Source organism: Tenacibaculum soleae, from assembly GCF_001693415.1.
Classification (GTDB): Bacteria; Bacteroidota; Bacteroidia; order Flavobacteriales; family Flavobacteriaceae; genus Polaribacter; species Polaribacter soleae.
Genome location: NZ_MAKX01000001.1, coordinates 1,441,545 through 1,499,215 on the forward strand (window position 1 = coordinate 1,441,545; position 57,671 = coordinate 1,499,215).

At 29.0% G+C, this 57,671-nt stretch carries 52 protein-coding genes and 5 tRNA genes (2 of these 57 cut by a window edge); 16 read left to right on the forward strand and 41 right to left on the reverse strand.

Annotated elements, in window-relative coordinates; genetic code table 11:
• The 3 genes in view from BA195_RS06870 to BA195_RS06880 are tightly spaced (at most 15 nt apart) and all read left to right on the forward strand, a layout consistent with a single transcriptional unit that may run on beyond the window.
• Nucleotides 1–1,131, forward strand: the final stretch of a protein-coding gene (locus BA195_RS06870) for a beta strand repeat-containing protein (RefSeq protein WP_068703717.1). 1,746 nt of this gene lie to the left of the window's left edge; 1,131 of the gene's 2,877 nt are visible here — the last part of the coding sequence; the start codon falls outside the window, past its left edge; the stop codon is at nucleotides 1,129–1,131.
• 15 nt (nucleotides 1,132–1,146) lie between these two features.
• The gene (locus tag BA195_RS06875) at nucleotides 1,147–2,343 is read left to right on the forward strand and encodes a T9SS type B sorting domain-containing protein (RefSeq protein WP_068703719.1); all 1,197 of its coding nucleotides are present in this window, start codon (nucleotides 1,147–1,149) and stop codon (nucleotides 2,341–2,343) included.
• 5 nt (nucleotides 2,344–2,348) lie between these two features.
• Complete coding sequence (locus tag BA195_RS06880; RefSeq protein ID WP_068703721.1) at nucleotides 2,349–3,257, forward strand: PorP/SprF family type IX secretion system membrane protein; 909 nt, start codon at nucleotides 2,349–2,351, stop codon at nucleotides 3,255–3,257.
• Nucleotide 3,258: 1 nt separating this feature from the next.
• Here the strand turns inward: BA195_RS06880 and BA195_RS06885 are convergent, their stop codons facing one another.
• The 3 genes from BA195_RS06885 to BA195_RS06895 are packed head-to-tail and all read right to left on the reverse strand — an operon-like array spanning nucleotide 3,259 to nucleotide 4,991.
• Nucleotides 3,259–3,678, reverse strand: a complete 420-nt coding sequence (locus BA195_RS06885; RefSeq protein ID WP_068703723.1) for a DUF2147 domain-containing protein — start codon at nucleotides 3,676–3,678, stop codon at nucleotides 3,259–3,261.
• A 43-nt stretch (nucleotides 3,679–3,721) separates the two neighbouring features.
• A complete protein-coding gene (locus BA195_RS06890) occupies nucleotides 3,722–4,249 on the reverse strand; it encodes a KdsC family phosphatase (protein WP_068703725.1) in 528 nt (175 codons plus the stop codon).
• A complete protein-coding gene (locus BA195_RS06895) occupies nucleotides 4,233–4,991 on the reverse strand; it encodes a Rossmann-like and DUF2520 domain-containing protein (protein ID WP_068703729.1) in 759 nt (252 codons plus the stop codon). Before BA195_RS06895 ends, BA195_RS06890 begins: the two co-directional genes overlap by 17 nt.
• A gap of 119 nt (nucleotides 4,992–5,110) precedes the next feature.
• On the opposite strand from BA195_RS06895, the gene bshB1 reads away from it, so the two are divergent.
• Together bshB1 and BA195_RS06905 are read left to right on the forward strand one after the other, a co-directional pair.
• On the forward strand, nucleotides 5,111–5,827 hold the full coding sequence (gene bshB1 / locus BA195_RS06900) for a bacillithiol biosynthesis deacetylase BshB1 (RefSeq protein ID WP_068703731.1): 717 nt from the start codon (nucleotides 5,111–5,113) through the stop codon (nucleotides 5,825–5,827).
• A 55-nt stretch (nucleotides 5,828–5,882) separates the two neighbouring features.
• Nucleotides 5,883–5,958 (forward strand) — tRNA-His (locus BA195_RS06905).
• A 57-nt stretch (nucleotides 5,959–6,015) separates the two neighbouring features.
• Here the strand turns inward: BA195_RS06905 and BA195_RS06910 are convergent.
• Nucleotides 6,016–6,927, reverse strand: coding sequence for a lysophospholipid acyltransferase family protein (locus BA195_RS06910; RefSeq protein ID WP_068703733.1), 912 nt, complete (start codon nucleotides 6,925–6,927; stop codon nucleotides 6,016–6,018).
• 90 nt (nucleotides 6,928–7,017) lie between these two features.
• Between BA195_RS06910 and BA195_RS06915 the strand changes: the two genes are divergently transcribed.
• Nucleotides 7,018–7,665 (forward strand): rhomboid family intramembrane serine protease, encoded by a 648-nt coding sequence (locus BA195_RS06915; protein ID WP_068703735.1) that lies wholly within the window; start codon nucleotides 7,018–7,020, stop codon nucleotides 7,663–7,665.
• 38 nt (nucleotides 7,666–7,703) lie between these two features.
• Here BA195_RS06915 and BA195_RS06920 read toward each other — a convergent pair.
• The 4 genes from BA195_RS06920 to BA195_RS06935 all read right to left on the reverse strand — a co-directional run bounded on the left by BA195_RS06920 (nucleotide 7,704) and on the right by BA195_RS06935 (nucleotide 8,572).
• Nucleotides 7,704–7,776: transfer RNA gene (locus BA195_RS06920), tRNA-Gly, on the reverse strand.
• Nucleotides 7,777–7,819: 43 nt separating this feature from the next.
• A tRNA-Gly gene (locus tag BA195_RS06925) sits at nucleotides 7,820–7,892 on the reverse strand.
• A gap of 44 nt (nucleotides 7,893–7,936) precedes the next feature.
• Nucleotides 7,937–8,009 (reverse strand) — tRNA-Gly (locus BA195_RS06930).
• A gap of 116 nt (nucleotides 8,010–8,125) precedes the next feature.
• Nucleotides 8,126–8,572, reverse strand: a complete 447-nt coding sequence (locus BA195_RS06935) for a GNAT family N-acetyltransferase (RefSeq protein WP_068703741.1) — start codon at nucleotides 8,570–8,572, stop codon at nucleotides 8,126–8,128.
• Between the two features lie 142 nt (nucleotides 8,573–8,714).
• On the opposite strand from BA195_RS06935, the gene BA195_RS06940 reads away from it, so the two are divergent.
• Complete coding sequence (locus BA195_RS06940; protein WP_068703743.1) at nucleotides 8,715–9,143, forward strand: GNAT family N-acetyltransferase; 429 nt, start codon at nucleotides 8,715–8,717, stop codon at nucleotides 9,141–9,143.
• Nucleotides 9,144–9,180: 37 nt separating this feature from the next.
• Here the strand turns inward: BA195_RS06940 and BA195_RS06945 are convergent.
• Nucleotides 9,181–9,254, reverse strand: a tRNA-Met gene (locus BA195_RS06945).
• 103 nt (nucleotides 9,255–9,357) lie between these two features.
• Between BA195_RS06945 and BA195_RS06950 the strand changes: the two genes are divergently transcribed.
• Together BA195_RS06950 and BA195_RS06955 are read left to right on the forward strand one after the other, a co-directional pair.
• On the forward strand, nucleotides 9,358–9,741 hold the full coding sequence (locus BA195_RS06950; RefSeq protein WP_068703745.1) for an START-like domain-containing protein: 384 nt from the start codon (nucleotides 9,358–9,360) through the stop codon (nucleotides 9,739–9,741).
• Between the two features lie 98 nt (nucleotides 9,742–9,839).
• A complete protein-coding gene (locus BA195_RS06955; RefSeq protein ID WP_068703747.1) occupies nucleotides 9,840–10,670 on the forward strand; it encodes an aminotransferase class IV in 831 nt (276 codons plus the stop codon).
• Here BA195_RS06955 and BA195_RS06960 read toward each other — a convergent pair.
• The 16 genes from BA195_RS06960 to BA195_RS07035 form a co-directional block, all read right to left on the reverse strand.
• Nucleotides 10,667–11,224, reverse strand: a complete 558-nt coding sequence (locus BA195_RS06960; protein ID WP_068703749.1) for a YqgE/AlgH family protein — start codon at nucleotides 11,222–11,224, stop codon at nucleotides 10,667–10,669. The two genes, BA195_RS06955 and BA195_RS06960, sit on opposite strands and share 4 nt — an antisense overlap.
• 91 nt (nucleotides 11,225–11,315) lie before the next feature.
• Nucleotides 11,316–12,065: a LytR/AlgR family response regulator transcription factor gene (locus tag BA195_RS06965; protein WP_068703751.1), complete on the reverse strand. Its 750-nt coding sequence runs from the start codon at nucleotides 12,063–12,065 to the stop codon at nucleotides 11,316–11,318.
• Nucleotides 12,062–12,904 (reverse strand): metallophosphoesterase, encoded by an 843-nt coding sequence (locus BA195_RS06970; RefSeq protein WP_068703753.1) that lies wholly within the window; start codon nucleotides 12,902–12,904, stop codon nucleotides 12,062–12,064. The genes BA195_RS06965 and BA195_RS06970 overlap by 4 nt, the downstream gene beginning before the upstream one ends.
• Before the next feature lie 2 nt (nucleotides 12,905–12,906).
• On the reverse strand, nucleotides 12,907–14,892 hold the full coding sequence (locus tag BA195_RS06975; RefSeq protein ID WP_068703755.1) for a sensor histidine kinase: 1,986 nt from the start codon (nucleotides 14,890–14,892) through the stop codon (nucleotides 12,907–12,909).
• A gap of 98 nt (nucleotides 14,893–14,990) precedes the next feature.
• On the reverse strand, nucleotides 14,991–16,073 hold the full coding sequence (locus BA195_RS06980) for a hypothetical protein (RefSeq protein ID WP_068703757.1): 1,083 nt from the start codon (nucleotides 16,071–16,073) through the stop codon (nucleotides 14,991–14,993).
• A gap of 27 nt (nucleotides 16,074–16,100) precedes the next feature.
• Nucleotides 16,101–16,316 carry a hypothetical protein gene (locus tag BA195_RS06985; RefSeq protein WP_068703759.1) on the reverse strand — a complete coding sequence of 72 codons (216 nt, stop codon included), beginning with the start codon at nucleotides 16,314–16,316 and terminating at the stop codon, nucleotides 16,101–16,103.
• 128 nt (nucleotides 16,317–16,444) lie between these two features.
• The gene (locus tag BA195_RS06990; RefSeq protein WP_068703761.1) at nucleotides 16,445–17,038 is read right to left on the reverse strand and encodes a TetR/AcrR family transcriptional regulator; all 594 of its coding nucleotides are present in this window, start codon (nucleotides 17,036–17,038) and stop codon (nucleotides 16,445–16,447) included.
• 10 nt (nucleotides 17,039–17,048) lie between these two features.
• Nucleotides 17,049–18,470: an efflux transporter outer membrane subunit gene (locus tag BA195_RS06995; protein WP_068703998.1), complete on the reverse strand. Its 1,422-nt coding sequence runs from the start codon at nucleotides 18,468–18,470 to the stop codon at nucleotides 17,049–17,051.
• A 5-nt stretch (nucleotides 18,471–18,475) separates the two neighbouring features.
• Nucleotides 18,476–21,613, reverse strand: coding sequence for an efflux RND transporter permease subunit (locus tag BA195_RS07000; protein WP_068703763.1), 3,138 nt, complete (start codon nucleotides 21,611–21,613; stop codon nucleotides 18,476–18,478).
• A gap of 22 nt (nucleotides 21,614–21,635) precedes the next feature.
• Nucleotides 21,636–22,766 (reverse strand): efflux RND transporter periplasmic adaptor subunit, encoded by a 1,131-nt coding sequence (locus BA195_RS07005; protein ID WP_068703764.1) that lies wholly within the window; start codon nucleotides 22,764–22,766, stop codon nucleotides 21,636–21,638.
• A 10-nt stretch (nucleotides 22,767–22,776) separates the two neighbouring features.
• Nucleotides 22,777–23,277 (reverse strand): GbsR/MarR family transcriptional regulator, encoded by a 501-nt coding sequence (locus BA195_RS07010; RefSeq protein WP_068703766.1) that lies wholly within the window; start codon nucleotides 23,275–23,277, stop codon nucleotides 22,777–22,779.
• Between the two features lie 255 nt (nucleotides 23,278–23,532).
• A complete protein-coding gene (locus BA195_RS07015; RefSeq protein WP_245662326.1) occupies nucleotides 23,533–25,707 on the reverse strand; it encodes a PepSY domain-containing protein in 2,175 nt (724 codons plus the stop codon).
• A 17-nt stretch (nucleotides 25,708–25,724) separates the two neighbouring features.
• Nucleotides 25,725–26,198: a DUF2271 domain-containing protein gene (locus BA195_RS07020; protein ID WP_068703768.1), complete on the reverse strand. Its 474-nt coding sequence runs from the start codon at nucleotides 26,196–26,198 to the stop codon at nucleotides 25,725–25,727.
• Nucleotides 26,199–26,208: 10 nt separating this feature from the next.
• Nucleotides 26,209–27,693: an ankyrin repeat domain-containing protein gene (locus BA195_RS07025; RefSeq protein WP_068703770.1), complete on the reverse strand. Its 1,485-nt coding sequence runs from the start codon at nucleotides 27,691–27,693 to the stop codon at nucleotides 26,209–26,211.
• Nucleotides 27,694–27,703: 10 nt separating this feature from the next.
• Nucleotides 27,704–30,127, reverse strand: a complete 2,424-nt coding sequence (locus BA195_RS07030) for a TonB-dependent receptor (RefSeq protein WP_068703772.1) — start codon at nucleotides 30,125–30,127, stop codon at nucleotides 27,704–27,706.
• 28 nt (nucleotides 30,128–30,155) lie between these two features.
• Nucleotides 30,156–31,058, reverse strand: coding sequence for a DUF6607 family protein (locus BA195_RS07035; protein ID WP_068703774.1), 903 nt, complete (start codon nucleotides 31,056–31,058; stop codon nucleotides 30,156–30,158).
• A 100-nt stretch (nucleotides 31,059–31,158) separates the two neighbouring features.
• Here BA195_RS07035 and BA195_RS07040 point away from each other — a divergent pair, with 100 nt between their 5' ends.
• The gene (locus BA195_RS07040) at nucleotides 31,159–33,213 is read left to right on the forward strand and encodes a TonB-dependent receptor plug domain-containing protein (protein ID WP_068703776.1); all 2,055 of its coding nucleotides are present in this window, start codon (nucleotides 31,159–31,161) and stop codon (nucleotides 33,211–33,213) included.
• Nucleotides 33,214–33,231: 18 nt separating this feature from the next.
• Nucleotides 33,232–33,864 (forward strand): HmuY family protein, encoded by a 633-nt coding sequence (locus BA195_RS07045; protein WP_068703778.1) that lies wholly within the window; start codon nucleotides 33,232–33,234, stop codon nucleotides 33,862–33,864.
• A gap of 245 nt (nucleotides 33,865–34,109) precedes the next feature.
• Here the strand turns inward: BA195_RS07045 and uvrA are convergent, their stop codons facing one another.
• On the reverse strand, nucleotides 34,110–36,899 hold the full coding sequence (uvrA, locus tag BA195_RS07050) for an excinuclease ABC subunit UvrA (RefSeq protein ID WP_068703780.1): 2,790 nt from the start codon (nucleotides 36,897–36,899) through the stop codon (nucleotides 34,110–34,112).
• Between the two features lie 238 nt (nucleotides 36,900–37,137).
• Here uvrA and BA195_RS07055 point away from each other — a divergent pair, with 238 nt between their 5' ends.
• Complete coding sequence (locus BA195_RS07055) at nucleotides 37,138–37,722, forward strand: RNA polymerase sigma factor (protein ID WP_068703782.1); 585 nt, start codon at nucleotides 37,138–37,140, stop codon at nucleotides 37,720–37,722.
• Between the two features lie 240 nt (nucleotides 37,723–37,962).
• On the opposite strand, the gene BA195_RS07060 is transcribed toward BA195_RS07055, so the two are convergent.
• On the reverse strand, nucleotides 37,963–38,622 hold the full coding sequence (locus tag BA195_RS07060; protein ID WP_068703784.1) for an endonuclease III domain-containing protein: 660 nt from the start codon (nucleotides 38,620–38,622) through the stop codon (nucleotides 37,963–37,965).
• 132 nt (nucleotides 38,623–38,754) lie between these two features.
• Between BA195_RS07060 and bcp the strand changes: the two genes are divergently transcribed.
• Nucleotides 38,755–39,207 carry a thioredoxin-dependent thiol peroxidase gene (gene bcp, locus BA195_RS07065; RefSeq protein ID WP_068703786.1) on the forward strand — a complete coding sequence of 151 codons (453 nt, stop codon included), beginning with the start codon at nucleotides 38,755–38,757 and terminating at the stop codon, nucleotides 39,205–39,207.
• Nucleotides 39,208–39,222: 15 nt separating this feature from the next.
• On the opposite strand, the gene BA195_RS07070 is transcribed toward bcp, so the two are convergent.
• The 6 genes from BA195_RS07070 to BA195_RS07095 all read right to left on the reverse strand — a co-directional run bounded on the left by BA195_RS07070 (nucleotide 39,223) and on the right by BA195_RS07095 (nucleotide 47,796).
• On the reverse strand, nucleotides 39,223–39,837 hold the full coding sequence (locus BA195_RS07070; RefSeq protein ID WP_068703788.1) for a response regulator: 615 nt from the start codon (nucleotides 39,835–39,837) through the stop codon (nucleotides 39,223–39,225).
• A gap of 27 nt (nucleotides 39,838–39,864) precedes the next feature.
• On the reverse strand, nucleotides 39,865–42,894 hold the full coding sequence (locus tag BA195_RS07075) for a two-component regulator propeller domain-containing protein (protein ID WP_068703790.1): 3,030 nt from the start codon (nucleotides 42,892–42,894) through the stop codon (nucleotides 39,865–39,867).
• 122 nt (nucleotides 42,895–43,016) lie between these two features.
• On the reverse strand, nucleotides 43,017–43,952 hold the full coding sequence (locus tag BA195_RS07080; RefSeq protein WP_068703792.1) for a sterol desaturase family protein: 936 nt from the start codon (nucleotides 43,950–43,952) through the stop codon (nucleotides 43,017–43,019).
• Nucleotides 43,953–43,965: 13 nt separating this feature from the next.
• Nucleotides 43,966–44,607 (reverse strand): alpha/beta hydrolase, encoded by a 642-nt coding sequence (locus BA195_RS07085; RefSeq protein ID WP_068703794.1) that lies wholly within the window; start codon nucleotides 44,605–44,607, stop codon nucleotides 43,966–43,968.
• A gap of 1 nt (nucleotide 44,608) precedes the next feature.
• Nucleotides 44,609–45,868 carry a dihydroorotase gene (locus tag BA195_RS07090; protein WP_068703796.1) on the reverse strand — a complete coding sequence of 420 codons (1,260 nt, stop codon included), beginning with the start codon at nucleotides 45,866–45,868 and terminating at the stop codon, nucleotides 44,609–44,611.
• A complete protein-coding gene (locus BA195_RS07095) occupies nucleotides 45,865–47,796 on the reverse strand; it encodes a BatA domain-containing protein (protein ID WP_068703798.1) in 1,932 nt (643 codons plus the stop codon). Before BA195_RS07095 ends, BA195_RS07090 begins: the two co-directional genes overlap by 4 nt.
• A gap of 133 nt (nucleotides 47,797–47,929) precedes the next feature.
• Here BA195_RS07095 and BA195_RS07100 point away from each other — a divergent pair, with 133 nt between their 5' ends.
• Nucleotides 47,930–48,595, forward strand: coding sequence for a class I SAM-dependent methyltransferase (locus tag BA195_RS07100; RefSeq protein WP_068703800.1), 666 nt, complete (start codon nucleotides 47,930–47,932; stop codon nucleotides 48,593–48,595).
• Nucleotides 48,596–50,182, forward strand: a complete 1,587-nt coding sequence (gene bshC, locus BA195_RS07105) for a bacillithiol biosynthesis cysteine-adding enzyme BshC (protein ID WP_068703802.1) — start codon at nucleotides 48,596–48,598, stop codon at nucleotides 50,180–50,182.
• A gap of 2 nt (nucleotides 50,183–50,184) precedes the next feature.
• Here bshC and BA195_RS07110 read toward each other — a convergent pair whose 3' ends face one another.
• Complete coding sequence (locus BA195_RS07110) at nucleotides 50,185–50,475, reverse strand: DUF2798 domain-containing protein (protein ID WP_068703804.1); 291 nt, start codon at nucleotides 50,473–50,475, stop codon at nucleotides 50,185–50,187.
• 12 nt (nucleotides 50,476–50,487) lie between these two features.
• On the opposite strand from BA195_RS07110, the gene rlmF reads away from it, so the two are divergent.
• Nucleotides 50,488–51,345: a 23S rRNA (adenine(1618)-N(6))-methyltransferase RlmF gene (gene rlmF, locus BA195_RS07115; protein WP_068703806.1), complete on the forward strand. Its 858-nt coding sequence runs from the start codon at nucleotides 50,488–50,490 to the stop codon at nucleotides 51,343–51,345.
• Nucleotides 51,346–51,404: 59 nt separating this feature from the next.
• Here rlmF and BA195_RS07120 read toward each other — a convergent pair whose 3' ends face one another.
• The 7 genes from BA195_RS07120 to dapB all read right to left on the reverse strand — a co-directional run.
• Nucleotides 51,405–52,481, reverse strand: coding sequence for an NADH:flavin oxidoreductase (locus BA195_RS07120; RefSeq protein WP_068703808.1), 1,077 nt, complete (start codon nucleotides 52,479–52,481; stop codon nucleotides 51,405–51,407).
• A gap of 90 nt (nucleotides 52,482–52,571) precedes the next feature.
• Nucleotides 52,572–53,150, reverse strand: a complete 579-nt coding sequence (locus BA195_RS07125) for a Crp/Fnr family transcriptional regulator (protein WP_068703810.1) — start codon at nucleotides 53,148–53,150, stop codon at nucleotides 52,572–52,574.
• Nucleotides 53,151–53,385: 235 nt separating this feature from the next.
• The gene (locus BA195_RS07130) at nucleotides 53,386–53,958 is read right to left on the reverse strand and encodes a Crp/Fnr family transcriptional regulator (RefSeq protein ID WP_068703812.1); all 573 of its coding nucleotides are present in this window, start codon (nucleotides 53,956–53,958) and stop codon (nucleotides 53,386–53,388) included.
• A 77-nt stretch (nucleotides 53,959–54,035) separates the two neighbouring features.
• Nucleotides 54,036–54,617 carry a Crp/Fnr family transcriptional regulator gene (locus tag BA195_RS07135; protein ID WP_068703814.1) on the reverse strand — a complete coding sequence of 194 codons (582 nt, stop codon included), beginning with the start codon at nucleotides 54,615–54,617 and terminating at the stop codon, nucleotides 54,036–54,038.
• A 92-nt stretch (nucleotides 54,618–54,709) separates the two neighbouring features.
• Nucleotides 54,710–55,330: a WbqC family protein gene (locus tag BA195_RS07140; protein ID WP_068703816.1), complete on the reverse strand. Its 621-nt coding sequence runs from the start codon at nucleotides 55,328–55,330 to the stop codon at nucleotides 54,710–54,712.
• Nucleotides 55,330–56,910, reverse strand: coding sequence for a signal peptidase I (gene lepB / locus BA195_RS07145; protein WP_068703818.1), 1,581 nt, complete (start codon nucleotides 56,908–56,910; stop codon nucleotides 55,330–55,332). Before lepB ends, BA195_RS07140 begins: the two co-directional genes overlap by 1 nt.
• A 78-nt stretch (nucleotides 56,911–56,988) precedes the next feature.
• A protein-coding gene (dapB, locus tag BA195_RS07150; protein ID WP_068703820.1) for a 4-hydroxy-tetrahydrodipicolinate reductase crosses the window boundary here: on the reverse strand, nucleotides 56,989–57,671 show its 3' portion. 19 nt of this gene lie beyond the right edge of the window; only the last 683 of its 702 coding nucleotides appear in the window; its start codon lies beyond the right edge, outside the window; the stop codon is at nucleotides 56,989–56,991.

The following is a 57,671-nucleotide window of genomic DNA, read 5'->3' on the forward strand; positions in this document are numbered from 1 at the left end:
GGACCAAAAGTATCAGGTTCATGGGGAGTTGGTGTAAGTTTGGTGGGAGCTGTAGGCGCTTCAGGAAAAACAATACTAAACGGAAATGTTATTCCAACAACAGAGGGAGTTGATGGAGATTTTTATGTAAATACATCAACAAATATGTTTTATGGGCCAAAAGTATCAGGTTCATGGGGAGTTGGTGTAAGTTTGGTAGGAGCTGTAGGTGCTTCAGGAAAAACAATACTAAATGGAAACGTGATTCCAACAACAGAGGGAGTTGATGGAGATTTTTATGTAAATACATCAACAAATATGTTTTATGGGCCAAAAGTATCAGGTTCATGGGGAGTTGGTGTAAGTTTGGTAGGAGCTTCAGGAAAAACAATACTAAACGGAAATGTTATTCCAACAACAGAGGGAGTTGATGGAGATTTTTATGTAAACACATCAACAAATATGTTTTATGGACCAAAAGTATCAGGTTCATGGGGAGTTGGTGTAAGTTTGGTGGGAGCTTCTGGTGTTGATGGAACTTTGACAGGAATAGTAAACCCTAATGGAGTTTTAACAGGTATAGCAGGACAATTATATACAAATACAGTAACTGGTGAGTTATACAAAACAAAAGATGGTATTACTTGGGAGCTGGTAGACAATGATGAACAAGATATGTCTTTAACTGGTAATATTATTAGTTTAACTAAATCGCTGTCAACGGTTGATTTGAGTAACTCTACGTTAGCAACAAGTGTAACAAATAACACTACAAAAATTGAAAACTTAAATAGGCTAAATAGTATAAGAGTTTTAACTGATCCGTCCTCATCTACAACAATTTTAGATTCAGATGGTACTGTTATCATTCAAAATACAGCGCTCATATCTTTAAGTTTATCTCCTGTTTTGTTACCTGATCCTGTTATAAGCAACGTTGGTCGAAAAATAACAATAGTATACAGAACCTCAGGTTTGGTAAGTTTAGGTATTAATGTTACCACTTTGAGTGGTGGAAATAGAATAAAAGGGTCAGTTTTAAATGCTCTCAATGTTTCTGTTGTAGGAACAAATACTTCTGTAACTTATCAATGTGGGTTAGATCCAGATGGTACTAATTACTGGTATGTTGTAAATAAAAGTTTATTATAGTATAAATATATAGTTATGAAAAAGATTTATATGATATTGATAGTTATTTATGCAATTAAGAGTGTACAAGCTCAAGTTATTAATAAAGGGGATTTTTATGTAGCAAATAATACAATGGTTAGTGTTTATGATAATACTATTAATAATGATGGTAGCGAATTGGTTAATAATGGGGATCTTTATTTTTTTAAAGATTTAGCTAATAATGGAAATATTACTTTTACCTCAAATAATAATATAAGCGGAGTTTATTTTGTAGGGGATGAGCAGCAGATTATTAGTGGATCTGGTTTAACTAATGTGTTTGATATTGAATTTAATAACAGTACAAGTTCTTTTGCTTTTTCTTTAGAGAAAGAATTAATTATACATGGTACTTTATTGTTTCAAAATGGTGTTATACATAATACAACACAAGGAGTATTGAGTTTTCAAAGTAACTCAGATTACGAAAATTTAAACAATCAAAGTTATGCAAATAATAAAGCGAGAAAAAAAGGGAACTCAGCTTTTATATTTCCAGTGGGAGATTATAAATTAGACACATTTATATCTAGGCCGTTAGAAATTAGTGCTTCAGATAATATCAATAATCAATTTTTAGTAACTTTTAATTGGAGTAACTCTGATGTTGATTTTTCTCACAATAGCAAAGAGCCTTCTATTGGTTTAATTGATATGAATGAATTTTGGGAAATCAATAGAGAGATTGGTAACTTTGATGTATCTGTAACATTAACATGGAATAATGTAACTACTCCTGATTTTATAAGATCAAACCCTACAGATATGATTATTGTTAGGTGGAATGGTTTTAAGTGGGTTAATGAAGGGGGAGTAGTTGATGTTGGTAATAATAAAATTACTTCAAACGTTTCTGAGTATGGTATTTTCACTTTAGCAAGTAAGTCAAATATAGAAGTAGCTAGAGTTGCAAATATGTCGGATTCTTTTTCTCCAAATGGAGATGGAATTAATGATACTTTTGAAATTCTCGGTTTAGTTGATAGTTACCCTAACTTTAAGATGAAAGTTTATGATAAATATGGTAAATTATTGTTTAATTATAGAAATAATGGAAATTTAAGTCCTAATTGGTGGGATGGAACGTTAGAAGGAAAAGAAATGCCTGTAGCTACCTATTGGTACGTTATTGATTATAATGATTCAAAGACAAAAGCTTATCAGGGTTGGTTGTACCTAAATAAATAAATTAAATGAAAATACATATTGTATTATTACTTTCATGCTTTTTTTTAATAACTAAAGTTATAGCACAGCAAACCCCTGAATACACTCAATACATGTATAATATGTCAGTTGTTAACCCTGCTTATGTAGGTATTAATGAAGGGGTTAGTTTAGGTTTTTTAGCAAAAACACAATGGGCAGGTGTAAATGGAGCACCAAAATCTATAAATGCTTTTATTCATAGCCAAGTTGGTGAAAATATAGGATTAGGGTTGTTTTTAATTCATGATAAAATAGGACCAGTAACAGAAACGCATAGTTATGCGGATTTTTCTGTAACAATAAAACCATCAAAAAAATCTAAATTATCATTTGGTTTAAAAGCAGGAGCTACTTTTCAACAAATAGGGTTGTTAAAATTAAATCAAACAGACCCCAACGACCCAAAGTTTAATCAAAATGTAAACAAAACGTATCCAAACTTTGGAATAGGGGTGCTTTATTATTTAGAAAGATTTTATTTGGGTCTTTCAATACCTAATATCTTAGAATCATTACATTTTGAAAGGTCAAATGGGATTATTGTCAGAGCTTCTCAAAAAACAAATGGTTTTTTAACTACAGGCTATGTTTTTAATTTAAAAAAGTATTTTAAATTAAAGCCATCAATATTGACAAGGTACAATAATAGTTCTCCGATACTTATAGATATGTCTTTGAACCTATTATGGAAAAACAAATTTGAATTAGGTGTTTCACATAGGTTTAATAATTCATGGAGCGGAGTTGTTAATTTAAAAGCAACTAATAATTTAAGAGTTGGGTATGGTTATAATCATGTTATTTCTAACTTTAGTCGATTTAATTCAGGGTCACATGAGGTCTTACTTCTTTTTAACTTTCAAGAAAACCCCACATTAAATAGATTTTTTTAATTTATTTTCGATACCAGTATACTGTTCTGCCAAATAATGCAGCGCCAACATAGCCTCTAACTTTTAGTTTGTTGTTGTTTTTTAGTTGGATAAAACAACTATATATTTTTCCATTTTTAGGATCTAAAATTTTACCACCGCTCCATTCATCATTATTTTTAGATAAGCCTGTTAAAATATTCATTCCTAAAATAGGTTTGTTTTTACGTTCACCTTTACATTTATCACATACGGAGTTTTGTTTTTCTTTTTCTGTAATTTCGATGATTTTAGCAAAAGCCTTTCCGTTTTTTTCATAAATCTCAATAACAGAATCTACTTTATTGGTTTCTTCATCTCTATTTTCCCACTTTCCAAAAATGGTTTGAGCATTGATAGAAAAGCTAATGATACATAAAAAGCTGAAAAGTGTTTTTTTCATTATTATAAAGATTTAGTAAAGTTAATATCTAAAAATATTTAAATTAATCATATTGAGCATCAAAATTACTGTCCCATTTTTTTTGAACACGTAATACTTGCTCAATAACATCACGAGCACAACCTTCACCACCATTTTTATCAGAAATATATTTTGACACTTGTTGAATCTCACGAACAGCATCATTTGGGCAACATGGCATGCCGACTAATTTCATTACAGGGTAATCAGGTATATCATCACCCATGTAAGCAATGTTTTCGGGTTGTAAATCGTATTTGCTTACTAATTCGTTAAATTGTTTAATTTTATCATGAGCACCTAAATAAATATCTGTAATTCCTAAGTTAGCTAAACGAGTTCTAACGCCTTCGTTTTTTCCTCCAGAAATAATACAAACCCTAAACCCAGCTTTTACTGCTGCTTTTAAAGCATAACCATCTTTAATATTCATTTGGCGTACTAATTGTCCGTCAGGAAAAACGGTTACAATTCCGTTCGTTAAAACACCGTCAACATCAAAAATAAAAGTATTAATTTTTGGTAATAGTTCTTTATAGCTTTTTTCCATTTTCTTGGATTGATTTTGTAATAAGTTGATAAATTTCTTGTTGTTGTTTATTTAATAAATTCAAATGATTTTGAATTGTTTCCTTATCATTTCTCTTTGCAGGTCCTGTTTGTGCTTCAGCAGGATTTAAGGTAATAACTTTATGTGCTGTTTCCTTAATTAGCGGATGTAAAATTTCAAAAGGTATACTATGTTCAGTACAAATATCTGCACCAATTTTATACATATTATTGGTAAAATTGTTTACAAAAACAGCTGCAACATGTAGTTTTTTTCGTTGTTCAGAATTAATAGCATATGTTTTTTTACCTATTGCTTTTGCTAATTTTTGCAAAATTTTAAAATCTTGCTTGTTTTCGGCCTCTAAACAAAACGGAATTTCATTAAAATTTATTTCTTTATTTTTAGAAAAACTTTGCAGTAAGTAAAAAACACCTTTTCTACCCTTGTTTTTTAATGAGTTTAATGAAGCACTACCAGAGGTGTGTACAATTAAAGCGTTTTTTTTATCAATTTTAGAAGAAACATCAATTATAGCATCATCAGAAACGGCGATAATATAAACATCGGCATCCATCAATAGATCTAAACTACTGGTAATAGAAACAATGTTTTTAAAATGTTCAATTTTCGCAATATTTCTGGCATATACTTGTAACAACGATACTTCTTTTGCTTTATTAAAAGCTTTTATTAAGTGTGTTGCCACATTTCCGCCACCAATAATGGTAATTCTAATCATAGGTACGAAGATATTGAATTTATATTATAGTAATTAAACTAATATTAAAAAGGTAAAATATAAAAGAATAGAAGGTTTAATGCTGATTTTGTAAATTAGCTTATTAAAATAAATAGAAGATGAAATTAGATATATTGGCGTTTGGAGCGCATCCAGATGATGTAGAATTGGGTTGTGCAGGCACTATTGCCAAAGAAATTCATTTAGGTAAAAAAGTAGGTGTAGTTGATTTAACTAGAGGTGAATTAGGTACACGAGGATCGGCAGAGTTACGGGATAAAGAAGCAGCAGAAGCAGCTGATATTTTAGGGGTTTCTGTTCGTGAAAATTTAGGTTTTGCAGATGGTTTTTTTAAAAATGATAAAGAGCATCAGTTACAAGTTATAAAAATGATTCGTAAATATAAACCAGATATAGTGTTGTGTAATGCGATTAGTGATCGTCATATTGATCATCCGAAGGGAAGTAAATTGGTTTCAGATGCTTGTTTTTTAAGTGGATTGTTAAAGGTTGAAACGGAAATTAATGGTATAGTTCAAGAAAAATGGAGACCTAAACAAGTGTATCATTATATACAATGGGAAAATGTAGCTCCAGATTTTGTTGTTGATGTAACAGGTTTTATGGATCATAAAGAAGCATCGGTTTTAGCATATTCATCTCAGTTCTTTAATCCGAAAAGCAATGCACCTGAAACACCAATTACAAGTAAAAATTTTACAGAAAGTGTACGTTATAGAGCTAAAGATTTAGGTAGATTGATTGGAGTAGATTTTGCAGAAGGTTTTACCTCAGAGCGTTACGTTGCAGTTGAAAATTTAAGTAAATTAATTTAAAAAAAAGTTTTGTAGATATCAGAAACTGTTATATATTTGCACCCGCAAGTTACATGGTGGTTGTAGCTCAGTTGGTTAGAGTATCGGTTTGTGGTACCGAGGGTCGCGGGTTCGAATCCCGTCTTCCACCCTAAAAGTCTTCTCATTTGAGAAGACTTTTTTAATTTAAATGAAAAAAAACTTCTCAATTATTTTTGAGAAGTTTTTTTTGTTTTTAACCATTGATCATATTTATTTATGTGTTTAAAACGTTTATGAGACCATAAATAGTATTCAGGTTGTTTGTTAATGTTTTTTTCTGCTATTTTTAAAAATTTATCGGTTATTTCAAAATTAGCGTACTCTTTAGGGGTTGTTGTTATTAACTCAAATTCTGTTTCAAAATAACCTCTTTTTATTTTAGTTGTATTCATGTTAACGACTATTAAATCGTGTTTTTTAGCTAAAACTTCAGCGCCAGTATGTACAGGTACTTTTTGATTTAAAAATTGTGCCCAATAACGTGTTTTGTGTAGTTGTGGAGATTGATCGCTTAATAAAATATATAAGGTCTGTATTTTTTGAGCTTCCCTACTGTTAATAGTTTTGTTAAATATTCCGGTAGGTACACCATCAAAACCAAATTTGGTTCGTGAAGATTTTATTACTTTTTCAAAATAAGGATTCTGAATTTTAGTATACGCGCCAAAGCAATTAATAGTTAAATCAAAAGGCATTCCGAAAGCCCATTCCCAGTTTGCTTGATGAGTACCTACTAACGCAATACTTTTTCCTTGTTTGGTTAATTCGTTTATTAGCTCAGGGTTTTTGTAGATGTACCTTTTTTTTATCTCTTTCTTAGAAATAGTAAACGATTTGATACTTTCGAAAATTAAATCAACAAAATGTTTAAAAAATTTTTTACAAAGTGTATTAATCTCTTTCTCGTTTTTATTAGGAAAAGCTAATCGTAAATTATTAATAACTACTTTTTTTCTGTAGCCAATTATGTTAAAGATAATAAAGCGAAAAAAATCAGAAATTACATAAAGCAGTTTCATGGGTAGGATTGATAAAATCCAAATTAAAGGATAAACAATTAAAAATGTAAGCAGTTTCATTCAATTAAAAATTTCAGCAAATATCGTATTAAATCACGAACAATTTACTTTATTAACTTTTGATTATGTTTGTGGTTATAAATATATACTATGAGTCAAATTATTTTAATACTAATCGTTGCAAATGTTTTAGTATCGTATAAGGGATTTAATGATATTGTTTTTTTTGATCGCTATAAGTTTCAGATTCAAAAAATACTAAATGGAGAAAAATTACGAATGTTGACTTCGGGTTTTTTACATGTTGATTGGATGCATTTAGGGTTTAATATGTATGCTTTATATCTTTTTGGCAAGGTAGTGGTTGGTAATTTTGGTGTTTCTTATTTTTTATTGATTTATTTTGGAAGTTTACTGGCAGGAAGCATGTATTCTTTATATCAGCATAAAAAGGAATTTTATTACAGCGCTGTTGGAGCGTCAGGAGCAGTATCAGGAGTGGTATTTTCATCAATAATGTTGTATCCAGACATGGAATTAATTATGCTGCCAATTCCAATTCCTTTACCAGGATATGTATTTGGAATAGGGTATTTATTGTATTCTATATACGGAATGAAAAATCAAGTGGGTAATATAGGGCATTCAGCACATTTAGGAGGTGCAATAGGGGGCTATATATTAACTTTAATTTTAAAACCTAGTGTAATAGGTAACAATACCCTAATGATAGGGGTGATTGGTGCGATTATAGTTGGTTTGTTTTTGTTTGGAGATAAATTAAAACTAAATAAATAAGCATAAAAAAACCGAAACATTTGTTTCGGTTTTTTTTGAGCGAAAGACCAGGTTCGAACTGGCGACATTCAGCTTGGAAGGCTGACGCTCTACCAACTGAGCTACTTTCGCATTGGCAAATAAAGATTGTTAAAGTCTATCTTCTAAAGACTAGAGCGAAAGACCAGGTTCGAACTGGCGACATTCAGCTTGGAAGGCTGACGCTCTACCAACTGAGCTACTTTCGCATTGGTAAATAAAGATTATTAAAGTCTATCTTCTAAAGACTAAGAGCGAAAGACCAGGTTCGAACTGGCGACATTCAGCTTGGAAGGCTGACGCTCTACCAACTGAGCTACTTTCGCATTGGTAAAGAATTTTGCAATTTCTTGCAGTTGCTTTCTAATAAAATTAATTATGTTGTAAAGCGGTTGCAAATATAAGATGTTTTCTAGTATTTACAATAGTATTTTGAATAAAATTAATAAAATTTTTGATCTTCTCGCATAACTTTCACAAAATGAAATCCATAGATATCAAATCCTTCATTACAATAAAATTTGTGCGACTTCCGATTACCTGTATAAGTATTTAATTCAGCAACTTCACAACCTTTTGCTTTTGTATATTCATAAATCCATGAAAAAAACTGTTTCCCTAAGTTTTTACCACGATATGTATCATCTATGATAACATGATCAGGTTCTACACTTTTTCCAATATAATGACGAGTCGAATACCAAAGTCCACAAATACCTATTAATTTATCGTTGTCAAAAATACCAACACACTCGTAAGTATTATAAGTAGCCATTTCTATAATACGTTCTTTTAAAATATCGTCAGGCGTAGTAGTGTTTAACTTTCTTAAAAGAGGAAGAATTATTAGTATGTTCTTCTTATTAATAGGTTTAAAATTAATATTCATTTTTGATTAAAGATATAGTTTAAAAGAAATAAAAAGCTAAATTACTACACATAAATTAAATTATTGAGAATGAATTTCGTTTTTTAGTAAAATTATGTATTCTTTAGAAGAAAACTAATTTTGAAGATTTATAGGATAAAATATGATAATTAAAGAAATTTCAGCTGAAAAAACATATTTGATAAGAAAAAATATTTTACGTAACGGAATAGATTTACCATTTAAATTTATTGGAGACTTTGATGCAGACACTTTTCATTTAGGTGCTTATCATTCGGGAGAGTTAGTGGGGATTGCTACTTTTATTAAAAATAAAATGAGCGGTTTAGAGCAAGCACAATATCAATTAAGAGGAATGGCAACTTCAGAAAAAGGAAGAGGAAAAGGATTTGGTAAACAAATAATAAAAGAAGCTAAAGTAATTTTAAAACAAAAAAAAGTATTTATTTTATGGTGTAATGCCCGAGAAGAAGCAGTAATGTTTTATGAAAAACTAAATTTTACTATTGTTGGAGAGGAGTTTGAAGTTGCTAAAGTGGGGCCACATTATAAAATGTATACTGAAATTTAGAAATAAAAAAAACTCAAACCGTTAAGTTTGAGTTTTGTAGCGAAGAGCAGATTTGAACTGCCGACCTCAGGGTTATGAATCCTGCGCTCTAACCAACTGAGCTACCTCGCCGAATGCGGGTGCAAATATAGAACTTATTTGCTATTAAGCAATAAAAAACGAAGTTTTTTTTTAAAAAAATAAAGATATATCTTGCCAACTTAAGAAAAAACAAATGAGTAAAGTAAAATTCGAATTAGAGTTTCCTATACATGCATCACCAAGTATGTTGTATAACTGTTTAGCAACTCCTTCAGGATTAGAAGAATGGTTTGCAGATAGAGTAAATTCTCGCGGGAAATTAATCACATTTATGTGGGATGATTCTGAAGAAGAAGCAAAAATTTTAGCAAAAAAGACCAATGAGCGTATAAAATTTAAATGGGAAGAAAGTGAAGATGACGAAAGTTATTTTGAGTTTAGAATACAAGTAGACCCTTTAACAAAAGATGTGGTGGTAATTGTAACCGATTTTGCAGATGATGAAGATGCTGTTGATGAAGCAAAAATGTTATGGGAAAGCCAAATAGAAAGTTTAAAACATAGTATTGGAGCATAATCTTTTAGAACTGATAATAAAAACTCGACATTTTGTCGAGTTTTTTTATGGCTACTAATAAGCTAAGCTGTAAATTTGCAATCAAATTTTTTTGAGGAATGGTAAATTTTAATGGAAATATAATAACAGAAAAAGCATTACAGTTATCTACTAATAATAGAGCGTTTAAATATGGTGATGCTATTTTTGAAACCATAAAAGTAGTAAATACTAAAGTTGTTTTTATTGAAGATCATTATTTTAGATTGATGGCATCAATGCGAATGCTACGTATGAAAATTCCGATGAAATTTACCTTAGAGTTTTTACAAGAAGAAATTTTAAGAATAACAAAAGAGCTTTCAGGTGTTGGTACATATAGGGTTCGATTAACAGTTTATAGAAAAGATGGCGGTTTTTATAACCCAAAATCAAACGAAATAGATTATTTAATTGAAGCTTCAGAGTTTAATTATGTTGAAAAATCAAATTATAAAGTCGATTTATATAAAGATTTTTATAACTACTCTGGCTTGTTATCAACAATAAAAACATCTAATAGAATGTTAAATACATTGTCAGCTATTTTTGCAGATGAAAATGATTTAGATAACTGTATTTTATTAAATGAGCGGAAAGGAGTTGTTGAAGCAACCAATGGAAATGTTTTTATTATAAAAGATGATGTTATAAAAACGCCTGCTTTAAATGAAGGCTGTATTAAAGGAATTGTTAGAAAAAAAGTAATTGAAATTTTAGAAAAACATCCTGATTATACTATCGAAGAAACTGTGATTTCTCCGTTTGAATTACAAAAAGCTGATGAAGTTTTTGTAACCAATGCGATTATAGGTATTCAACCTGTTACTAATTATCGAAAAAAAGTATTTACATCAATAATAACTGATAAAATAAAAAGTAGCCTTAAATTATTAACAATAACAGGTTAATTCATTTGAATATCGCTAGGAGCATTAGCCCAAATTTTATATTTACCACCTTTTTGTAGTAGTTTTTCTTTCCAAAGACCTTCATTATTAGTGGTTAGTATATTTTTGTAGTCGTTTTCTGAAATAAACCAAGAATCTGTATTTAATTCATTTTCAAGCTGATTTGTTTCCCAGCCAGAATATCCTAAAAAGAACCGAATATCTGTTGGTTTTAACTTGTTTTCGATTAAAAGCTGTTTTAATAATTCAAAATTACCACCCCAATAAATACCATTAGCAACCTCTATACTGTTAGGAATTAGTTGTGGTACTTTATGTATAAAATACAAATTATCTTGTTCAACTGGGCCACCTTGATAAATTGTAAAATCACAATCTATTTCAGGTACTAAATCGTTTAAAACATAATTTAAAGGTCTGTTTAAAATAAAACCAACAGCACTTTTTAAAGTATGTTCGGTTAATAAAATAATGGTTCGTTTAAATGAACTATCATTTAAAATAGTTGGATCAGCAATTAATAATCTGCCTTTTTCGGGTTTAAGAGCAACCATATACGTATTATTTTATCTGACTAAAATAAGTAAAAAATTAATAAAATTTTAACATTTTTATTATAATTTGTTTTAAAAAAGTAAAAAACGGTTATATTTTTTCTAATTTTAAAATAACTTCTTGTCGTTTTCGAACAGAAACAGGAATTGTTTTTTTATTTTTTAAAACTAAATAACCGCCATCAGATTTTATAAACTCTTTGATATACTGTGTGTTAACTAAGTGACTTTGGTGTACTCTTATAAAATCAAACTCTTTTAACATGTCGGCAAAATATTTAAGTGTTTTGCCTACCAAAATTTTTTGATTTTCAATTAAAAAGAACTCAGTATAGTTATTATCGGACTTACAACGTATAATATCATCTAGATTTACAACAATAATCTTATCAGAAGTGCTTAGAGAAATTTTTTGAGGGCGTTGATTGGGTTGTTTTATTGATTGTTGTAAAACGGTTAATTGTTCTTTGTCGGGTTTTAGTTGATTTTTAGCTTTGTTAATAGCGTTTGATAAATCTTCAGATGTATAAGGTTTTAAAATATAATCAATGGCAGCAAATTTAAAAGCCTTGACCGCAAACTCATCACTTGCAGTTACAAAAATAACTTTTGACGATAAATCTGGGTGAATTTCAAGAATATCAAAACCAGTACCATCACCAAGCATAATGTCTAAAAATAAAATGTCAGGTTGTTTTTTTCTTAATAAAATAGATGCTTCAACAACACTTTTAGCGGTGCCAATTATTGTTATTTCAGAATGAAATGTTAGAATGTCATTTTTTAGCATAGCTAACGCGTTAGGTTGATCTTCTACTAAAATTGCGGTTAATTTTTTCATACATCAGTTAATTTAAACGACGTTATTTCTGGTCTTACATTAAATCTAACCTGCCATAAGTGCCCTAAAGCCCTGTTTATATATAATGTTCTGCCATCATTTAAAACAATTTTACCTGCGGTGTATTTTTTGTTTTGTACGGGTAGCATTGGAGCCGGTAAGAAAGGAGGTTTTACTTGTCCTCCATGAGTATGTCCTGCTAAAACCCAACCTTTATAATTATTCCAAACATCTAAATCACATACATCAGGATTGTGACATAGTACAAGGTTCGCTTTTTTTGCATCATGTTGTAACATAACAGGTTTTGGGTTAAAATTTAGTCCCCAATAATCATCAAAACCGATGATGTTTAAACCGTTAAATTCTTTTTGTTGATTTCTTAAAACAGTAACACCAACTTCTTCTAATAATAAAGAAATCGTGTTTGCAACATTGGCTTGACGCCAGTTTTTACCATAATCATGATTTCCTAAAATGGCTACTGTTGCTATTTTACCTTTAACAGCATGTTTTAAAACTTCTTTTAATTGCTCAAATTGTTGCTCGTTTTCATAGGTTACAAAATCACCAGTATATACTACAAAATCAGGATTTTGTTTTTGTGCTTTTTTAAATGAGTCAATAATATAGCTATAATCAAAACGATTACCAACATGTATGTCGCTAAGTTGCATTAAAGTTTTACCGATAAGGTTTGTGGGTAGATTCTTTATAGGCATTTTTTGTTGAACAAATTCTAACCAAAATGGTTCTATTTGCCAGCTATATAATCCGCAAACAAATCCAGTTCCAAGTAATCCGAGGATTGATTTTTTTACAAATTTTCTTCTTTTCATAGTTAAAAATCAGTTTTTAAAGGAATTTTAAATTCAATTTTGGTTCCAATTATGCTATCTTTTTCTTTAATTTCATGAGCATTAAAAGTACTTTTTTTAGCTATACTTTTAATACGTTCTTTAGTAATTGATATAGCTAAAGAGTTATGTTGTTTTGAGTTTTGTTGCTTTTTTGATTGATGAATACCTATACCGTTATCAATAATACAGCAGTGTAAAAAACTTTTTTTACTATAAAAGTTAACGATTATTTTTCCATTTTTAATAGTGTTAATTCCGTGTTTAATACTGTTTTCTATAAAAGGCTGTATAAGCATTGGTGGCACCAAAACTTCTTCAGCGTTTAAATTTAAAGTTGTATTAATTTCGTATTCAAAAGAGTGTAAACTCATTTGTTGTTCTAATTCTATATAGTTTTTTAATATGGTTATTTCTTCAGATAAGTTAATTTCTTCTTGTCTAGAGTTGTGTAAAATTCCTCTTAATAAGGTTGCAAATTTTCCTACTGTAGTATTTAATTCTTTTATTTTTCCGTTATTTCCTAAGGCCTTAATTCCGTTTAAAACATTAAAAATAAAATGTGGATTCATTTGTAATTGCAAGGCTTTTTGTTCGAGCGATAACAAATGATTTTCTAGTTTTAACTTATCAATTTTAGCTTTATTTTTAGCTCTTATTCTTTTTATGTAAGTGTAAAGTAAAGTGCTAATAAATAGTGCTACAAAAGCGATTAAAGAAAGTTTAAACCATTTTTTTTGATGTATTGGAGTATCGATAAAAAAATGAAATTGTATAGGTTTACTTATAGTTTTACTTATTTTAGATTGTACGGTAAAAGTATAATTACCAGGATTTAAATATGGGAAGTCAACAGTATTTTTGTTTGTCCAGTTGCTATATTTATTGTTTAGCTTGTAGCGATATAAAATGTTTTTTGGAGCATTTATGTTTACTGTTTTATAGGTAAAAGATATGTGATTTTCGGTAGGTTTTAATGGTAGTGTTTTATTGTATTTATTAATATTTATGCTATCTAAAGATTTGTAAACAATTTCAATATTTTGAAAAGTAATTACTGGTTTTGATTTGAGAGTTGTTTTACTTTTTAGTTTATAAACACCTTGATTTTTTGTAGCAATCCAAATATTTTTTTGTTGATCTTGAAAAACCGTATGTATACGGTTGGTTTTTAAAGTATTGTATTTGTTAATGTTTTTTACAAAAAGCAGGTTTTTATCAAATATTTCAATTCCTTCATTTTTTGAAATAACCCAAAATTGATTGTTAATATTTTTAATGTTTGTAGTGCTTCTTATAGAGCCAATAGTAGTTTTAATTGTATCATTTACAATTAACTTAACACCATTGTTATAAGTTGTTGCAATAGTTTTATTTTCATCAAAAAGAATAGCGGTATAATGATCTAAATCAATTCTTTTTAATAGGGTAGGGTTAATTAAGTTGTCTAATTTCCATAAAGCTTTATTGGTAGCTACCCAATAAAATTCGCCATTAAACTTTAGGTCATTTATGGTATTTAAATCAATTTGAAAGTTAGTTCTAATATTTGAAAGAAAATCTTCACGAACTCTTAATATTCCTTTTTCGGTTCCTAAAAAAGTATGTTTTGGTGTTGTTAGTATACAGTTGATTTTTTTATCTTCAAAATTGTAAAAATCATTGTTGTTTTTAATACTTAAACCATTGTTTGTTCCAATATACAAAGAGTTTTTTGTAGCTGCTATTGTAGTTGTATTATTAGCTGCTAATTTGTTTTTGTAGTTGATAAAATCTATTCCATCAAAACGAGTAATACCTTTGTTGCTAGCAAACCATAGATATCCGTCATTATCTTGCGTTATGTCGATTATATTTAAACTAGGTAAACCGTCCTTTAAATTATAGTTTTTAAAAATGTTTAATTGAGCAATTGTTTGAGTTGCAATTGTGGTAAAAAAAAGAAAAAATAAATAATTTAAAAACTTCATATTAACAAACTTAATTAAATTAAACGTCATTGCAATTGAGTAATCTTTTTTATTGATTACTTTTTTAATTACAATGACGTTCTCCCCAATTATTTAATTTATTTCATAGCGTATAAACGCTTGTTATTGGTATCTGGTTTTATGTGTTTTAGGTCTCCGTAAGGTTTTGTTAAAGGTTTTAACACACATAAAACTGATGTTTTTCCTTTAATAAGTAGTTTACTCCCTTTTATTTTGTAAGTCCATCTGTATTTTTCTACTGGAATATTTAACTTATTTATTTTTACCATTAAGTCATCATCATTAGCTATAAAATCCATAATTTCTTCTTGCATAACAAAGGTTGGTATTTCATTATCTGAATGTAAATAATCAAGCTCTAAATTAATAGGGATATTAAACTGTTGTGTGTATGGCTCGCCGATGTAACGTTCTCTTTCATTTGTTAAGGCCGAAAACCAATCTATTTCTTTTTCATTTGGATATTTTTTTGCAATTTCTTTCGATAAATCTACTGTGCCTGGCGAATTAGCTGTTGGATAAAATATATAATATGGTTGCGCTAAATAATGGTTAGAAAACTCACCTCCAAAAATGTTAAAGTAAGGAGAGGCAACTATTTGCGGAACTTTATCAGTAGAAAATACTCTTTTTAAATTAGTTAATAATTCATCTTTTTTTCCCAATCCATTTGAATGAAATACAATTTTAGTATTTGAATTAATTCCTTTGTTTAATTTTGGAAGCGATTTTTTATTAATACTTTTTTGTAATGATTCCGTTGTAATTTTGTCACCATTTATCACCGTTTCAAGATTCATACCTTTAAAAGGATTACTGTAATTAACGATATGAATATCACCATACGGATTTTCAGTAGCATTTTTATTCATCCAGGTTATAATTTCTTCCAACGAATATTCTTCGTTGATAACACGGTAGTTTTTTTCTTTAAAATAAGCCCTTGCGCTATCGTAAAATTTACCATCACTTTTATCGTATCCGGCAATAAATACAATTGGTTTTCTAGAGGTTACATTAATTTCTTTTGCGGTTTCTTCTTTTTTAGCAATATTTCCCAGCTCTTGTGTATTTTTTTTTGTTTCATCACAACTTGTAAATGTTCCGATTAGTAGTAGTAATCCCATTACTATGCCTACTTTTAAAATGTGTTGTTTCATAGGTTTTATTTTTGAGGTTATTATTTATTATTGTTGTAAAATGATGGTTACATTTTTCTCTAAATTAAAATTTGTAGATAATTTATTTAAAATGTTAGGCAAGTTCCTGTCACTAAACCATTGACCATTTTTTTGTTTTTCAACAGAAGCTATTAATCCGTTGTTATTTATCTGTAATTTTAAGCTGTTGTATTTACTTAAATACATTTTTAATACTGATGAATAATTGTTGTCTGACCACATAATACTTGTTTTATACAGTCAAAATTAGGGAGGAAGTAAGGTGTAATTTGAAGTTAATTAGAATTCGTAGTAGATAAATTAGAATTCGTTGAAAAGGTGGCTATATAACTTAATTTATGCTTTTTAATTTACTCAAAGTAGGCATTAAAGTAGTTGTTGCTTAAGATACTTTTAAGGTTATAAATTACTAAATGTTTAAAAAGTTCATCTTTATTATACAGGTCAAATAAGTTATTTTCTTTAAAGACAAGGTTGTCAATTCTAAAAAAATAAATTTTAACTATTAATTTTAAGTTTACTTCTGGTTTGATATTACCAGAGATTTGTGCTTTTTTTAGTAGATTGTATACTGTTTTATTAGATAATTCTTCAATAAATACGTCAAACAAAGCACTTGCTTTTGGGTAGTATTTATTTAAACCAAAAAGAAAAGAGGGGTTAAAGTATTTTAAATACTCAAACCCTCTTTTATAAATTAATACAACACATAAAATAGGGTCGTTATTGTTTTCTTCAACAACATTATTTATATCTTGCCTATATTCATTTAATAAACTATCTAAACTAGAAGTAACTAGTTCTTCTTTATTATTAAAATAAGTATAAATTGTTTTTTTAGAAATACCAAGCGTATTTGCAATTTCATCTAACGTTACTTGTTTGCTTCCGCATTGGGTAAATTTAGTGATAGAAAATTTTAACAAATCTGCTTTAGTAATCATAATAATTTATTTATTTCCAACCTCCACCAAGAGCTTCGTATAAATCTACAATTGAAATCAATTGTTGTAGTTTACTGTCTATAATATTAAGTTCAGCACTTAATACGCTTTGCCTTGCTGTTAATAGATCTAAATAATTTGCATATCCATTTTTAAGTAAAATTTCAGAATTATTTTCTGCTTTACGTAGTGCTTCAACTTCATTTTTTCTAAATTCAAATTTTCTAACTTCAGACTCATAAGAGAATAAAGCATTTGAAACTTCACTACCAGCAATTAATAAAGTTTTTTTAAATTGAAGTAAAGATTGCTCTTGTTGTGAAAGTGCTACTTCTTTTTGTGTCTTTAACTTTCTCTTATTAAAAATAGGTTGTGTTAAACCTCCAATGATGTTTGTAAATAGAGAATTTGAGCTAAATAGGTCATCTATATCTAAACTTTGAAAACCACCAGCTGCTGTAAGTGTTAATGATGGGTATAAGTTACTTTTAGCTACATTACTTAACTCAAATGACTGAATTAATCCAAATTCTGCAGCCATTACATCTGGTCTATTACTTAGCAATTTAGAAGGTACACCAAGAACAATTTCTTGTTCTATTTTCTGAAGATCTAAAGTACCTCTCTTAAAATTTTGAGGTGTTTTTCCTAATAGAATACTTAATGTGTTTTCAGTTTTAAAAATAGCACTTTCTATATCTACTTGTAAAGTTTTTGCACTATTGTATTGTGCAATATTTTGGTCTACAGCAACTTGAGTTACTTGACCAGCATCTTTTAATGCTTTTATAGTTGTAACACCACTTTCTCTTGTTGCTATGGTTTGCTTTGTTATTTTTAATTGTTCATCTAAAGCTAAAAGATTGTAATAAGTGTTTGCAATACTAGAGATTAATTGTGTTTTTACTAATTGATGACCAGCAACACTTTGCAAATAAGCTGCTTGCGAAGCTCTTTTATTGCTTCTTATTTTTCCCCAAATATCTGCTTCCCAAGATAGATTTGCAGTTAAATCAAACTGATCTGTAGATCTATCTGTTAAAAAAGCTCCAAATTGAGTGTTTTTAGATTGCATTTGATGTGTCCAGTTTGTTCCTATGTTTACAGAAGGTAAATAGCCTGCTTTACCTTGTTTAGCATAAGCTTCTGCAGATATTATTTGTTGTAAAGCAATACGAACGTCCATATTGTTTTGTAAACCTTCTGCAATATATTGTTGAAGGTATTGGTCTGAAAACAATTTTTTCCAAGATACATCTGCAATAGACACGCTATCTTTAGGTAAATTTTCTGTTCTGTACAGTGCTTCAGTTTCAGTATTTAATTCTGGTCTTACGTAATCTTTTGCTACAAAACAGCTTTGTAGTATAAAGGACATTGTAATTAAAACAAGTCCTTTTTGAAGATTATTTTTCTTTATAATTGATTTCATCTTTTTTATTCTTCTATTGTTTGTACTGCTGGTTTTCCAGAAATTTTTTCTTGTAACCATTGAAATAATATAAATAAGATAGGAATTACAAAAACTCCTAAAATAGTACCAATAAGCATTCCTCCAGCTGCTCCAGAACCAATTGAGTTGTTTCCTTCAGAACCAACACCTTTTGCTAACGCTAATGGCATTAAACCTAAAATAAAGGCAAAAGAGGTCATTAAAATTGGACGTAAACGTGATTTTGCTCCAAGGATTGCAGCATCAACAATACTTTCACCATTTTTTCGCCTAGCTAGCGCAAATTCTACAATAAGAATGGCATTTTTGGCGAGTAGTCCAATAAGCATAATCAATGCAATTTGGAAATAAATGTTATTTTCTAGCCCTAAAAATTTAGTGCTTATATACGCTCCAAATACACCAAATGGTAATGATAAAACAACTGCAAATGGTAGTAGGTAACTCTCATATTGTGCACTTAATAAGAAGTACACGAACAAAATACTTAAAGCGAAAATAAATGCTGTTTGGTTACCTGCATTAACTTCCTCACGTGTTAAACCAGAATAAGCAACGGTATAATTACTTGGTAATTTTGCAACTTCTTCTTCAATAACTCTAATAGCATCACCTGTACTATAACCGTCATTAGTTGCACCAGAAATCATTGTAGAATTGAATAAGTTAAAACGAGTTACCGATTGTGGACCATACACTCTTTTTAAAGTTACAAACTGTGTAATTGGTGTCATTTCTCCAGATTCAGTTCTTACATACATGCTATTTAACGCATTTTCATCTGCTCTATCTTCTGGTAACGCTTGAATATACACTCTAAATTGTTTTCCAAATCTAGAGAAATCTGAAGTATAAATTCCACCTATATATCCTTGTAGTGTTGAAAATATACTAGTTACAGAAACTCCTTTTTCTTTTGCTAAAGGCACATTAACTTCCATTTCGTATTGAGGATAGTTTGTGTTGAATGCAGATGTTGCATATTTAATTTCTGGGTGACTCATTAATGCCATAGAAAACTCTTTATTAGCCTTATCTAAATCTGCAAATTCTCCTCCGAACTTATCTAATAAGTTAATTTCGAAACCAGAAGAGTTTCCAAAACCACGAATACTTGGTGGAGAAAAGAAAATGATGTTTGCGTCTGGAATTCTTGATGCTACACCAAATAATTTACCTGTAATAGCTTGTGCTGAAAGTGATGGGGCTGTTCTATTTGCCCAATCTTCTAGTTTTATAATTCCAAAACCAAAGTTACTACCAGCTCCACTAATTAAACTTCTACCTTTAATAAAGTTTACCGCTACAATACCATCGATACTTTCAATTTTATCATATAATTTTCTAGACACAGCATCTGTTCTGTCTAAAGATGCTCCTGGTGGTAATTCTATATTAGCAAAAATAATTCCTCTATCTTCATTAGGTACAAACCCGGTTGGAGTTGTAGACGAAGCCCAAAAGATTCCACCAATTGCTATTAACAATAGCAAAGCAGAAACAAATTTTCTTTTATATAAAAATTGTAATGATTTACCATAACGTTCTATAGTTGCGTTAAACCCGCGGTTAAATAAAGTATAAAAACGTTTTAGTGGACTTTTTCCTTTTAACGACGCGTCTTCTTTATGTTCTTTTAATAGTAAAGCACATAATGCGGGACTTAATGTTAATGCGTTTACAGCTGAAATTAGAATGGCAATAATTAACGTTACACCAAACTGCTCATAAAAAACACCTGTTGGTCCTGTTACAAAAGTTACTGGAATAAATACAGCTGCCATTACCAAAGTAATTGAGATAATTGCTCCAGAAATTTCGTTCATTGCAGTAAGTGTCGCTTTTTTTGGGTTCTTTTCTCCTTCGTCCATTTTAGCATGTACAGCTTCTACAACTACAATGGCATCATCTACCACAATACCAATTGCTAATACTAAAGCGAAAAGCGTTAATAAGTTAATTGAATATCCAAAAACACTCAAGAAAAAGAAGGTACCAATAATTGAAACAGGCACTGCAATTGCAGGAATTAATGTAGATCTAAAGTCTTGTAAAAAGATAAAAACTACTAAGAAAACTAATAAAAAAGCTTCTAATAAGGTGGTAATTACTTTATCAATTGAAGCGTTTAAGAATAAACTTGTATCATAAGGAACAAAAACATCTAATCCTTCAGGTAAATCTGCTTTTACTTGTTTTAAAGTTACTTTTATGTTTTCAATAATTTCTTGTGCATTAGATCCTTTAGTTTGAAAAATCCCCATAAAAACAGCAGGGTTTCCTTTACTCATGGCGTTAGATGCGTAAGATTGTGCATCTAATTCAATAGTTGCCACATCTTTTAAACGTAAAAACTCTCCGTTTCCTAAGGCTTTAATTACAATATCGCTGTATTGTGCTTCATCTTTAAAACGACCACTATAGGTCAATGTATATGAAAAAGACTCTCCATTATTCTGACCTAAAGATCCTGCTGCTGCTTCTAAATTTTGTTCAGTAATTGCTTTAGAAATATCAGAAGGAATTAAGTTGTATGATGCTAATTTTTCTGGATTTAACCAAATACGCATTGCATAATCTTGCTGAGAAAATACACTTACATCACCAACACCACTAATACGTTGCATTGCTGGTATAACGTTAATTTTTAAGTAATTCTGAATAAAAGTAGCGTCGTAATTATCGCTTTCTGAATACATAGAAATAAACATTAAGGCACTCGTTTCTTGCTTTTGAGTTGTAATACCTGTTTGTATTACCTCTTGTGGTAATAAAGGTGTTGCTCTAGATACACGGTTTTGCACGTTTACTGCAGCAATATCTGCATCAATTTCTTGATCAAAATATACTGTAATTTCTGCGGTACCGTTGTTAGAGGCTGTAGAGGTAATGTATGTCATACCTTCTACACCATTAATTTGCTCTTCAATAGGTACAATTACACTCTCTAATACAGTTTCTGCATTTGCTCCTGTATAATTTGCAATCACTTTTATTGTTGGTGGTGCAATATCTGGGTATTCTTCTATAGGTAAGCTAGTTATACTAATGACTCCTAGTAAAACGATGATAATAGATATCACTGTCGAAAGAACGGGTCTTTCAATAAATGTTTTTAACATGACTAATATGTTTGGTTGTTATTTAATTTCTGAATAAAGTTGCAACTGGTTTTATAGCTTCTTCAAAAGAAGTTTCTAATGGAGAAATTTCCATTCCATTTCTTAGTTTTCCAACTCCAGAAATTATAATTTTATCATTTGTAGTAATTCCAGATTCTACCACATATAAATTATCTACGGTTCCTTTTACTTTTAAAATGGAAGTTGCTACTTTATTACCTTCTCCAAGTTTAAATATCATAATATTTCCTTGTTGTTCAAAAGTTGCTGACTGAGGAACAACAATTGCATCTTTATATTCTATAGGAAATCTTATTTTACCACTGTTACCGTTGGTTAAAATTTCATTAGGGTTGTTAAAAATTGCTCTTATCTTAATAGTACCTGTATTTTGGTTTATTTGACCCGTGCTAGTTTGAATACGTCCTTTTTCAGAATATTCTTTTCCATTAGCTAAAATCAAGCTTAAATCTGGTGAGTTTTTAATCCGTTCGGCTTTATTTTGACCTTCAGATCGTTGTAAATGATCGATGTATTGTGCTTCATTAAAACTAAAAAAAGCATAAACTTTATCTATTTCACTAACTGTTGTTAATGCTTTAGCATCATTTGGGCTAATTAAAGCTCCTTCTCTAAAATTGATAGCACCTACATAACCATCAATAGGGCTTTTAATAGTTGCGTAACCAATATTGGCAGAGACACTACTTAAGTTTGCTTTTGCTTGCGCTAAGTTTGCTTTTGCAGTTTCTAATTGAACCGCACTTATAATGTTTTTTTCTACAAGCGGAATTAATTTATTTACTTCTACTTGGGCAACATTAACCCTAGCTTTTGCTGCTCCAGCATCTTGACTTAAAGATTGCGTTTCTAACTTAAATAACATTTGTCCTTTACGTACTTTTTGACCCTCATCTACATATACTTTTTCTATATATCCAGATGTTTTTGCTCTTACATCACTATTTACTATTCCTTCTATTGTTGCAGGATAATCTGTAAAACCAGTTACGGTTTTTCTTTCAATCTGTGAAACAGGAAATGAAGCAAGAGGTGCTTTTACTGCTACTTTTTTTTGTTCTGTTTTTCCACAGCTTACTATAATTAAGGTTAAACTTAACATTAATATGTTATATATTCTATTTGTAATCATTACGTTGTTTTTAAAAATCGAATTTTTTTTCTATTATTTTTATTCTTAATTCTTCTATTGAAGCTGTTGCTCCGTCGATAAATTTGATATAGTCATTATGAAAATTCAAATCAAATTTTTCTTCTTTTTTTTCTATTGTATGTTCGTTTATACTTTTTTTATATTCCTTTATTTCTAAATGTAGTTCTCTTACTTCTTGCCATTCACTTATAAGGTTATCTATGTGTTGTACTACCGAATCTTTATTGATGACAAAATATTTTTTACGATCACCAGTTTTTGTAAAGTATTCTATCTTGTTTAAATCTTGTAAATGATTAAGGTGTGTAGAAATTGTGCTTTTACTAGCGCAAAGAATGGTTACCATTTCTTCAAAAGTTGCGCCTTTTTTTCCTGTTAAAATAACATAAGCTAAAATACGAGCAGCAACAGGAGCTAAGTTTTCTCTATTTTCTAAATGAACTCCAAGTTTTTCAACTAGTCGCATTTTTTCTTCGCAAATTTCTTTCATTTCTATTTGTTTTACTACTGTATTTTGAATAGAAATTATTCACCTACAGTAAAATTCTATGCAAATATAATATATTAGTTCGGAACAATCCGAACTTATCGAAGTTTTAGTTTATTGCATTATAAATATTATTTATAATTGAGTAATTAAGACCTGAATTATTAAAAGCATCATGTCTTTTCTTAAGAAAAGACATGATGCTTTGATTAGGTGTGAGAATAAATTATAGGGATTTATTTAAAATAGATTTTCTGTTTAATAACAATCAGTTTTTATCTGCTTGTTATTTTTGAATTTACTTAATGGAGTATTTAGTTGTTTTAAACTAATAGCTTCTAAAACAGCCACAACACCATTCATCATAGCAATAGAACCGCAAATCATAATGGTTCCATTATTTTTTAATGTGGATGCAATTAAGGTTTGTTGCTTTAAAATAAGATCTTGAACGTATTCTTTATTTTGCTCTTGTGAGTAAGCAATGTGAATATTTTCTTTATTTAAATTTGTTAAAAACGGTGCATACATTTTTAAAGATTCTTTAGTTCTTCCTCCCCAAAATAAATGGGTTTTTGAAGTGTTTTGTAACATTCCTAAAAAAGGCGCAATACCTGTTCCGTTTGCTATTAAAATTGTGCTTTTTGATTTTTTGGGAAGATGAAAAGTCTTGTTTTTTTCAATGTTAGCAAGCAATGTATTTGCTATTTTAAGATTGAAAAGTAAATTAGAACATACTCCAAATTCGTGTTTTTTAATACTTAATAAAATGTCATCATTAATTTTTCCGACAGAATATAAGCGTTTCAGGTTATCTTTTTTAGGAGTAATGGCTAATAAATCTCCAGAAGAAAAATGTAATTTTTTAGAAGGTTGTAAACGAATTAAAAATGAGTTGTCGATATTTAAATTTGTGATAGATTTTACTGTAAAAGCTTGCTGCTTTTTTGGTTTAATAAGTTTTTGCTTTAACGCTAATTTAATTTCAGTTATTTCGTTCCATTGGTTTGCCCAGTTTTTAAAATCGCTGAAATTTTGATTATTTATTTTAAAAATAGGTAGAATAGGAGAGAAGTTATTTTTCTTTTTTAGTTGCTCATCAATAGTAATTGCAAATTCACAATAATTAGGGTATGCTAATGAACCAAATCCAATAACAGCATATTTTATAGGGTTTGGTTGTTTAATTTTTGCAGTTAATTTTAAAAAGTTAGTAGCATTTGCAGGCGGATCTCCTTCACCATAAGTGGCAGTTAAAATAATTAATTGTGTCGCTTTTTTATAGGTTGAGTAGTTGTTTAAATGATCAATAAAAACTGATTTTTTATTAACAGTTAAAGCTTTAAATAAAGAAATAGCCATGTTAAAAGTGTTACCACTTTCTGATCCGACAAGAATTATGATTTCTGCATTTTCTTTCTTAAAAATATTTTTTGGTAATTTACTTTTCCGCTTTTTTGCAATAGTCATAGCAAAACCAGAGTAAATAAAAAATAGAATTGCAATACAAGATAAGAGTAAAATTATAGACCAAATAATAGTACCACGACCGGTGTGTAAAAACAAACTCAAGTTTGATAGTATTTTTGTTAAAGGAAGCTTTTTTTCGCTTATAATTTCACCAGAATATTGATGAATAATCAACTCTTTATTTTTTAGTTTTAAGAAAAAATAATCTTCGGGATCATCAGAAAATGGAAATTCAATACTTTTAACTTCACTTAATGATGTGTTGGTGAATATAGGAAATTTGTCAATCGCAATTTTTTTATTTGAAGAAATCTCTGAAAAATCAAAAGTATGTTTGATGTTGGTTTTTGGTAAAAGAGAAAATTTTTCTAAAGATAAATATACGGCTGTTATCGTGATAATTAAAATAGGAATTAAGGTAAAGCGGCCCAAAATTATATGGTAATATTGATTAAAATCATCTTTAATGATTTTAGAAAAAAACCGTGTAATTCCACCTTGTCTTTTAATGATAAGAATACTACCAGTAAGGGTAATTAAAAAGAGCAACAAAGAAAAGAATCCGACTAAAAATCGTCCAGTAGATTTTAAAAATAAAGAGCGATGTAAATTAGTTGTCCATTTAAAAATCGATGCTTTAGAAACGACTCTACTTATTTTTTTACCCGTATTAGGATTAATGTAAAAAGTTTTATTTTTTCCGTTTTTGGTAATTACTGCAGCGGTCACAAAATTATGTTCATTAACTTCTAAAGTAATTACTTCTTTGTACTCTTTTTTTAAGGATGAAATTGTTTGAGAAAGTGTAACCTCATTTGTTTGTACAGCATAAGGTTTTAACTGATTTGATATTGGTTCGAAACTTAAAATAATACCAGTTACAGCAGCAATAAATATAAAAATAGATGAAGATATAGCCAAAGCTAAGTGGCTATATCTCCATACAGAAGTTGTAATTTTCATTAAATGTTTTTTGTAAATTATTGAGGAATCATACGGATGTAGCGTATAAATCCTTTTCCTTCAACTTTACTTTTTACATTTTCAGTAGTAAGTTCAAACTCAACATCATCTTTATAGTATTCCTGATCTTCAACGGCAGATTCGAATCTGATTTTGTAACCGTTATTTATTTTGTTATTCGGTATTTTAAGAACACTAATAGTTCTGTTTCCTCCACTAACAGTTGCGCCTGTTATAGCGTCAATATCAGCCCTTTTTTTACCTTGAAACTTCCACCATTCGGTTATGTCAGAATACCAATCTTCATCGTCACCTTGCACGTATAAAGTTTCCTCATATTCTCCTTTAGGGTTTATTAAAGAAACGGTAATATAAGCACCTTCACCTGTATAATTTTTTAATTGAATCATACATTTATAAGTTGCACTATTTGAAGTAGTAAAAGCCGTTACTCCAAATGCTAAAAATAAAATTAGAAATATTTTTTTCATGTTATTTGTTTTATTTTAAAAAGCTAATATCCGTATTTTTTAACGATTCATTTTCTTTAGCTAAATCATATAAAGTTTCATCAAAATCTGTTTTTACAGTTTTATCAGCTCCTTTACTAAGTAATAATTTTATGATTTTATCATTTTTAGCAATTAGAACTGCTTCTTGCAAAGCTGATAAGCCTTTGTTGTTTTTTGCGTTGATATCAATTTTATAATCAGCTATAAAGTTTAACATAGCAATACTTTGTTTTTTAATGGCTAAATGAAATAACGTGTTTCCGTTTTTTTGTGCTTGTTTAACACGCATTCCTTTAGCTTTTAAAAGTGTAAGTTTTTGTTGAAATTCTTTTGTTTTTTTAGAGTTAAAGGTTTTAAATAAATGATAATTTAAGTTGTTACCTTTGGTGTCAACAATAGTTGCGTTTGCTCTTTTTTCTAGTAAAAATTTAACGACCTCTGAATTGTTTCTTAAGCTATTGGTAAGCGCAGATTTTCCTTCATTGTTAGTATGATTTATATTTTTAGTTTTTGAGGCTAACAATTGTATAACTTCGAAAGAATTTCTTCTTGTAGCATTAATTAAAGGAGTATTTCCACTGTTGTCAATTTGATTAGCATTAACTCCTTTGTTTAAAAAGTAGTTATAAACGTTAATATCTTTATTACCATAAGCAATATTATGAAGTGGAGTTATACCATCATTATTGGTAACGTTAGGATTGATACCTAAATTTTCTAAATATTTAATAAAACTTAAAGGGTTATAGCCACTTCGTGAACCGATGGTTGATGCTAATATAGCATTATCTCCATTAGAACTAAGTTTCTTATAAGAGACTCCTTTTTTTATTAATAACTCTAGCATTGCTTTGTTGCCTTTGTATGCCGTGTAATTAAAAACCCCATTGCCGTGGTTATCTTTACTATTAAGGTTTAACCCTTTATTGATAAAATAATCTACCAGCTTAAAATCTTTTAAATGACCAATTAATAATAATAAGGCATTCGCACCTTTTTCGTCAACATCCGTTTTAATATCAATACCATTTTTGATAAATAAATCATATATATCTGTATTGGTTTGTCCTGCAACAGCAGCAAAAGTTAATGGTGAAAAGTTATGAGAATCTTTTAAATCTAACCTTGCTTTGTTCTTTATTAAATATTTAACCAATTCTAAATTACCTTTATAGGCTGCCCAAAACACATAAGTTCTTTTATCATGGGTTAGTTTATTAACATCATTACCCTTTATATTTAAAAGGTGTTTAATAACTGTATTTGAAGCTTCTGCTAAAATAGCATTGGTAACCGCATCAAATCCGCTAGGATTTAATGCGACTGCGTTATTGTTTTCTTTTATTTTTTGATTAATAATAGTAACAGTTGGTTTTGTTTTCCAAAAGGCACGATCAAAAAAGATGTTTTTTGTTTGTGCTTGTATTATACTTGCTATAAAAACAAGTAATAGTGTTAAATTTAATTTTTTCATTTATTCTTTATTAAAATTTATAACGTAAAGTTGCTCCGTAGCTAGTAGGTTGAATTCTGTTCAAATATACAGTACGGTAAGCATTATACCCCACCTCATTAAAAATATTGTTTCCATATATATCTAAACTTATTTTTTTATTAAATTTATATGAAGCTTGTAAATTTACAGTTGTGTATGCTTTTAAATTAAAGGGTTTTGTATTTGGCTGTACACCAACATGTGTGTACTTTCTAGACCATACATTATGTGGGCGTTCACCTAAAAAGTATGCTCCGGCTGCTAATGATAATCCATCTAAAGAATTATTGAATGCATATCTTGCCCAAAAATTTGCGGTATGTTTGGGTGTGTTTATTGGGCTTGAGTTGTAATAATAATCTACATGATCTTTGTATTTTGCATCTAAATATGAATATCCACCAATAATTTGTAAGTTAGGTAATACACGACCAATTAATTCGACCTCTACACCGTTTCTTGTATCTTCACCACCTTTAGTAAAATATCCTAAGCTATTTCCTGAAGCATCTAATACTTCTAAATTTAAGTTTTTACTACTTGTAAAAAATGTAGTTATGTTAAAACGTAAAGCATTATTAAACCAAGTAGATTTTATTCCTGTTTCTAGTTGGTCCCAACGTTCGGTACCTAATTCGTTACCGTTAATATCTGTGTAAAAAGAGGTCATAGGATTAGAGCTACTAGCATACGAACCAAATACAACAATGTTTTCATTAGGTTTAATATTAAAACCAACTAAAGGGTTAAAAGCATTATCACGTTTAGAGCCTGCTAATGTTCTTCCTAAAAAGTTACCCTTTGTTCTTTCTAAAGAGCTGTAACGTAAACCTAAAAATACATCTGCCCAAGAGTTGATACTAATTTTATCTTGAATGGTAAACCCATATGATTTTGTTTTAGAACCTGAAGCTCTTGCAGGGTTTAAGGTAACACTAATTCCTGAAGGTAATTTATTGTCAATAGGACCTGTAAGGTCTATTACGTCAACATAAGGATCAGCTGTTGTGTAATTAGTTGTGTATGCTGTGTTATCAAATTCATTAGTTCTATAATCTATTCCTATTTGAAATGTATGTTTTAATGATCCGGTTTCTACATCTTTGCCTATTAAATCTAATTGAAACACACTATTATTGTCGTCTCTACCACTAGCATAATACTCTCTATAGCGTTGTTCATCTGTTAATTGATCTAATCCATTTCGAGGACTTGCTTGAAAAGCGTAAGAAGTTTCGGTATATGTATTTAAATTAGATGTAAAATAACCAGCTTTTAGAGTTAATTTATCGCTAATTTTTCTGTCAAAACGAATAGCATAAGTTGTATTAAGGGTACTGCTTCTGTCTGAATCAAACCCCATAAAGCGATCGTTTGATAATTTATAAATGTTGTTAACATCATAACTACCTATGTTTATGGTTCCTTGGTCAGGCGTACGGCTATCATCCATATAATCCATTTCTAAAATAATAGATGTTTTATCATTTGGTTTCCACGCTAAAGATGGATTGATGTATAAGCGATCAGAGCTTACGTTTACACGATAACTATCTGCTTTATCATAAGCACCAGCAACTCTAAAAGCTACTGTTTTTTTCTTATCTAAAGGACCATAAAAATCAAAAGTAGGGCGTAGTTTACCGTAGCTACCAGCTCTTAAACTAACTTCACCGCCTTCATAAAATTTAGGGGTTTTTGTAACTACGTTAATTACACCACCTGCAGAACCTAAATCGCCGCCTAAACCTTGACTAATGGCTGATATTCCTTTTAAAACTTGTATGTTATCTACACCAGCCATATCAGTAATAACACCGGTTCCTCTAAAATCAGAATTAATACGAACTCCGTTTTTTAGTATTGGAATACCTCTATAACCTCTTAACGACATACTTTCTTTAGTGTTACCATAGGTAGCAAAGGTGTATACACCAGCTACGTTTTTAGTAACATCACTAAGACTTAATGCATTTTGTTGATCAATAAGTTTATGCGATAAAACAGAAATACTTTGTAATTGTTCATTAGGTGCTAACGGTAATCTTGTAAGCGTTTCTAGTTTTTCAGCTCTTTTATTACGTGCTCCAAAAAGTTCAACTTCTTCCAACTGAGTGTCAGATTTTAAAATAAAAACTATATTATTTACATCTTTTTTTACAGTTATTTTTTTTGATAAAGAGGTAAAACCTACAGCACTTGCGGTTATTGTATAATTTGAAAATGGGATGTTTTTTAAAACAAAAGTTCCATCTTCTTTTGTTTCAGTACCTGCTGTTGTCCCTTTTATATAAACATTAGCATAAGGTATTATATTGTTGTTTTCTGATTTTACAATTCCTTTTAAGGTTGCTTGGCTAAATGCTGTTTGAATACAGCTACATATTAATAATACTATTGTAAAAATTCTCATTTTTTTTATTTGAGAGGTTATTTAAAAATTATTTTTTAACGAAAGATTCAATTGTTTCGTTGATAGTTTCTTCTTTGGTTATTTTATCAGAAAATAAATGCTTGTACAACGGTTTGTTTTGTACTTTTTTTTCTAATGAAAGGTTTTTGTTTCTTCCATAAACTTCATCCCATTTGTTTCTAACCAATTGCCATTTGTTGGTGTTTTTTAACCACCAATTTTGAGCAGCTTTACACTTGCTATCAGCAACTTTAACGTAGGTGTTGTATCCTTTTTCGTTAGCTAGTACAATATCTTTTTTACCTGGTTTTCTAATAATTTTTTTGTTGTCTTGATCGTGTACCCATCCGTAGTTTGTAATTTCATGGCGGTTTCCTCTTTCGGTTACATTATAGTCGCTACGCTTTGTGTATTCTCTACGTGGTAAAGGCGCGTCTGTAGTATTTTCCCAATAACTTTTTCCGTCTACATGTACCCAAGATCCTGAACCTTCGTAACGCGGACTGTCATCAACTTGATATACTTTTTGTGTCCATTGTTTTTTTACATCAGCTTTTGTTTTCTTTTGATAAAGCCAATTATTATCACCATTAAACATGTAAAAATCTTGATTTTGATATGCCCAATCTTGTCGCCAATGTTTTACAATATGTGGTTTTGCAGGATTACCAACTTGTAATAAATGCTGAATTGAAATGTTGTTTTTACCATCTTCAATTAATTGTGCCCATTCTAAACCCTTAGCAATTTTTGTTTTTGATGGTTTATATAAAGAATCTTTACTGTTGTTAAAAGTTTCAGCAAAATTGAAAGTAACTTCAAAACAACCGCACATTTTTTTTATAGCTGCTTTGTCTTTTGTTTTTTTACTTTGAGCATTTATTGTTAAAGCAGTTAATAATAGCATGCTTCCTAATAATACTTTTTTCATTTTATGATTTATTTTTAGTTGAATTATTTTTTTGACAAAAATATAAATTTTATTTAGATTGATTTAAAATAAAAGATATATTTGCAGAAAATTATTAAGAATGTTTCTAAATAGAAAAATAATAGGTTTTTTTACTTTTATAAGTTTAGCTGCTTTTTCGCAAGAAAAAACAGTGCAAAATGATGAAGGTTTAGAAATAAATGAGTTAGATGAGGTAATTGTTACAGCAACAAGAACTGCACGTCAGTTATCATCAATACCAATGCCTGTTACATTAATATCTAAAGAGCAGATTATAAAATCGGGAGCAATACGTTTAAAAGATATTTTGTTAGAGCAAACAGGAATCGCTTTAGTTTCTGACTTTGGAGGTTCAGAAGGGGTACAGTTGCAAGGAGTTTCGGCAGATTATACTTTAATTTTAATTGATGGTGTTCCGGTTGTAGGAAGAACTTCTGGAAACATTGATTTAAACAGACTAACAGTTAATAACATAAAACAAATAGAAATAGTTAAAGGACCATCATCATCCTTATACGGTTCAGAAGCTATTGGTGGCGTAATAAATATAATTACAACACAACCTAAAAATGAAAAATTAAAAGGAACCGTTGGTTATTATGCAAAAGGCGGTGCTGCAAATGAGTTAGATATTAATACAAACGTTTATGTGAAAAGGAAGGGTTTTGGATTGGTTTCGGGAATAAATTTAAACTCCAGTAATGGTTTTGATTTATCACCTGAAACTACTCCAAAAACAACAGAAGCACACCAAAATTTTACTGGACATTTAAAGTTAAGTTACGATTTTTCTAATCAACTAAAAGTTAGTATAACAAATCGATTTTATCAACAAAATCAGCATAAAAGTAAACAAACCGATTGGAATGTTAATACCACAATTAATCATAAAATAACCGACAAATGGCAGTTAGATTATAATTTTTATACCACAAAATATAAGGCAGAAAGTGTATTTAATAATGATGAAACATTGTATAAACAAACTTTACTACGACCAGAAATTAAATCGACAAATAAGTTTAATTACGGAACTTTAATTGCAGGAGTAGGAGCTAATTTTGACGCTTTAGAAAGAACCGAGTTCAATGGTATTAAAAAATACGATACACCTTATGTATTTGGACAGTTTGATTTTAATCCAACCCATAATTTAAATGTAATTATAGGTGCTCGATTTGAAAATAGTAATCAATACAAATCAGCATTTACACCCAAAATATCATCAAGCTATAAAATTAATAATTGGCTTACCGCAAAAGCATCGGTAGGTTACGGATTTAAAGCACCTGATTTTAGGCAACTATATTTTAATTTTAGAAATTCCGCAAGCGGATACGTGGTTTTAGGAACCCAGTCGTTACATGATCTGTATGGTGATTTACCAGAAATACAATCAATTGAAAAAGAATTAAAACCAGAAAGTTCTATTGGTTATAACTTCGGATTTGAATTAAAACCATTACCAAGCTTAAAACTAAATATTAATTTATTTAGAAATGATATTAAAGACTTGATTGATACGTATGATACTCAATTAAATGCTTCAATATTAGGTTTACCCGCCGGAACACGTACATTTTCGTACAGAAACACAAACAAAGTATACACACAAGGAGTAGAGCTAGAAGCGAATTATAAACTATCCTCAAATTTTAACATTTTAGGTGGTTATCAATTTTTAGATACAGGCGATAAATCGCAAGAAGATTTAATAAAGTCGGGCAAGGTTTTTTACAGAAGAACACCATCATCTTCATCAGAAAAAATGACAATTTCAAATTATTATGGGTTGCCAAATCGATCAAAGCACATGGCAAACTTTAAAATATTTTACGAAAATTATCAGCATGATTTTTCAGCAAACATAAGAGCAGTGTACCGAAGTAAATATGCTTTGTTTGATACTAATAACAGTCAAGGAATTATTGATGAGTATGATGATTTTGTTGTAAGTAATGCACAGGTTAATATAGCGGTATCAAAAACATTTTTCAATTTGATGAATGTTCAGTTAGGAGTTGATAACCTTTTTAATGAAAAGGGAGTAGAGAATAAAAATACGTTTAAAAATAACGATAGTGTTTTGCGTTTAGGAAGCATTTATTATGGTAGAATACAATTTAATTTTTAATATATAAATCAATAAAAAATGAGAATTTTAAAATCAGTTTTAATCGTTGCAATGTTAAGTTTTGTAGCTATATCATGTAGTGATAATAACGATATAGTACCAGATGAAGTTTCTGCGAAGCAAGTAGTTAATTTGTATGCTAAACAAACAACAGATCGTTCAGTACATCCAGCAGTTGAATCAGGAGAGTTTGTTAAGTTTAGTTTTAAGAGCGGTACAATTGTAACCAATGATAATTGGGATATTGCTTTTAGAGGAACTACTATTTTGGTAAATGGAGGAGAGCCAACAGGTAAGACTCAAGAACCAAATAGAACAGGTAATGCCGCTTTAACCATAGTAGAAGGTAAGTTTTCTGAAATAAAAAAAGTACCGTCAGCAGCAGTGTTTAAACAAGATGCCGCAGATGCATTGGCACTACCCAAAAGTACTTGGTATACTTATGATAGATCAGATCATAGTATAGATCCTGCAACAGGAAAAGTTTTAATTATAAAAACAAATGATGGTCATTATGCAAAAATGGAAATCATAAGTTATTATAAAGATATGGATAGCTCAAATTCAGCAGATCCTGCTAATTCAGGCGCACAATATTACACGTTTAATTATGTGTATAGCGTTAATTCTGGAGATAAAAATTTTCAGTAATTGTTAATTATTTTGTTAGTTTTTGTTAATGAAAAGCTGTTCTGGTTATTAATCAGGCAGCTTTTTTATTGGTTTAATATGCGTTCGATATAAAAAATTTGATTTTTAAATTATCACTTCGAGTAATTTTTGACAGAAAATTGTATCGAGAAGTATAATTTTAAAAAACAAAAATGTTGTTTTCTATAATTAAATTTTTCCATAATTTCACTCGAATTGACACCTTTTCTTATACCGAACTTATATTAATTTATTTTCTCTTGTAAATACTTAGCGGTATAAGACGCTTTATTTTTAATTAACTCTTCAGGCGTTCCGGTAAAAATTAAATTCCCGCCATTTTTACCACCTTCTAAACCAAGATCGATAATATAATCGGCACATTTAATTAACTCAATATTATGTTCAATCACAATAATCGAATGTCCTTTTTCGATTAAAGCATTAAAAGATGCTAATAATTTTTTAATATCATGAAAATGCAATCCGGTTGTAGGTTCATCAAAAATAAATAAAGCTTTATCCTTAGTGTTTCCTTTTATTAAAAACGAGGCTAGTTTAATACGTTGCGCTTCTCCACCAGATAAGGTTGATGATGATTGTCCTAATTGTACATAACCCAAACCAACATCTTGTAAAGGTTTTAGTTTTTTTGCAATTTTTGTTTGCTCATGTTTTGCGAAAAAAGCAACGGCATCATCAATAGTTGAATTTAAAATATCATCGATAGATTTTCCTCCAAAAGTAACCTCTAATACTTCTTTTTTAAAGCGTTTTCCGTTACAAGTATCACATTGTAAATGCACATCTGCCATAAATTGCATTTCAATGGTAACTTCGCCTTCACCCTTACAAACCTCGCAACGACCACCTTCTACATTAAAAGAAAAATGTTTAGGTTGATAGTTTCTTATTTTTGATAATTTTTGTTCAGATAATAATTTACGAATATCATCATAAGCTTTTATATAGGTAACTGGGTTTGATCTTGATGAGCGACCAATTGGATTTTGATCAATAAATTCAATATGTTTTAAAGTGTCAAAACTACCAGTAATATCAGTATATTGACCAACTTTATCTCCATATCCGTTTAGCTTTTTCTGCATTGCAGGATATAAAATTTTCTTAACCAATGTACTTTTTCCACTACCTGAAACTCCTGTAATTACCGTTAAGTTATTTAAAGGAAAAGAAACATCTACGTTTTTTAAGTTGTTTTCTCGTGCACCAATAATATTAATGGTGTTTTTTGATGTTCTGCGAGAAGTTGGAATATCAATTTTTAATTCTTCGGATAAATATTTGGCAGTTAACGAGTCAGATTTCATAATAGCATCAAAAGTGCCTTCGGCAACTACGTGTCCACCGTAAGTTCCTGCTTCAGGCCCGATATCAATAATATAATCAGCTTCTTTCATAATATCTTCATCATGTTCAACCACAATAACTGTGTTACCTAAATCGCGTAAATCTTTAAGTACATCAATTAATCGTTCAGTATCTTTAGGATGCAAACCAATACTAGGTTCATCTAAAATATACATAGATCCTACGAGCGAACTACCTAATGAAGTTGCTAAATTTATACGTTGACTTTCACCACCAGAAAGTGTGTTAGATGTACGATTTAAGGTTAAATAATTTAAGCCAACGTTTGTTAAAAATAATAAACGACTGTTAATTTCGGTAAGTAATCGTTTACCAATGTTTTCTTCGTACTTGTTTAATTTTATGTTGTTGAAAAGTGCAGATAATTCATCTAATGGAAGCGTAACCAGTTCAGAGATGGTTTTGTTGTGCACCTGTACGTAGTTTGCTTCTTTTCGTAATCGTTTTCCGTTACAATCGGTACAGGTTGTTTTTCCGCGGTAGCGAGAAAGCATTACTCTGTTTTGAATTTTATAACTTTTTTCTTCTAACTTTTTAAATAAATCATGTATTCCCTCAAACTTATTTGTTCCGTTCCAAACAATTTTTTTTTGCTTTTCTGATAATTCAAACCAAGGTTTATGAATTGGAATATCAAAAGCTTCAGCATTTAAAATTAACTCTTCTTTATATATTTTGTAGGCATCAGTTTTAAAAGGGAAAATAGCATCTTCAAAGATTGATAATCCTGTATTCGGAATCACTAAATCTTCATCAATACCAATTACACTTCCATAACCCTCACACGTAGGGCAGGCGCCATACGGATTGTTAAAGCTAAATAAATGCGTGTTTGGTTCTAAAAAAGTAATACCATCTAATTCGAACTTATTACTAAATTCGGTAGTTGTTTTAGTGTTTAAATTTTCAATAAAACAAATTCCTTTACCTTCAAAAAATGCAGTTTGAATGGCGTCTCCTAAACGGTTATAAAAATCTTCTTCATGTTTTAAAACAATTCTATCAACCACTAAAAATAAGGGTTCGTTTTTATAATCTTCAATAGGAAATTCATCAATTCTTAAAACAGTATCATTGTATTTTATACGCGCATATCCTTGCTGAGTTAATACTTGCAAAACAGTTTTTAAATCTCTATTTTCATTAATTGTAATTGGTGCAAGTAGTAAAAGTTTGGTGCGTTCTTCAAAAGTTTTAATAAAGTTAATTACATCAGATACAGTATGTTTTTTTACTTCATTACCAGATATTGGCGAAATTGTTTTACCAATACGGGCATATAATAGCTTTATATAATCGTAGATTTCGGTTGAGGTACCTACCGTTGATCTTGGATTTGTTGAATTTACTTTTTGCTCAATAGCAATTGCCGGAGCAATTCCTTTTATATAATCTACCTTAGGTTTATGTAATTTTCCTAAAAACTGACGAGCATAAGAACTTAAACTTTCTACATAACGACGTTGTCCTTCGGCATATAAAGTATCAAAAGCTAATGATGATTTTCCAGAGCCCGAAAGCCCCGTTATCACCACTAATTTATTTCGAGGAATAACAACGTCAATATTTTTTAAATTGTGCAGTTTAGCACCTTTTATAATTATGTTTTCTTTAGGATTAACGGTAGATATATCTGTTTTCATTTTGTTGAAAAATAAGCGATAAAAATACCATTTTTGTTAGTAAAAAACCTATATAAATTAGTAATTTTTAAAATATTTAAGATAAAATATATTGAATATTTGTATTTGTTAAAAAAAAAATGAATATTTGTAACTAACTATTAATCAATAAGTAAAAGCCTATAGCTTAAATAATTACTTTTTAAAGACATAAACCCCTTAACAAAAGAGAATTTTAATTCTCTTAAAAAGTAATTATATGCATAAAGATGTTGTAAGTGATAGCACCCTAGTTAAAGACTATATTGGAGGAAGAGAGTTGGCGATAGAATTATTGATTAAACGCCACCAACAAAGATTGTACAGTTTTATATATAGTAAAGTACAAAATAGAGACACTACAGAAGATATTTTTCAGGATACTTTTATAAAAGTAATAAGAACGTTAAAGAAAGGGAATTATAATGAAGAAGGTAAATTTTTACCTTGGGTTATGCGGATTTCACATAACTTAATTATTGATTTTTTTAGAAAAAATAACAGAATGCCTACGTTTAATAACACAGAAGATTTTGATATATTTTCGGTACTAACAGATGGTTCTTTAAATGCAGAAAATAAAATTATAAAAGAGCAAATATTAGCTGATGTAAGAGAATTAGTAGAAGAGTTACCTGAAGAGCAAAAAGAAGTATTAAAAATGCGTATTTATAATGATATGAGTTTTAATGAGATATCAGAAAACACAGGCGTTAGTATAAATACCGCTTTAGGAAGAATGCGATATGCTTTAATTAATTTGAGAAAAATAATTGAAAAAAATAAAATAATTTTAGTAAACTAAACAATAATTATAAAATAGCATCGTTAAATACTTGAAAACAAAATATATAAAGGGAATATATGATGCAAATTTACTCAAAAAAATCTTCGGATTTTAAAATGAAACCTAAACAAGAAACAGTTCAATTTTTGATTAATTTTTCTAAATCGTTAAAAGTAGTTAAAACCAAATCAAACTATCTCATTGAATTGAATTTGAATTAAGAGAGGAAAAAGCTTCAACAAATGTTGAGGCTTTTTTTTATAGTTTATTGTTTTTATAATATTCTTGTATAACTGTTTTTCTGCCAATAGTTTTAGTAATAATATCGTTATCTAAATTCCAACCACGAGCAGGAGAATAATCTCTACCATACCAAATTATTTGTAAGTGTAAATCATTCCATAATTCTTTTGGAAATAGTCGTTTTGCATCTTTTTCGGTTTGATTCACGCTTTTACCATTCGATAAATTCCAACGAAACATTAACCGATGTATATGAGTATCAATAGGAAATGCAGGAACACCAAAGGCTTGACTCATTACTACACCGGCAGTTTTGTGTCCAACGGCAGGTAATTCTTCTAAATATTCAAAACTTTCAGGAACTTGACCATTATGCTTTTCTATTAATATTTTTGATAAGCCATAAATTCCTTTCGATTTCATTGGCGATAATCCGCAAGGTCTAATAATTTCCTTAATCTCATCAATAGTCATTTTTACCATGTCGTAAGGATTATCCGCTTTAGCAAATAAAAGTGGTGTAATTTTATTTACACGAACATCTGTACATTGTGCAGATAGTAAAACGGCAATAAGTAGTGTATACGGATCTTTATGATCTAAAGGAACGGGTATTTCAGGATATTTTTCTTGAAGTGTGTCAATTACAAATTGTACTTTTTCTGCTTTTGTCATAAAAATAGCGTTATAAAAAATGTAAAGTTATAAAGTTGTTGGTAAAATAATCCCTTTGAAATATTATTTTTTAAATTAAATTTGAATGAACTTTATAAACATTGTACTTTTAAGCTTTAAAAACTGAAACAAATGACAACATTAAAAATAGGAGATAAGGCTCCAAACTTTGAATCTGTTGATGAGAAAGGAAATAGCGTAAAACTTTCAGATTATAAGGGTAAAAAATTGGTATTGTTTTTTTATCCAAAAGCAAGTACCCCTGGCTGTACAAATGAAGCGTGTGATTTAAGAGATAACTATCAAACTTTTTTATCAAAAGGGTATGAGATTTTAGGGGCAAGTGCAGATTCTGCTAAGCGTCAACAAAATTGGATAAATAAACATGAGTTACCTTTCCCTTTATTAGCAGATGAAACTAAAGAAGTGATTAATGCTTACGGTATTTGGGGGCCTAAAAAATTTATGGGACGTGAATATGATGGTATTCATAGAACGACTTTTGTTATTGATGAAAACGGAATTATAGAAGATGTAATTACTAAAGTAAAAACAAAAGAACATTCAAATCAAATTTTAAAGTAGTTGTAAAAATTACGACTAACTTACTTCATATAAGTTGCTTGACATTGTAAAATGAACAAGTTCGCCTATGGTGTGCAGGTTTAGTTTTTCTTTAATGTTTTTTTTATGTTTTTCAACTGTTAAGCTAGAAATGTTTAAAAGACAACCTGTTTCTTTACTTGTTTTTCCAGAAGCTAAAACAATTAAAACCTCCCTTTCTCTTTTGGTTAGGGAGTTTGTTTTTTCGATGTTTTCAATATCTTCTTTTATATTTAATTTTGTTTTTTTATAATTTAGCAAAGCTAACTCAATAGTTACCTTTAATTGGGTTTCATTAAAAGGTTTTAATAAATAAGAAAAAGGAGTGGTGTTTTTTGCTCTTTCAATAATATTAGGTTGGCTATAAGCAGTTAAATATATTACAGGAGTACTATTTACAGGAACAGTATTTTTTATAAAGTCAATACCGTCTTTATGGTCATTTAAATTTATGTCGCAGATAATAATGTCAATAGTTTCTTTTTGAAATTTCTCAACTGCTTGATTATAGTTTCTAGCAATACTTACAATGTATTCAGCTCCTTTTTCGAGCAAAATTTTTAGATCTTTAGCTATAATAAATTCATCTTCTACAAGTAAAATTTTTTTCATAGACAGTTTTTTTAAAGGTATATAAAATTACAGAGGTATTAAAATTTTATTACTAACACCTTGACTGTTGTCAGTAATTAATTTAGCATTTAACTGTGCTGTCATTTCAGCAACAAGTTCTAAGCCTAAAGATGATTTTTTATTTTTTGTAAAAGAGCATCCCATACCATTATCGGCTATTTTAATTTCAATATGGTCATTATTTTTTTTACAAGAAATACTTAAAATATTGCTATCGTTTTTTTCTTTAAAAGCATATTTATGGGTGTTTGTTATTAGTTCATTAAGTATTAAACCAATTAAAGATAAGTTTTTATTTGAGTAATTTTTAATAATATCAACATCATATATTTGTTTAAATATAGGATTATTTTCGTTAGAAAGTGTATGAATTATTTTGTTAGATATTTCTACAATAAATTTACCTAATTCTACATTTTCAGAGTTTGTATTTAACAACATTTGAATATGGGCTATTGATAAAATTCTATTTTTAGCTACTGTTAAAATGTTTTTTGTTTCTGTATTTTTTATAGAGTTAGCTTGTATGTTTAATAAACTAGAGATAATTTGTAGGTTATTTCTTACCCTATGATTCATTTCTTTCATTAAAAAAGAAATATTTTCTTTTTGTTTTTTTGTTAATGCGTGCGTATTTTTTAAGGTTTTATTTTTTTCAATTAACTCATGAGTTCTTTCATAAACAATTTTTTCAAGTTTAATTTTATCATTTTTTAACCTATTTATTTTATAAAAGTAAAATAAGATAATCGAAAAAAATATACTTAAAATACTTAATATTTTAAACCATAATTGAGCGTACCAAGGTGGTGTTATTTTAATTTTTAATGCTATTGGTTCTTTGTTCCAAATACCAACATCATTTGTAGCTTTAACCTTAAAGGTATATTCACCAGGATTTAAGTTCGTGTAAGTTGTTGCTCTGTCTTTTGTTACTGGTCTCCAATCATTATCAAAACCTTTCATTTTATATTGATATAAAACTTTTTCAGGGTTAAGATAATTTAACGCTGTGTAGTTAAAGGTTAATACATTTTCAGAGCTTTTAAACTCTAATTTGTTTTTAAAAGACTCATTTTTATTAAGAGGCTTGTTAAATAAATCAACAGATTTGATGTAAACCCTTGGTTGGTTTGGATTTTCGTTTATTGTTGCTGGGTTAAAAATATTAATCCCGTTGATGCCACCAAAATAAAAATTACCCTTTTGATCTTGATATCCTGCTTTACCGTTAAACTCAACATTTTGTAAACCGTCTTTATCGGTATAATTTTTAAAGGTGTTTTTAGTAACATTTAAAACAGAAATACCATAATTTGTACTTACCCAAATATTATCTTTTTTATCTATATTAATACTATAAATAAAATCATTTGGTAAACCTTGCTGCTTGTAATAAAGAGTGGTTTTTTCATCATTATTTATCTTTGTTAAACCAGAAGCAGTACCTACCCAATAGTTACCTTTACTATCTTCTTTTATTGCAAAAATTCGATTATTTGATATTTTTCTAGTCACAGGAAGCTCAAAACTATAAAGTTTGGTTTTGTTTTTAGATACTTTATATAGCCCTTCATCTGACCCTAGCCATATGTTTTTTTTAGAATCAACTAGTGATATACGAGCTCTATTTAATTGCTTACCATTAATAAGAACAGGTTTAAATTTTTCAGCATTAATATCAAATTCAAAAATACCAGCGGTCCAAGTAGCTATCCATAAAGTATTTTTATTTATTGGGATGATTTCGATGACCTCGTTATCTGTAATTCCATAATTATTATTAGGTAAAAACTGTTTAAAAGTGTCTTTTTTGTAATTGTATTTTAACAACCCTGAACCAAAACCTCCTGCCCATATATTTTTATAATAATCTTCTTTAATAGTATATATTAAAGTACCTTTAGCTTCGTTGTATAATTTAAATTTATTTGATTTATTGTTGTATTTAATAATACCTTGTCCACTAGCAATCCATAATAAAGAGTCTTTGTTTTTTAAAAAATTATAAGAACTTATCTTTTCAATATTAGGAAACTCTTTTAGCTTTATCTTGGTGGTTTTAAATTTTTTTTGATATTTACTGTAATGAAATAATCCCTCACCTTCACTTCCAAACCAAATATTACCTTCCTTGTCACTTATTATTTTAATGATATTTACGGGGTGTATTATTTTATTATTACTTTTAAAAATAATGCGAGTAAATTTTTTACTAGATAAATTATATTTATAAACTCCTTTTTTTGTGGCTACATATAATATTTCTTCTATCTTATAAAAAAATTGAACAAAAGATTTTATAATTGTTTTTTCTAAATTTTTATTGTTATCTAATATTTTTAAACCCAAAGGAGTTCCTATAATTATTTCGTCTTTATTTTTATAAACGGCCGTGGTATTACTAATATCACTATATAAAGATGTTAATCTTAATGATTTCAAGTTTAGGTTTAAAATTCCAGAATTACTGGTAGCTATTAAAATATTGCTATTATTTGTTTTAAAGAAATCTAACGCAATATTTTCTTTTTGAGATTTTGGAAGGCGTATATAATTTGATTTTTTGTTTTTCTGATTATATAAAATGATATGATTTTTTGTAGAAAAAATCATTTTCTCATTAGATATTTTAACTACTCGATACCCAAATTGATTCTCTTTATTTTTTGTCGAATTATAAATATCAAAAAAATGATTAGTTGAAAACTCATACCCTACAATGCCATTTGTGTTAGTGGCTATAAATAGAGTGTCATTTACAGCATTTAAATCTCTAATATGATCATCTTTTATACTTAAAGAATCTTTAGGGTTGTGAACAAAATTATCAAATTCATATGCATTAAATCGATGAAGCCCGTCTTCTGTTCCTGCCCAAATATAGCCTTGTTTGTCTTGTGTTAATCCTTTAATATTTAACTGTAATAATCCATGTTCTTGACCAAAGACATTAACAAAAATGGTGTCTTTTTTTATTTGACAAAAAGCATTATTCAAAAATAAAAGAAGTGAAACTGTAAGAATTTTTTTCATAAAATAAATAAAGACAATATATATATAAAATAGTGAAGTTACAAATCGTTAGTTTGTAGTAGTTTGTTTTTTTTTTGTTTGAATTAAAAAAAAAACCGAGCTTAAAGCTCGGTTTTTTATTATTATTGTTTTGTAGCAAATTCTTTTTGAAGCTCTTTACTTGTTAGTGAACTTCCGTCATGGCTCCATCCAGGAGGCATAAAAACATATTTTAATCGGGTACCTAAAGGCAAGTGCTTTTTTCTGTCAAAAAAGTCTCTAAAAATCTCTTTCCATTCATGAAAAATCACATTAACAGGCCCTTTATCTTCTAAATCTTTAGTTAAACCGAATTTTAATTTTTCATATTCCATTTCAGTTTCTTCAGCCTGAAAAGTTCCAAACATTCTGTCCCAAATAATTAAGAACATTCCCATGTTTTTATCTAAATACTTAGTGTTTGAAGCATGATGAACTCTGTGGTGAGAAGGAGTAACAAAAATATATTCCCATGCATTTAATAAAAAACCAGCAATTCCTTTTTTGTTGTTTTTTTTGATAAAATTAGTATGACATAAAGTTCCGTAATTTTGATTCATTGCATAAGCAAACATAATATGTAATGGCTCAATCCCTATTAAAATAAGCGGTATTAAGAACACAAAACGGTAAAAAGGTTGTAGTACTGGCGATCTAAAACCTGTTGTAATATTATAAAATTGTGAGTTGTGATGCGTTACATGGACTGCCCAGAAAAAACGAGAATGATGATCAACATAATGGTGTATGTAATATAAAAAATCTTGTCCAATAAAAGCAATAAACCAATATAGTACGCCAGTGTTTTCCCAAGTAATTATTTTATACTCATAAAAAAAGTCCATGACAATAAAAGAAATTCCGTACATTAAAGCATCTAAAAAAACATTACAAATGGCAAAATAGACATTAGTTGAAACATCTTTAAAATTGTAATTTTTAGCTTTTCTTTTATAGCTGAAATAAATTTCAAGTAAAATTGCTAAAGCACAAATAGGCACAAACCATTTGTAAGCATTTTCGTGTGTAAAAATATCCATATATTTTGTTGTTTTATTTTAAGCGTTTTTCGATCCAATTTTTAAAACTGTAAAAGTTTTGCGGAGCAACTCCATGCCCCACAGGATATTCAGAGTATTCATTTTTAAGTCCAGTTTCTTTTAATAAAATAGGCGCTTTTCTAGCCCATTCTATAGGTAATACCTGATCAACCGTACCATGCGAAATATAATAATCAGTAGTAATAGTATTAGGTATTTCTTTAGGTAGCAACTCTTCATTAATATAACCGCTTAAAGCAACAACGTGTTGTACCTTGTTAGGATAATTAAAACTCAAGGCATAACTTAAAATTGCTCCTTGACTAAAACCTAATAAAAATGTTTTATCAGGATTGGTGTTGTATTTTGCTTTAATTTCATCAATAAATACAGCAATTTTATCTACAGATTCTTTTGCTTGTATTAAATCAGAAAACTTACCATTAACGGCATCAAAATTAATAGCATACCAAGCATAAGCTCCAAAGCTCATACTATGAGGTGCCTGAGCGCTTACAATAAGCAAATCGTCTGGTAGTTCTTCAGCAAATGAAAATAAATCTTGCTCGTTACTTCCGTATCCGTGTAGTAAAATTAATAAAGGCGGATTTGTAGTTGCTTTTTTAGGTTCTCTTACGATGTAATGTAAACTCATTTTATGAATTTAAAACTAATTGATTGTTATTATAAATACCGTATACTTTCCCTTTTAATTCTTTATTTAAAAAGAGGCTGTTTTTTGAAGTAGATAAGATATTTTCTTTTGAAAAAGTATAAGATTTATCAGGATTAAAAATCGATAAAATTGCTTTTTCATTTTCTTTAATGGTTGTTTTTTTAACACCAAAACGTTCTTTTGGATTGTTAGATAAACACTTAATTGTAGTTTCGATATCTAAAATTGAATTTAAAACTCCAAAAGCACTTTCTAATCCAATAGTACCATCTTTAGCGGTTGAAAATTCTACTTTTTTATGCTCAATATCAATTGGATTATGATCAGAAGTAATTATATCAATTGTTCCGTCTTTTAATCCTTCTATTAAAGCTTTTGTATCTTTTTGAGTTCTTAATGGCGGATTTACCTTTTTGTTACCATCAAAACCATGTAATTCATCATCTGTTAAAAATAAATTATGAATAGCAACACTACAACTAACATCTAATCCTTTCTTTTTTGCTTCTTTAATTAAAGCAACCGATTTTTTTGTTGAAATTGTCGGAATGTGAAGTTTACCACCAGTATATTCTAATAAAAACAAATCACGAGAAATCTGAAGCTCTTCAGCCAAAGCAGGCATCCCTTTTAAACCTAAAAGCGTACTGTTTTTACCTTCGTTAGCAACACCTTCACCAGCAATTAAATTGTTTTTAGGAAAGCTTAATACTAATCCATTAAAATTTTGAGCATACAATAAAGCTATTTTTAATAAATTGTCGTTTGTAACGGGTCTTTTATAATCACCAAAAGCAATTGCGCCACTTTGTTGCATATCGTACAATTCGGCCATTTCTATACCTTTATTTTGCTGTGTTAAATTTGCAATAGGGTATAGGCTTGTGGCAAAATTATTTGCTTTATTAATTAAAAACTCAACTGCCGCTTTATTATCAATAACAGGATTTGTGTTTGGATTTACAGCAACATCGGTAAAACCACTTTTTGCAGCAACAGTTAAACCATTTTTAATAGTTTCGCGCTCTTCATACCCAGGTTCACCAAATGAAACGCTAGTATCAAACCAACCTGTAGAAACATGAAGGTTGTCAAGTTTAACAACCTGATCGTTGTTTTTTACAGTAATAGAATCATCTATTTTGGTAATTATTCCATCTGTAATTAAAATATCTTTAGTTTGTTTGTGGTATGGGCTAGAGGCATCAATAATGGTAGCCGATTTTAGCAACGTTGTCATGGTTTAAAGAATTTTAAAATCAAAATTTCTATAAGCAAAGATACAATGGCTAATACTAAAAACCATTTCCAAAGCCATTGAATTTTATTTTCATCATTACTTTTTTTTAAGGTAGTTTGTATTGAGTTAGAAAATAAACTAGGTTTTGTGTTTGAAATATTTAAAAAGTAAAGTGAACTTTCTTCTTTAGGATAATTAAAAGCGATGTTTTTTAAAACGGTTTCTTGTTGTTTTATCTGATAAAAACCAGCGGTTAGTGGTTGTTCTTTTAAAGAGATTTTTATACTGTTTTGAAGTGTTTGTTGTAATGGTATAAACGAGTTTTTAGTATTTGAAACCGTTACAACTTCATTTTTATCTAATTGTTTATTAATAGTAATGTTTGTTTCTTTATTAACTAAATAATACAATTCAGAAGGCTGTGAACTTTGTTTACCAATATTGTAAAAAACAGGGACAATTAAAGGTGAATTTGTAAAATTACTATTTTGTTTATTTAAAGGCGAAGCAACCCAGTAAATAGAAGAATTTGTAGTGTTTATTTGCTGAATAAAGGCTTGTTTATTATCAAAAGACACAATGGTACTTGCATTTTTTAATAAAGTTACATAGGATGTTTTTACAAAAGGATATTGAAAATTATTTACACTTTTTTCAAAAACATTGTTTAAAAGCGGATGCTTATAATTTATAGTTGTAATTTTTAAACTATCATTTTTTTGTGATAATAATTGCCCGATTTTAAGTTGATTAAACAAATTATTATAAGAAGAAATTGCAATTTTTTTTGCTGGTATAATAAGAATGGTTCCGCCTTTTTTAGAATATTCAGTTAAATAAGCGCTAAGGTTTTTTGGTAAGTTGTCAATCTCATTTAAAACGATTAAATTTTGTTTACTTATTAAATTATAATCTAAATTTTTAAGTGTAGTGTTGGTTAACGTAAACTCTTTTTCAGTATAAATTTTACTAATAAAATCGGCAGGTTTACCAATGTTTAAAACAGTAGTTTTTAAATTAGGGTTTATTGAAAAGTAAAAAGAATTATCAAAGTTATAAGTATCGTTATAATTTAATGCTATTTTTCCCAAAAACATAGGTGATTTTAGAATCGAAAAAGTAACTTTTTGTGTGCTATTTTCCTTAATTGAAAACAATTGTTTATTTACAAGTTTATTTTTATTGTATAAAGCAATCGGAATATTGGTTTTTGCTTTTCCTTGGTTTTTAACAAGAATAACAACATTAAAATTAGTGTTATCAGTATTATTTACAAAAACACTGTCAATAGCCAAATTATCCTTTAATTGTGGACTTAGTTTTACAAACGAAGTGTTTTTAGTAAAACTTTCAAGTTCATCTTTTTTTGTGTTTTGAAAATCAGAAATAATAATATTTTTAGAAAGAAAATTACTGTTATAAACACTCGAAATTTTTAATGAAACACTTTCTAAGCTTTTCTTTTTAGCAGTGTTTTTTATTTGAAGTAAGATATCTTTTAACTCAACAGCAGTTTTGTTCTTGTAAAAATTATTGTTTGTTAACAATGAATAAGTAGCTTTTTTTGAAATATTTTCTATAATTTCTTGAGCGCTTACTTGTAATAAATTTCCTTTATCACCTTTCGCATTTGTGCTTAAAGAATTATCTATGTATATAAAAAAATGTTGTTGCTCATTAATTTTACGATTTCCAAAATAAGGTTGTGCAAAAGCAATAATTAAAGCGGTAAATAATAGCATACGTGTAGCTAAGATTAACCATTTTTTTATGCGCGAACTTTTACGGGTTTGGAGTGCTATTTTTTTTAAAAAAGCAACATTGGTAAACGGAGTTTTTACAAATCTTTGTAGTTGAAATAAATGAACTATTATTGGAATAATTAAGAGTCCTAAGAAGTATAAAATTTCAGGATTTTTAAATTGCATAATTCATTTTAAGTTGATGATTTGTTAATTGTAAAAATAGCTAAAATGATGGTTAAAAAAAGAATGTAGTTAAAAATCTGTTAGAATGTTGTTTTGTTTTCGACAACGTATCAAATTTCACTATTTTTGAACTATGACTACAAACGAAAGTGATTGTAAAAATCCAACTGAAATTAATTATCAAAATCATTGGAATACTGCATACACAAAAAATACAACCGAAAAGTTAGGTTGGTTTGAAAAAAAGGCAGCACAAACAATGTCTTTAATTTCTAAATCAGGATTAAAAAAGACTGCATCGATTTTAAATATTGGTGTTGGTTCATCGGTTATAGTTGGTGAATTATTGGCAGATGATTATACAAACATAATAGCAAACGATTTATCTGAAAAAGCATTAACTACTTTAAAAAATCGTTTAGGCGAACAAGCATCAAAAGTTACTTTTATTGCAGATGATTTAATGCATCCAAAAAAATTAAACAAGCTAAGTAATATTGATTTATGGAACGATAGAGCAGTGTTACATTTCTTTTTAAAGGAAGAAGAAAAGATTGCTTATTTTAATTTATTAAAGCAAGTTGTAGCTAAAAATGGATTCGTAATTATAGCAGTTTTTGCTTTAGATGGCGCAGAAAAATGTTGTGGTTTAGAATTACAAAAGTACAATGATGTTATGCTGCAAGAACGTTTAGGAGATGAATTTAAATTAATTGAAGCGTTTAATTACACGTTTGTAAATCCGTATGGCGGAAAAAGACCTTATATTTACACACTGTTTCAAAGAATAAATAAGTAGATGAAAGTAACACATATTCCCTTTAAAAAAACCGGTTTTTTCTCTAAAACAATGATTGATTATTTAGAGCAATCAGAAAGAATACAGCCCTTTTACAATAACTTTCCTGCTTTAGATAATTTTAAAAATCAAATAGAAAGCAAAACGTTTTCAAAAACAACGAGAACAGCTTTAGTTACCGTTTTAAAAGAGCAGTATTCAGGAGTAAAAAGAACAGCAGCTACACAGCAAAATATTGATAATTTATTGTTAGATAATACTTTTACGGTAACCACAGGGCATCAATTAAATTTGTTTACAGGACCGTTGTATTTTTTGTATAAAATAATATCAACCATTAATTTATGTGAGGAGTTAAGAGTTAATTATCCGCAGCAAAACTTTGTGCCAATTTATTGGATGGCAACTGAAGATCATGATTTTGATGAGATAAATTATTTTAATTTTAAAGGGAAAAAAGTACAGTGGAATTCTACTCAAACAGGTGGAGTAGGGCGATTTTCAACAGAGGGTTTACAAGACGTTTTAACTGTTTTTTCAAGCCATTTAGGAACTTCAAAAAATGCACAATATCTTATCAACCTTTTTGAAGAGGCGTATATAAAGCACACTAATTTAGCAGATGCTACAAGATACATAGCAAATAAATTGTTTGGCGAATACGGATTGGTAATTATTGATGCCGATAATCGTAGTTTAAAACAAGAATTTATTCCGTTTATAGAACGCGAGCTAGAAGAACAAATATCACATAAAAAAGTAACCGAAACGATTAATAACTTAGGAAAAGAATATAAAATTCAAGTAAACCCTAGAGAAATTAATTTATTTTATTTAACAGATAAAATTCGCGAACGTATTGTTTTTGAAGAAGGAGTTTATAAAGTAAACAACACCAATATTTCTTTGAGTTTTGATGAATTACAAAAAGAAGTTCATGATTTTCCTGAACGTTTTTCGCCTAATGTAATTATGCGCCCGTTATATCAAGAAGTTATTTTACCAAACTTATGTTACATTGGTGGAGGAGGAGAATTAGCCTACTGGATGCAATTAAAAAGTTATTTTGATGGGGTAAAAGTCCCATTTCCTATTTTGTTATTGCGTAATTCGGTGCAAATAATTTCAGAAAAGCAAGCAAAAAAATTAAAGAAATTAAATATTTCATTAGAAGAGTCTTTTCAAAACCAAAACAGTTTATTAAAAAATAAGGTGTTAGAAACTTCTGATGAAAAAGTTGATTTTACAAGTCAAAAAGAATTTTTACAGCAGCAATTTGTTGGTTTAAAAGAATTAGCTAAAAAAACAGATGTTTCATTTTTAGGGGCTGTAAATGCTCAAGAAAAAAAGCAGTTAAAAGGATTAGATAATCTTGAAAAACGTTGGTTGCAAGCAGAAAAGCGAAAGCAAAATGAGTTGGTTGAAAGAATTGTAATATTACAAAATGAATTATTACCAAATCAAAGTTTAGAAGAACGTCAACGTAATTTTTCTGAATATTATTTAGAGTATGGAGCTACTTTAGTTAAAGTTTTAAAAGAAAGTATACAACCATTACAACTAGAGTTTACGGTAATAGAAATGTAAGATTAAAACCCCTGTTTTTTATATTTTTGATAACTATTTTCATTGAATTTATAAGAAATGAAATAAGCAATAAGAAAGTAGATTACCATATTTATAAAGAAAAATAACGGAAATTTATAAAAGAATTTTTCAGAAAAACCAACTTCAAAAAAAATAAATATAAAAGAAAAAGGAAGTGAAAATGTTAAGGCCTCTTTAAAAGCAAATAAAGGTCTGTTACTTCTTTTTACTTCCCAGTTTTTTACAAATTGAGCGGTTTTATTTTTATAGTATTCGTTTGAATTTGAGTTCATAAACATAAATTAATGAGTAGCAAAGAAAGTAAATTACATAAAAATAACAAACACAAAAACGGATATAATTTTAAGTTTTTAAAAGAACAATATCCTAAAATAAGTGAATTTGTTATTACAAAATTTGGCAAAGAAACTATTGATTTTTCTGATCCAATAGCAGTAAAGGAATTTAATAAGTCGTTATTAGCAGCACACTATAATATAAAAGATTGGAATTTTTCTGATGAAAATTTATGTCCGCCAATACCAGGTAGAGTAGATTATATACACCACTTAGCAGATTTAGTTGCTGCTGAAAAAAATGTAAAAGTATTAGATATTGGTACCGGAGCAAGTTGTATTTATCCGCTTTTAGGAAGCGTAGTATATAATTGGGATTTTGTTGCGACTGATATTGAGTTAGATTCATTAGACTATGCGCAAGATATTATTGATGATAATAATTTAAGTACTAAAATTATCTTACGACAACAGTTTGATGAAAAGCATATTTTAAAAGATGTTTTAGAGGATGATGATGCTTTTACAGTAACAATGTGTAATCCGCCATTTTATAAATCGGCAGAGGAAGCAAGAGGAGCAAACCGACGAAAATCTAGAAATTTAGGAAATAATACTGTTAGAAACTTTGCAGGAAACTCAAATGAATTATGGTATGTTGGTGGCGAAAAAGCTTTTTTGCATACCTATTTGTATGAAAGTTCATTATATCCTAAGGTAAGTAAATGGTTTACAAGTTTGGTGTCAAATAAAGACAATGTAAAATCGTTAGAAAAATCATCAAAAAAACTTGGAGCCAAAGAATTTAAAGTAATACCGATGCATCAAGGAAACAAAGTAACACGAATTGTTTGTTGGCGATTTTAAAATATAAGTAAATATAAAAACAGTGTCTTAAATTTATTTTTAAGATGCTGTTTTATTTGTTATTCTTTAATAAAGTTTGGCCATCTTTTTAAATAGGTAATAAAAGTATCACTTAAACCTTCTTTTTTTAAATGTTCTTCAGAAACAGGAATGTTAATAGGTTCAAATTCAGGGTTGTCGATAACCAGTCTTGGAAAATTATGATGTAAAATTCCAGAAGTTCCTATCGAAACAAAATCGACACCCGCATCTAGTATTTTTTGAACATCAATAGCGTTACTAATTTTACCGGCAACAGTCCATTTAACATTTTTAAAGTCTAAACTTTTAAAATGTTCTAACAACGTCATATCTTGGTGTTTTTCTTCATTTGGCATTTTAAAGCAATCCCATAATGAGATATCTAAAAAATCAATATTTCCTTGAATAATTAGCTGTTGAGAAACCCATTTAACTTCATCAATATTCATTCCAAATCTTTCAGGAGATAAGCGAACACCTAAAAGAAACTCTCTTCCGCATCTTTCTCTAATTCCATTAACAATTTCAAATATTAAACGCGCTCTATTTTCAAGTGAGCCACCATATTCATCGGTTCTAAAATTTATTTCAGCGCTTAAAAACTGTGTTAAAATATAACCGTGAGCTCCGTGTACTTCAGCACCATCATAACCACATTTTTTGGCACGGACAGCAGCAGTTATAAAGTCATCTCTTAATTGATGCACTTCTTGTAGTGTAAGTGCTCTAGCGTTTGTCTTTTCGTTGTTTGAAGGACAAACAGGTTTTTTGTCAATCAATTCATGTGGAGTTCGCATTCCTGCATGATGCAATTGAATTACCGCTAAACTTCCTTCTGAGTTTATAGCTTTTGCTAATTTTTTATGACCGTTATTTAAAGCATCACTAAAAACCCCTAATTGACCGTTAAAACCTTTTCCAATTTCTTGAACGTGAGAAGCACATGTCATAACCATACCAAATTCTCCTTTTGCGCGCATGGTTAGCCATTTAAATTCATCGTCAGAGAGTTGGCCGCTTTCATGACTTTGTCTGTTTGTTAAAGGGGCTAACATAAAACGATTGTTCATAGTTAAGCCGTTAGAAAAAGTTATTTTTGAGTTCGGTTTATTCATACTTAAATTTAGTTATATATAGATATCAAATTTAAGTAGAATTTTGATATTACTATAAATACAATTTAAGGATATCGTAAAATAAATGGTTTATTTATTAAGTAAGCTTTTTTTAATTCTACTTAACTGTACTGGTGAAACATTTAGGTAAGAGGCTATGTAGCGTTGTGCAATTAAATTATCAACATTTGGAACTTTTTTTCTTAACATTAAGTACCTTTCAGTTGCATTATATGTAGAAATATCTAGAATAATTTTTTCAGCTTTTAAGTATGATTGTTCTAATGCTTTTACATAAAAAAGACTTAATTCGTGGTTTTTTAAGGCAAGTTCTTTAAATTTATAAAAATTACCTTTATAACCTGTAACCTTCGTTAAAGCTTGATAATTAACATCAGCAGGTATTTCTTTTACCATTGAAGATAAGTTGCTGCTTAAATCTCCAGGAGTAAATAAATGTCTAGAAATTTCTTTTCCGTCTTCTGTCTCTAAATAAGATCTTATTAATCCAGTTTTAATAATAAAAAAATCAGTGGGGCGCTCATTAACTTTAATAAAAAAATCAAAAGGTTCTAACTCTGTATAGGTCAGTAGGTCTTTAAAGAGGGTAAAGGTATTTTTAGATAAATTTATAAATTGAGAAGTGTAGTTTTCTATATCATTATTCATAAAGTAAAGGCAATTAACAAGTTGTATCTCTATAAAAAGATAATGTAAATTTAGTAAAAATGAGTAGTAAAAAAAATAAAAACAGGAAAAATCAAACCTACTTTTAATATTTTGTAAGCTTGATTTTGCACTAAAAATTTGTGTGGGGGCTTAAATTTTTAGTAATGTAACTTGTTAATTACACTCCAAATATATAGGGTTTTTTAAAAGTGAGCATTAACATATGTTAATATAATTAGTGTAGATAGTTTTTTCTAATTCGACTTAACTGAACAGGAGTGATATTTAAGTACGATGCTATATGGTATTGGTTGATTAAATTATCTATACCAGGAAATTTTTCTTTTAATAGTTCGTATCGTTGAGTAGCAGTTAACATTGATAATTCTAATATTTTTGCTTCTTCTCGTATATATACTGATTGCAATACTTTATAATGAAAAATACAAATATCATGATGTTTAATAGATAAATTATAAAAATCCTTATAGCTGCATTCTATAACCTCACAATCAGTTAGGCATTCATAAATTAAATTAGAAGGTTCTTTTTTTATCAATGCACCTAAATTACCTGAAGTTACGATAGGTGTAAATATGGTTTTAGTATGTTCTTTCCCTTTTTCATCAATAATATATGCTCTTATAATTCCTTTCTTGAGAATATAAAAATTAATAGGAATTTGTCTTATTTTAACTATTTGATGGTTTTTATAAAGAGTTTTATTTTTTACAATAGCTTTAAATTCATCAAAAGAGTCATCTGAAAGTTTGTGAAAATTGATAATAAATTTTTTTAAGAAATCCATAGGAATAGTTTTTTTGAGGAAAAAAATATATTATTATAAAATAATAAAAAGTACTGTAAAAATGAGGTATTAGTTTTTTATTGTTTTAAATGAAAGTATTTTTTTCGTATCCTACTTAACTGCACAGGAGTAATATTTAAAAAAGAAGCAATATGGTATTGATTTATTAAATTATCAATTTTGGGTAGTTTTATTTTTAATTGTTGATACCTTTGTGTTGCATTTAACATTAGTAGTTCTAAAATTTTTGCTTCTTCTCTTGTGTAAATAGCTTCCATAACTTTAAAGTGAAAAATTGCTAGATCGTGATATTTTCTAGATAAAGAATAAAAAGAATCATAATTACACTCTAATATTTCACAATCGGTAAGGCATTCGTAAATTAAATCAGAGCGTTCTTTTTTTATTAAAGCTCTTAGGTTACCAGAGGTACCCACAGGAGTATATATTGTTCTAGTATGCTCTTTACCATTGTTGTCTATAAAGTAAGCTCTAATAATTCCTTTTTTTAAAATGTAAAAGTTAACAGGAACATCTCCAATATTAACAATAATTTCGTTTTTTTTTGTGCTTACCCTTTTTGTAAGGTTACTAAATTCAGTTAATGAGTTTTCTGAAACACGATGAATATTATAAACAAATTTTTTAAAAAAACTCATAGCAAATTTTTTGGAGTGTTACACTCAAATTTACATTTTTTTATTTAAAAAAAAAACATTTTTTTTACTTTAATGTTCTATAAGCGTATTGTTTACCTGTTTTTTAATTGGGTTTTTTCCAAGAAAGTAATAGCGTTTGGTCCTTCCATAAAAAGTAAATCTAAAATAGATAAGTTTGATAAAAAACCGTGCTTATCATCAAACATTTGAATATAATGTTCTGTTTGAATTTCAATTCCTTTTTTAGCGACAGCTAAATTTCTATAATCAACAATAGTAGGTAACACTTCGTAATTTGTTGTTTTAGCGTATGTATTATCTATTTGTAAGGCATCTGTTATAAATAAATGTGTATCAATATTTACATCTTGTAAATAGATGTAATCTTTTGTGAATATTTGTTGAATATCATCTTCAAAAAATTCAAAGAAAGGTGACGATCGATAAGCAGATTGTAATGATTTAAAATGTTGTTGTTGCCAATTAACAGTATTGTCAACTAAAGTGTTTTTTGTTTTTTTTCGTCCTTCTTTAGTTAAATGTTTTACAGGTATATTTAGGCTTAACTTTCCATTAGCTCCATAAATATAACACCTGTTTCGGTAAGTTTGTTTTTGATAATTATCATCAATTTCAAAAACAACCGAATCAGATTTGTTAATTGCTGCGTATTGTACAATAGGAGCAAAGTAAGTAGGTATAAAAAGTGACATTAAGCTTTCTTTTTACCTTTTTTAAAACTATATACAGTATAACCAACGATTAAAAGCATTACCAACCATAAATACGAAGTAGGTTTACCGCTACCACCAACAGTTGTAAACATTCTATCCCAACGAATAGATTGTAATTTTGCAACAAAACTAGGTGCGTTTGGATCCCAGCTTAACCAAATCATTACAGGCTTACCCACAACATGATCAAACGGTACATATCCCCAATTTCTGGCATCTAATGAGTTTTGACGATTATCACCCATCATCCAGTAATAATCTTGTTTAAAAGTATAGTTTTTAGCCTTTTTTCCGTTGATGTAAATATCGTTTCCAAAAATTGTTAAATCATTGTTTTCATATCTTCGGATGATTTGCTCGTAAAAAGGAATCGTATTTTCATTTAAGGCAATAGTTACCCCTTTTTTAGGTATGTAAATCGGACCAAAATTATCTGATGACCAAGCGTATTTTGGATCGTGAGGAAAAACACTAGCATCATAATTACCTTTAGGAGTTAAGTGCTTTTCAATGCTTTTTACAATAGGGTTTTTAGCAATTAAAGCAGCTTCCTCATCGGTAAGGTTTAAGTAATAACGCCCGTCATTTAATAATTTTCCTTCACGAATGTTATATCGATTAATTGCTCCTTGCGAAAATTTTTGATTATCAGTATCAACAAGGTGCATCCATTGTGGTTTAGCTCTGTCTGGTAATATCGTTTTTTTTCCGTTTATATATACATAACCTTCACGAACCTCTAAAGTGTCGCCAGCAATACCAGTGGCTCTTTTTACGTAATTTGTTCTTTTATCCATTGGTTTGTAGGTTGCTTTTCCCGAATTGTCATGATACATTGTAGCTAAAGTATCAGCAGGCCAACTAAATACAACAATATCGTTGCGTTTAATTTTTTGAAAACCAGGAATACGCATGTACGGTAAAGATAGTTTGTTTAAAATTCCGTCTTTATTTTTATCATCAGAAATAAATGATTTTGTTCCCAAAACAGGAATTGTATCATGTGCCATTGGTGCAGCTATTGCTGTACTTGGTACACGCGCACCGTAATGAAACTTACTAACAAATAAATAATCACCTACTAATAATGTTTTTTCTAAAGATGAAGTAGGAATTGTGTAGGGCTGCATAAAATAAGTGTGTACTAGAGTTGCAGCAATAATTGCAAAAGCAATAGAACTTACCCATTCTCCTAATGCAGACCGTGGTTGTAAACTTCTATTTTCTATATAAGGAGTGTTGGTAATATAATTGATATAAAAAATATAAAATCCTAAAGTAAAAATAGCTAAAAGCGTGTCTTTTTTTTGATTAAAACCAAAACTACGGCAAGTCTCAATCCAAATAATAGGAAACATTAATAGGTTTACTATAGGTATAAATAACAAAATAACCCACCATTTTGGACGGTTGATTATTTGCATTAAAATAACGGCGTTATAAATAGGTATGGCAGCTTGCCATACTTTTTTTCCTGCTTTAACATATAATTTCCAAGTTCCTAAAAAATGGATGACTTGAATTATTAAGAAACATAAAAACCATTCAGTAAATGTCATAATGTATATATTTGTTTTCCTAATTGATAGGAATAAATTCTATATTATTAGTGTATTTTTTATCTATTAGTTACGTAATTAACCTAAATTTAACACATCTCTCATTGTGTAAACCCCCGTTTTATTAACTAACCATTCGGCTGCAACCACAGCTCCTAAAGCAAACCCATGCCTATTATGAGCAGTGTGCTTAATATCAATAGTATCAATTGTAGATTGGTAACTTACTGTATGTGTACCAGGAACATCAGGCGTTCTAATAGCTGTAATTGGAATGTTTTTTTCTGATGTGTTTTTATCTAATTCCCAATTTTCTTTTTCTGAGTTATCAATAATACCTTCTGCTAAAGTAATTGAAGTTCCGCTAGGAGCATCTAATTTTTTTGTATGATGAATTTCTTCAATAGCAATATTGTAATCACTTAAAGTATGCATCATTTTAGCTAATTGTTTATTTAATTCAAAAAAAACATTAACTCCTAAACTAAAGTTTGAGGCATAAATAAAAGCACCTTTTTTTTGGTTACACAAATCAACGATAGTATTATAGCTAGCTAACCATCCTGTGGTTCCTGAAATAACAGGTGTGTTATTATTGATACAATTGCTAATATTTGTAAAGGCAGATGTAGGAATGCTAAAATCAATGGCGATATCAGCTTTTGTAATATCGTACTCTTCTTTTCCTGAGGTTTTTATGACTATTTCATGGCCTCTTTGTAAAGCAATTTTTTCAATTTCTTTACCCATTCTTCCATAAC

Bases quoted from the DNA above. Each gene is read 5' to 3' on its own strand.
- BA195_RS06915 (WP_068703735.1), top strand. From the start codon at position 7,018: ATGAGTCAAATTATTTTAATACTAATCGTTGCAAATGTTTTAGTATCG.
- BA195_RS07025 (WP_068703770.1), bottom strand. From the start codon at position 27,693: ATGAAAAAATTAAATTTAACACTATTACTTGTTTTTATAGCAAGTATA.
- BA195_RS07045 (WP_068703778.1), top strand. From the start codon at position 33,232: ATGAGAATTTTAAAATCAGTTTTAATCGTTGCAATGTTAAGTTTTGTA.
- BA195_RS07100 (WP_068703800.1), top strand. From the start codon at position 47,930: ATGACTACAAACGAAAGTGATTGTAAAAATCCAACTGAAATTAATTAT.
- BA195_RS07020 (WP_068703768.1), bottom strand. From the start codon at position 26,198: ATGAAAAAAATATTTCTAATTTTATTTTTAGCATTTGGAGTAACGGCT.
- BA195_RS07120 (WP_068703808.1), bottom strand. From the start codon at position 52,481: ATGAATAAACCGAACTCAAAAATAACTTTTTCTAACGGCTTAACTATG.
- BA195_RS06955 (WP_068703747.1), top strand. From the start codon at position 9,840: ATGGTAAATTTTAATGGAAATATAATAACAGAAAAAGCATTACAGTTA.
- BA195_RS07095 (WP_068703798.1), bottom strand. From the start codon at position 47,796: ATGCAATTTAAAAATCCTGAAATTTTATACTTCTTAGGACTCTTAATT.
- BA195_RS07140 (WP_068703816.1), bottom strand. From the start codon at position 55,330: ATGTCACTTTTTATACCTACTTACTTTGCTCCTATTGTACAATACGCA.
- BA195_RS07130 (WP_068703812.1), bottom strand. From the start codon at position 53,958: ATGGATTTCTTAAAAAAATTTATTATCAATTTTCACAAACTTTCAGAT.
- BA195_RS06910 (WP_068703733.1), bottom strand. From the start codon at position 6,927: ATGAAACTGCTTACATTTTTAATTGTTTATCCTTTAATTTGGATTTTA.
- BA195_RS07035 (WP_068703774.1), bottom strand. From the start codon at position 31,058: ATGAAAAAAGTATTATTAGGAAGCATGCTATTATTAACTGCTTTAACA.
- BA195_RS06895 (WP_068703729.1), bottom strand. From the start codon at position 4,991: ATGATTAGAATTACCATTATTGGTGGCGGAAATGTGGCAACACACTTA.
- BA195_RS07015 (WP_245662326.1), bottom strand. From the start codon at position 25,707: ATGAAAATTACAACTTCTGTATGGAGATATAGCCACTTAGCTTTGGCT.
- bshB1 (WP_068703731.1), top strand. From the start codon at position 5,111: ATGAAATTAGATATATTGGCGTTTGGAGCGCATCCAGATGATGTAGAA.
- BA195_RS07075 (WP_068703790.1), bottom strand. From the start codon at position 42,894: ATGAAAAAAATTCTTACAGTTTCACTTCTTTTATTTTTGAATAATGCT.
- BA195_RS07080 (WP_068703792.1), bottom strand. From the start codon at position 43,952: ATGGATATTTTTACACACGAAAATGCTTACAAATGGTTTGTGCCTATT.
- BA195_RS07060 (WP_068703784.1), bottom strand. From the start codon at position 38,622: ATGACAAAAGCAGAAAAAGTACAATTTGTAATTGACACACTTCAAGAA.
- BA195_RS06975 (WP_068703755.1), bottom strand. From the start codon at position 14,892: ATGAAGTTTTTAAATTATTTATTTTTTCTTTTTTTTACCACAATTGCA.
- BA195_RS07005 (WP_068703764.1), bottom strand. From the start codon at position 22,766: ATGATTACAAATAGAATATATAACATATTAATGTTAAGTTTAACCTTA.
- BA195_RS06950 (WP_068703745.1), top strand. From the start codon at position 9,358: ATGAGTAAAGTAAAATTCGAATTAGAGTTTCCTATACATGCATCACCA.
- bshC (WP_068703802.1), top strand. From the start codon at position 48,596: ATGAAAGTAACACATATTCCCTTTAAAAAAACCGGTTTTTTCTCTAAA.
- BA195_RS06935 (WP_068703741.1), bottom strand. From the start codon at position 8,572: ATGAATATTAATTTTAAACCTATTAATAAGAAGAACATACTAATAATT.
- BA195_RS07010 (WP_068703766.1), bottom strand. From the start codon at position 23,277: ATGAAAGAAATTTGCGAAGAAAAAATGCGACTAGTTGAAAAACTTGGA.
- BA195_RS07135 (WP_068703814.1), bottom strand. From the start codon at position 54,617: ATGAGTTTTTTTAAAAAATTTGTTTATAATATTCATCGTGTTTCAGAA.
- lepB (WP_068703818.1), bottom strand. From the start codon at position 56,910: ATGACATTTACTGAATGGTTTTTATGTTTCTTAATAATTCAAGTCATC.
- BA195_RS06980 (WP_068703757.1), bottom strand. From the start codon at position 16,073: ATGAAACAACACATTTTAAAAGTAGGCATAGTAATGGGATTACTACTA.
- BA195_RS06970 (WP_068703753.1), bottom strand. From the start codon at position 12,904: ATGAAAAGAAGAAAATTTGTAAAAAAATCAATCCTCGGATTACTTGGA.
- BA195_RS07070 (WP_068703788.1), bottom strand. From the start codon at position 39,837: ATGAAAAAAATTTTACTTGTAGAAGATGAATTTATTATAGCTAAAGAT.
- BA195_RS07085 (WP_068703794.1), bottom strand. From the start codon at position 44,607: ATGAGTTTACATTACATCGTAAGAGAACCTAAAAAAGCAACTACAAAT.
- BA195_RS06960 (WP_068703749.1), bottom strand. From the start codon at position 11,224: ATGGTTGCTCTTAAACCCGAAAAAGGCAGATTATTAATTGCTGATCCA.
- BA195_RS07000 (WP_068703763.1), bottom strand. From the start codon at position 21,613: ATGTTAAAAACATTTATTGAAAGACCCGTTCTTTCGACAGTGATATCT.
- rlmF (WP_068703806.1), top strand. From the start codon at position 50,488: ATGAGTAGCAAAGAAAGTAAATTACATAAAAATAACAAACACAAAAAC.
- BA195_RS07090 (WP_068703796.1), bottom strand. From the start codon at position 45,868: ATGACAACGTTGCTAAAATCGGCTACCATTATTGATGCCTCTAGCCCA.
- BA195_RS06995 (WP_068703998.1), bottom strand. From the start codon at position 18,470: ATGAAATCAATTATAAAGAAAAATAATCTTCAAAAAGGACTTGTTTTA.
- BA195_RS07125 (WP_068703810.1), bottom strand. From the start codon at position 53,150: ATGAATAATGATATAGAAAACTACACTTCTCAATTTATAAATTTATCT.
- BA195_RS07055 (WP_068703782.1), top strand. From the start codon at position 37,138: ATGCATAAAGATGTTGTAAGTGATAGCACCCTAGTTAAAGACTATATT.
- BA195_RS06965 (WP_068703751.1), bottom strand. From the start codon at position 12,065: ATGAAAAAATTAACCGCAATTTTAGTAGAAGATCAACCTAACGCGTTA.
- bcp (WP_068703786.1), top strand. From the start codon at position 38,755: ATGACAACATTAAAAATAGGAGATAAGGCTCCAAACTTTGAATCTGTT.
- BA195_RS07040 (WP_068703776.1), top strand. From the start codon at position 31,159: ATGTTTCTAAATAGAAAAATAATAGGTTTTTTTACTTTTATAAGTTTA.
- BA195_RS07030 (WP_068703772.1), bottom strand. From the start codon at position 30,127: ATGAGAATTTTTACAATAGTATTATTAATATGTAGCTGTATTCAAACA.
- BA195_RS06875 (WP_068703719.1), top strand. From the start codon at position 1,147: ATGAAAAAGATTTATATGATATTGATAGTTATTTATGCAATTAAGAGT.
- BA195_RS06940 (WP_068703743.1), top strand. From the start codon at position 8,715: ATGATAATTAAAGAAATTTCAGCTGAAAAAACATATTTGATAAGAAAA.
- BA195_RS06880 (WP_068703721.1), top strand. From the start codon at position 2,349: ATGAAAATACATATTGTATTATTACTTTCATGCTTTTTTTTAATAACT.
- BA195_RS07110 (WP_068703804.1), bottom strand. From the start codon at position 50,475: ATGAACTCAAATTCAAACGAATACTATAAAAATAAAACCGCTCAATTT.
- BA195_RS06890 (WP_068703725.1), bottom strand. From the start codon at position 4,249: ATGGAAAAAAGCTATAAAGAACTATTACCAAAAATTAATACTTTTATT.
- BA195_RS06990 (WP_068703761.1), bottom strand. From the start codon at position 17,038: ATGATTACTAAAGCAGATTTGTTAAAATTTTCTATCACTAAATTTACC.
- BA195_RS06985 (WP_068703759.1), bottom strand. From the start codon at position 16,316: ATGTGGTCAGACAACAATTATTCATCAGTATTAAAAATGTATTTAAGT.
- uvrA (WP_068703780.1), bottom strand. From the start codon at position 36,899: ATGAAAACAGATATATCTACCGTTAATCCTAAAGAAAACATAATTATA.
- BA195_RS06885 (WP_068703723.1), bottom strand. From the start codon at position 3,678: ATGAAAAAAACACTTTTCAGCTTTTTATGTATCATTAGCTTTTCTATC.